The organism is Priestia sp. YIM B13486 (assembly GCF_042787865.1).
In the GTDB taxonomy this organism is placed as follows: Bacteria; Bacillota; Bacilli; order Bacillales; family Bacillaceae_H; genus Priestia; species Priestia megaterium.
This window is the reverse complement of sequence record NZ_JBHZOZ010000004.1, coordinates 172,091-229,761: the sequence shown is the minus strand read 5'-3', so window position 1 is coordinate 229,761 and position 57,671 is coordinate 172,091. Positions and strand designations below refer to the sequence as shown.

The 57,671-nt window shown below is 38.1% G+C and carries 49 protein-coding genes and 4 riboswitches (2 of these 53 running past the window's edge); of the genes, 33 read left to right on the top strand and 16 right to left on the bottom strand.

Annotation, left to right across the window (positions count from 1 at the left end):
* The 5 genes from ACFX4G_RS13155 to ACFX4G_RS13135 all read left to right on the top strand — a co-directional run.
* A protein-coding gene (locus tag ACFX4G_RS13155) for a flavin reductase family protein (RefSeq protein ID WP_043980143.1) crosses the window boundary here: on the top strand, positions 1-402 show its 3' portion. The gene continues 210 nt to the left of window position 1, outside the view; the window shows 402 of its 612 coding nt (coding positions 211-612); its start codon lies beyond the left edge, outside the window; its stop codon occupies positions 400-402.
* 351 nt (positions 403-753) lie between these two features.
* Positions 754-2,031 (top strand): ABC transporter substrate-binding protein, encoded by a 1,278-nt coding sequence (locus tag ACFX4G_RS13150; protein ID WP_097824219.1) that lies wholly within the window; start codon positions 754-756, stop codon positions 2,029-2,031.
* Between the two features lie 72 nt (positions 2,032-2,103).
* A complete protein-coding gene (locus ACFX4G_RS13145; protein WP_013055639.1) occupies positions 2,104-2,958 on the top strand; it encodes a carbohydrate ABC transporter permease in 855 nt (284 codons plus the stop codon).
* A 68-nt stretch (positions 2,959-3,026) separates the two neighbouring features.
* On the top strand, positions 3,027-3,833 hold the full coding sequence (locus ACFX4G_RS13140) for a carbohydrate ABC transporter permease (RefSeq protein ID WP_026106517.1): 807 nt from the start codon (positions 3,027-3,029) through the stop codon (positions 3,831-3,833).
* Between the two features lie 51 nt (positions 3,834-3,884).
* Complete coding sequence (locus ACFX4G_RS13135) at positions 3,885-4,619, top strand: sugar phosphate isomerase/epimerase family protein (protein ID WP_377575207.1); 735 nt, start codon at positions 3,885-3,887, stop codon at positions 4,617-4,619.
* 29 nt (positions 4,620-4,648) lie between these two features.
* Here the strand turns inward: ACFX4G_RS13135 and ACFX4G_RS13130 are convergent, their stop codons facing one another.
* Positions 4,649-5,164 carry a GNAT family protein gene (locus tag ACFX4G_RS13130; RefSeq protein ID WP_013055642.1) on the bottom strand — a complete coding sequence of 172 codons (516 nt, stop codon included), beginning with the start codon at positions 5,162-5,164 and terminating at the stop codon, positions 4,649-4,651.
* Positions 5,165-5,650: 486 nt separating this feature from the next.
* Between ACFX4G_RS13130 and ACFX4G_RS13125 the strand changes: the two genes are divergently transcribed.
* The 10 genes from ACFX4G_RS13125 to ACFX4G_RS13080 all read left to right on the top strand — a co-directional run bounded on the left by ACFX4G_RS13125 (position 5,651) and on the right by ACFX4G_RS13080 (position 20,139).
* Positions 5,651-7,258: a GGDEF domain-containing response regulator gene (locus ACFX4G_RS13125; RefSeq protein WP_377575204.1), complete on the top strand. Its 1,608-nt coding sequence runs from the start codon at positions 5,651-5,653 to the stop codon at positions 7,256-7,258.
* Positions 7,259-8,308, top strand: a complete 1,050-nt coding sequence (locus ACFX4G_RS13120) for a HEAT repeat domain-containing protein (protein ID WP_097824215.1) — start codon at positions 7,259-7,261, stop codon at positions 8,306-8,308.
* Complete coding sequence (locus tag ACFX4G_RS13115) at positions 8,298-9,707, top strand: glycosyltransferase family 2 protein (protein WP_043980132.1); 1,410 nt, start codon at positions 8,298-8,300, stop codon at positions 9,705-9,707. Before ACFX4G_RS13120 ends, ACFX4G_RS13115 begins: the two co-directional genes overlap by 11 nt.
* Complete coding sequence (locus ACFX4G_RS13110; protein WP_377575200.1) at positions 9,704-12,952, top strand: hypothetical protein; 3,249 nt, start codon at positions 9,704-9,706, stop codon at positions 12,950-12,952. Before ACFX4G_RS13115 ends, ACFX4G_RS13110 begins: the two co-directional genes overlap by 4 nt.
* 2 nt (positions 12,953-12,954) lie before the next feature.
* On the top strand, positions 12,955-13,323 hold the full coding sequence (locus tag ACFX4G_RS13105) for a response regulator transcription factor (RefSeq protein WP_025749698.1): 369 nt from the start codon (positions 12,955-12,957) through the stop codon (positions 13,321-13,323).
* A complete protein-coding gene (locus ACFX4G_RS13100; RefSeq protein WP_377575197.1) occupies positions 13,313-16,186 on the top strand; it encodes an ATP-binding protein in 2,874 nt (957 codons plus the stop codon). The genes ACFX4G_RS13105 and ACFX4G_RS13100 overlap by 11 nt, the downstream gene beginning before the upstream one ends.
* A 456-nt stretch (positions 16,187-16,642) precedes the next feature.
* Positions 16,643-17,017, top strand: coding sequence for a DnaJ family domain-containing protein (locus tag ACFX4G_RS13095; RefSeq protein ID WP_043980127.1), 375 nt, complete (start codon positions 16,643-16,645; stop codon positions 17,015-17,017).
* A gap of 36 nt (positions 17,018-17,053) precedes the next feature.
* Positions 17,054-17,860 (top strand): alpha/beta fold hydrolase, encoded by an 807-nt coding sequence (locus ACFX4G_RS13090; RefSeq protein ID WP_043980124.1) that lies wholly within the window; start codon positions 17,054-17,056, stop codon positions 17,858-17,860.
* Between the two features lie 12 nt (positions 17,861-17,872).
* Positions 17,873-18,460 (top strand): histidine phosphatase family protein, encoded by a 588-nt coding sequence (locus tag ACFX4G_RS13085; protein WP_097824212.1) that lies wholly within the window; start codon positions 17,873-17,875, stop codon positions 18,458-18,460.
* Between the two features lie 359 nt (positions 18,461-18,819).
* Entirely contained in the window at positions 18,820-20,139 is a 1,320-nt protein-coding gene (locus ACFX4G_RS13080) for an aspartate aminotransferase family protein (protein ID WP_097824210.1), read from the top strand.
* Between the two features lie 169 nt (positions 20,140-20,308).
* Positions 20,309-20,408, top strand: a riboswitch (SAM riboswitch).
* A 243-nt stretch (positions 20,409-20,651) separates the two neighbouring features.
* Here the strand turns inward: ACFX4G_RS13080 and ACFX4G_RS13075 are convergent.
* On the bottom strand, positions 20,652-21,281 hold the full coding sequence (locus ACFX4G_RS13075) for a hypothetical protein (protein ID WP_097824209.1): 630 nt from the start codon (positions 21,279-21,281) through the stop codon (positions 20,652-20,654).
* 53 nt (positions 21,282-21,334) lie between these two features.
* Positions 21,335-21,913, bottom strand: a complete 579-nt coding sequence (locus tag ACFX4G_RS13070) for a YkoF family thiamine/hydroxymethylpyrimidine-binding protein (protein ID WP_255255764.1) — start codon at positions 21,911-21,913, stop codon at positions 21,335-21,337.
* Positions 21,914-22,426: 513 nt separating this feature from the next.
* Here ACFX4G_RS13070 and ACFX4G_RS13065 point away from each other — a divergent pair.
* Together ACFX4G_RS13065 and ACFX4G_RS13060 are read left to right on the top strand one after the other, a co-directional pair.
* Entirely contained in the window at positions 22,427-23,770 is a 1,344-nt protein-coding gene (locus tag ACFX4G_RS13065; RefSeq protein WP_377575192.1) for a 5'-deoxyadenosine deaminase, read from the top strand.
* A gap of 433 nt (positions 23,771-24,203) precedes the next feature.
* Complete coding sequence (locus tag ACFX4G_RS13060) at positions 24,204-25,529, top strand: NCS2 family permease (protein WP_028407655.1); 1,326 nt, start codon at positions 24,204-24,206, stop codon at positions 25,527-25,529.
* Between the two features lie 74 nt (positions 25,530-25,603).
* Here ACFX4G_RS13060 and ACFX4G_RS13055 read toward each other — a convergent pair whose 3' ends face one another.
* The gene (locus ACFX4G_RS13055; RefSeq protein WP_025749688.1) at positions 25,604-26,155 is read right to left on the bottom strand and encodes a shikimate kinase; all 552 of its coding nucleotides are present in this window, start codon (positions 26,153-26,155) and stop codon (positions 25,604-25,606) included.
* A gap of 117 nt (positions 26,156-26,272) precedes the next feature.
* Entirely contained in the window at positions 26,273-26,446 is a 174-nt protein-coding gene (locus ACFX4G_RS13050; RefSeq protein WP_080781634.1) for a YvzF family protein, read from the bottom strand.
* Positions 26,447-26,645: 199 nt separating this feature from the next.
* Here ACFX4G_RS13050 and treP point away from each other — a divergent pair, with 199 nt between their 5' ends.
* The 7 genes from treP to ACFX4G_RS13015 all read left to right on the top strand — a co-directional run bounded on the left by treP (position 26,646) and on the right by ACFX4G_RS13015 (position 34,646).
* Positions 26,646-28,109, top strand: a complete 1,464-nt coding sequence (treP, locus tag ACFX4G_RS13045; RefSeq protein ID WP_028407660.1) for a PTS system trehalose-specific EIIBC component — start codon at positions 26,646-26,648, stop codon at positions 28,107-28,109.
* Positions 28,110-28,124: 15 nt separating this feature from the next.
* Positions 28,125-29,810 (top strand): alpha,alpha-phosphotrehalase, encoded by a 1,686-nt coding sequence (gene treC, locus ACFX4G_RS13040; RefSeq protein WP_377575189.1) that lies wholly within the window; start codon positions 28,125-28,127, stop codon positions 29,808-29,810.
* 87 nt (positions 29,811-29,897) lie between these two features.
* Complete coding sequence (gene treR, locus ACFX4G_RS13035; protein ID WP_013055666.1) at positions 29,898-30,614, top strand: trehalose operon repressor; 717 nt, start codon at positions 29,898-29,900, stop codon at positions 30,612-30,614.
* A gap of 357 nt (positions 30,615-30,971) precedes the next feature.
* Positions 30,972-31,694, top strand: coding sequence for a 5-oxoprolinase subunit PxpB (pxpB, locus tag ACFX4G_RS13030; RefSeq protein ID WP_162213693.1), 723 nt, complete (start codon positions 30,972-30,974; stop codon positions 31,692-31,694).
* Positions 31,684-32,682 carry a 5-oxoprolinase subunit C family protein gene (locus ACFX4G_RS13025; RefSeq protein WP_097824202.1) on the top strand — a complete coding sequence of 333 codons (999 nt, stop codon included), beginning with the start codon at positions 31,684-31,686 and terminating at the stop codon, positions 32,680-32,682. The genes pxpB and ACFX4G_RS13025 overlap by 11 nt, the downstream gene beginning before the upstream one ends.
* 11 nt (positions 32,683-32,693) lie before the next feature.
* Positions 32,694-33,449 (top strand): LamB/YcsF family protein, encoded by a 756-nt coding sequence (locus tag ACFX4G_RS13020; RefSeq protein WP_377575186.1) that lies wholly within the window; start codon positions 32,694-32,696, stop codon positions 33,447-33,449.
* A gap of 9 nt (positions 33,450-33,458) precedes the next feature.
* Positions 33,459-34,646, top strand: a complete 1,188-nt coding sequence (locus tag ACFX4G_RS13015; protein WP_162213694.1) for an NRAMP family divalent metal transporter — start codon at positions 33,459-33,461, stop codon at positions 34,644-34,646.
* A 42-nt stretch (positions 34,647-34,688) separates the two neighbouring features.
* Here the strand turns inward: ACFX4G_RS13015 and trhA are convergent, their stop codons facing one another.
* Entirely contained in the window at positions 34,689-35,339 is a 651-nt protein-coding gene (trhA, locus tag ACFX4G_RS13010; RefSeq protein ID WP_013055671.1) for a PAQR family membrane homeostasis protein TrhA, read from the bottom strand.
* A 382-nt stretch (positions 35,340-35,721) separates the two neighbouring features.
* On the opposite strand from trhA, the gene ACFX4G_RS13005 reads away from it, so the two are divergent.
* The 4 genes from ACFX4G_RS13005 to ACFX4G_RS12990 all read left to right on the top strand — a co-directional run bounded on the left by ACFX4G_RS13005 (position 35,722) and on the right by ACFX4G_RS12990 (position 39,199).
* A complete protein-coding gene (locus tag ACFX4G_RS13005; protein ID WP_377575183.1) occupies positions 35,722-36,360 on the top strand; it encodes a DUF1643 domain-containing protein in 639 nt (212 codons plus the stop codon).
* A 101-nt stretch (positions 36,361-36,461) separates the two neighbouring features.
* Positions 36,462-36,881: a hypothetical protein gene (locus tag ACFX4G_RS13000; RefSeq protein ID WP_043980102.1), complete on the top strand. Its 420-nt coding sequence runs from the start codon at positions 36,462-36,464 to the stop codon at positions 36,879-36,881.
* A gap of 464 nt (positions 36,882-37,345) precedes the next feature.
* Positions 37,346-37,999: a 5,6-dimethylbenzimidazole synthase gene (bluB, locus tag ACFX4G_RS12995; protein ID WP_013055676.1), complete on the top strand. Its 654-nt coding sequence runs from the start codon at positions 37,346-37,348 to the stop codon at positions 37,997-37,999.
* 168 nt (positions 38,000-38,167) lie between these two features.
* Positions 38,168-39,199, top strand: a complete 1,032-nt coding sequence (locus tag ACFX4G_RS12990) for an AI-2E family transporter (protein ID WP_028407669.1) — start codon at positions 38,168-38,170, stop codon at positions 39,197-39,199.
* On the opposite strand, the gene ACFX4G_RS12985 is transcribed toward ACFX4G_RS12990, so the two are convergent.
* Complete coding sequence (locus tag ACFX4G_RS12985) at positions 39,196-40,074, bottom strand: LysR family transcriptional regulator (protein ID WP_043980098.1); 879 nt, start codon at positions 40,072-40,074, stop codon at positions 39,196-39,198. The two genes, ACFX4G_RS12990 and ACFX4G_RS12985, sit on opposite strands and share 4 nt — an antisense overlap.
* 161 nt (positions 40,075-40,235) lie before the next feature.
* Between ACFX4G_RS12985 and ACFX4G_RS12980 the strand changes: the two genes are divergently transcribed.
* A complete protein-coding gene (locus ACFX4G_RS12980; protein WP_028407670.1) occupies positions 40,236-41,216 on the top strand; it encodes a zinc-binding dehydrogenase in 981 nt (326 codons plus the stop codon).
* A 231-nt stretch (positions 41,217-41,447) separates the two neighbouring features.
* Positions 41,448-42,014: a DedA family protein gene (locus tag ACFX4G_RS12975; protein ID WP_230183675.1), complete on the top strand. Its 567-nt coding sequence runs from the start codon at positions 41,448-41,450 to the stop codon at positions 42,012-42,014.
* Between the two features lie 118 nt (positions 42,015-42,132).
* Here ACFX4G_RS12975 and atzF read toward each other — a convergent pair whose 3' ends face one another.
* The 5 genes from atzF to ACFX4G_RS12950 form a co-directional block, all read right to left on the bottom strand.
* Entirely contained in the window at positions 42,133-43,881 is a 1,749-nt protein-coding gene (atzF, locus tag ACFX4G_RS12970; RefSeq protein ID WP_377575180.1) for an allophanate hydrolase, read from the bottom strand.
* 14 nt (positions 43,882-43,895) lie between these two features.
* Positions 43,896-47,507, bottom strand: a complete 3,612-nt coding sequence (gene uca, locus ACFX4G_RS12965) for an urea carboxylase (RefSeq protein ID WP_377575177.1) — start codon at positions 47,505-47,507, stop codon at positions 43,896-43,898.
* Between the two features lie 16 nt (positions 47,508-47,523).
* A complete protein-coding gene (locus ACFX4G_RS12960; RefSeq protein WP_013081995.1) occupies positions 47,524-48,177 on the bottom strand; it encodes an urea amidolyase associated protein UAAP2 in 654 nt (217 codons plus the stop codon).
* A 19-nt stretch (positions 48,178-48,196) separates the two neighbouring features.
* Positions 48,197-48,934: an urea amidolyase associated protein UAAP1 gene (locus tag ACFX4G_RS12955; RefSeq protein WP_377575172.1), complete on the bottom strand. Its 738-nt coding sequence runs from the start codon at positions 48,932-48,934 to the stop codon at positions 48,197-48,199.
* Positions 48,935-48,981: 47 nt separating this feature from the next.
* Positions 48,982-49,086: riboswitch (guanidine-I (ykkC/yxkD leader) on the bottom strand.
* A gap of 124 nt (positions 49,087-49,210) precedes the next feature.
* Positions 49,211-50,560: an APC family permease gene (locus ACFX4G_RS12950; protein WP_377575169.1), complete on the bottom strand. Its 1,350-nt coding sequence runs from the start codon at positions 50,558-50,560 to the stop codon at positions 49,211-49,213.
* Between the two features lie 63 nt (positions 50,561-50,623).
* Positions 50,624-50,726: riboswitch (guanidine-I (ykkC/yxkD leader) on the bottom strand.
* A 212-nt stretch (positions 50,727-50,938) separates the two neighbouring features.
* A riboswitch (purine riboswitch) is annotated at positions 50,939-51,040 on the top strand.
* Positions 51,041-51,545: 505 nt separating this feature from the next.
* Here ACFX4G_RS12950 and ACFX4G_RS12945 point away from each other — a divergent pair.
* Positions 51,546-52,874, top strand: a complete 1,329-nt coding sequence (locus tag ACFX4G_RS12945) for an amidohydrolase family protein (protein ID WP_377575167.1) — start codon at positions 51,546-51,548, stop codon at positions 52,872-52,874.
* Positions 52,875-52,956: 82 nt separating this feature from the next.
* Here the strand turns inward: ACFX4G_RS12945 and ACFX4G_RS12940 are convergent, their stop codons facing one another.
* The 4 genes from ACFX4G_RS12940 to ACFX4G_RS12925 all read right to left on the bottom strand — a co-directional run bounded on the left by ACFX4G_RS12940 (position 52,957) and on the right by ACFX4G_RS12925 (position 56,076).
* A complete protein-coding gene (locus ACFX4G_RS12940) occupies positions 52,957-53,091 on the bottom strand; it encodes a hypothetical protein (protein ID WP_255255743.1) in 135 nt (44 codons plus the stop codon).
* 152 nt (positions 53,092-53,243) lie between these two features.
* Complete coding sequence (locus ACFX4G_RS12935; protein WP_377575164.1) at positions 53,244-54,971, bottom strand: putative ABC transporter permease subunit; 1,728 nt, start codon at positions 54,969-54,971, stop codon at positions 53,244-53,246.
* Positions 54,968-55,747, bottom strand: a complete 780-nt coding sequence (locus ACFX4G_RS12930; protein ID WP_230183680.1) for an ABC transporter ATP-binding protein — start codon at positions 55,745-55,747, stop codon at positions 54,968-54,970. Before ACFX4G_RS12930 ends, ACFX4G_RS12935 begins: the two co-directional genes overlap by 4 nt.
* 131 nt (positions 55,748-55,878) lie before the next feature.
* Positions 55,879-56,076 carry a cold-shock protein gene (locus ACFX4G_RS12925; RefSeq protein WP_013055689.1) on the bottom strand — a complete coding sequence of 66 codons (198 nt, stop codon included), beginning with the start codon at positions 56,074-56,076 and terminating at the stop codon, positions 55,879-55,881.
* 424 nt (positions 56,077-56,500) lie between these two features.
* Between ACFX4G_RS12925 and ACFX4G_RS12920 the strand changes: the two genes are divergently transcribed.
* Together ACFX4G_RS12920 and ACFX4G_RS12915 are read left to right on the top strand one after the other, a co-directional pair.
* Positions 56,501-57,133 (top strand): NAD(P)-dependent oxidoreductase, encoded by a 633-nt coding sequence (locus tag ACFX4G_RS12920; protein ID WP_377575161.1) that lies wholly within the window; start codon positions 56,501-56,503, stop codon positions 57,131-57,133.
* Positions 57,134-57,304: 171 nt separating this feature from the next.
* A protein-coding gene (locus tag ACFX4G_RS12915; RefSeq protein WP_097824190.1) for a Gfo/Idh/MocA family protein crosses the window boundary here: on the top strand, positions 57,305-57,671 show its start. 620 nt of this gene lie beyond the right edge of the window; the window shows 367 of its 987 coding nt (coding positions 1-367); it begins with the start codon at positions 57,305-57,307; its stop codon lies beyond the right edge, outside the window.

Here is a 57,671-nt window from a genome sequence, read left to right as displayed (position 1 = left end):
GATACGGCCAAAAATATTAGTTCATCTAAAGAATTTGTAGTTCATCTTGTAGACGAAAACTTAGTGGAACAGGTGAATCAAGCGGCATCTTCTTATCCTTCTTCCGTCAGTGAAGTCGAAGAAACAGGGTTAACGCTAGCACCGAGCAAAAAAGTGCAGGTTCCCGGAATTCAAGAAGCCAGCATTCGGATGGAATGTAAGCTTCACCAAATTGTGCCATTAGGAACGGATGAGGCATACAGCTCAGATTTGTTTATCGGTGAAGTTGTGATGTTTCATATTAGTGAAAAAGTGATAGAAAACGATCGCGTTTCTGCAGAACGTGTGAAGCCAGTCAGCCGACTTGCGGGTTCTAACTATAGTAAATTGGGGCAATTATTTTCCTTAGAACGTCCTAAATAAGCAAGAAAGTGTTACTTATGTAGCAAAAAAATAGTATACATTGGATTTTTTTAAATAAGCGATTGTGTTCTGTTTCAACAATGACAGTACATTCGCTTTTTTTCATGAACGAAAAAGTTAATAGAAACCATAATAACAAAATCAATTTAGAAAAAGGCAAAAATGTAAGGTTTTTGCCTTTTATATTTACCATTGAGGAAAAGGGTATTCATTCATATAATTTAGATTAAGTAAATTGTATACGCTTTCAATATACAGAATTATTTTTCAATAATTCTCTCGAGAAAGAGTCATGAGCGTTTACAAAAAAACTTGCCACACTAGGAGACAAGATTATAGGAGGGGTATTCATTGAAACGTTGGTTTAGTTTAATCAGTTTTGCACTCATTTTAACCCTAGTACTTGCAGGATGCGGAGGAAAGTCCGCTAATGAAACAAGTGGTAGCGGTGGAAAAGAAGTTGTTGCATGGGCTTGGAATATTAACGTACCGGTATTAAAGAAAGCAGCAGCAGAATATCAAAAAGAGAATCCAGGTTTTAAATTAAAAGTAGTGGATATGGGACGTGAAGACGTTTATTCAAAACTAACAACAGGATTGCAAGCTGGCGGAAAAGGCCTTCCTGATATTGTATTAGTAGAAGACGATCGTTTCCAAGGATATTTAGATGCATTTCCAAAAGCATTTTTAAACCTATCTAAAAAAGGATTTGATAAGCAAGAAGATAAGTTTCCTGAGTTTAAGAGAGCCCTTTTATCAAAGAATGGAGATATGTACGGCTTCCCGTTTGATGCAGGTCCAACAGGCGTATTCTATCGCACAGATTACTTTGAAAAAGCAGGCGTAGATCCAAACAGTATCAAAACATGGGATGATTATATTGCAGCTGGTAAGAAAATTAAAGAAAAAGTTGGCGTTGATTTACTAGGTTTAGATTTTAATAATGACGATGGCTTATTCCGAATGACGCTGACACAGCAAGGTACGTTCTACTTTAATAACAAAGGAAAGCTAAATTTAACTTCTAAAGAAGCGAAAAAAGCAATGGAGTTAAATAAGAAGTTAAAAGAAGCAGGTATTGTTAAAAATACAGTGGGCTGGGATGCTTCAATCAGTGCCTTAGCAGAAGGTAAAGTAGCAAGTTCACCATCTGGTGCTTGGCTATCCGGTTCTATTACACAGCAGGCTCCGGATTTAAAAGGAAAATGGGGAGTGTTTTTATTACCTTCGTTTGAAGAAGGAGGTAACCGTGCTTCTAACTTAGGCGGAAGCAACTATGTGATTTCAGCAACTAGTCAAAAAGCAGATGAAGCGTACAAATTTATGGAGTATTTCTCAACAACGGATAAAGTTCAAGAAGAAGCGATGAAGGGCGGATTATTCCCATCATTAAATACCGTATACTCTTCAAAATTATTCACTGCACAAGATGAGTACTTTAACAATCAGACGATTTGGAAAACATTCGCAGATGAAATGAAAGATATTAAACCGGTTAATTTTACGGGCAATTACTCAGTTGCAAACAGTGAAGCAGTCAAAGCTGTGTCAGAAGTAACAAATGGTAAGGGTGTTACAGACTCGCTTGAAGCAGCTCAAAAACGCTTAGAAAACCGAATTAAAAAATAATCAAGAAGCATAGAAGGTGATTTATGGAAAATTGCCTTCTATCTCTTCTTCTTGCGGTACTAGGAGGTCATCATGAAGACAAATAAATCGTTGCCTTACTTATTTATTGCTCCAGCACTTTTGCTGTTCGCGCTGTTTACCATCTACCCTATTTTTTCATCGTTTGTTTTAAGCTTTCAGAGTATGGAAGGCGGAAAGTATGTATTTACCGGGTTATCAAACTATACACGTTTGCTCGGAGATGATATTTTCTGGAAAGCGCTTGGGAATACGGGGATTATTTTAATCGTTCAAGTACCCGTTATGATTTTATTAGCTCTTGTACTAGCTAATGCGTTAAACAGTCAGCTTTTAAGACTAAAAGGTTTTTTCCGAGTTTCATTTTTCTTGCCGGCAGTAACGTCACTAGTTGCCTACTCTATTTTGTTTTCAATCATTCTTCAAGATGAAGGAATTATGAATACTATTTTAGGGTTTTTCGGTATCGATGCCATTCAGTGGCTGGGAGATCCATTTTGGGCTAAAGTCTCAATCATCGTTGCGATGACTTGGAGATGGACAGGTTATAACATGGTTATTTTTCTAGCAGCTCTTCAAAGTTTATCTCATGAAGTTTACGAAGCAGCTGATTTAGATGGAGCAAATCGTATTCAAAAGTTTTTCCACGTAACGGTTCCACAATTAAAACCCGTTATCTTGTTTGCTACTATTTTATCAACAATTGGCACGCTTCAATTGTTTGACGAACCTTTTAACTTAACAAAAGGCGGCCCTGCTGATTCTACTATGACGCTAGGCTTATATATTTATCAAAATGGCTTTAAATACTTTGATTTTGGATATGCATCGGCCATTGCGTACGTTGTTGTATTATTAGTTGGTATTTTAACGTTCTTCCAATTTAAATTTACGGGTGATAAATCATGAGTGTATTAGAGAGAGTAGAAGCAACCGCAGTAGTTACCGTTCCTAAGGTCAAAAAGAAAAGGCACATCATGCGTAAAATAGGACTATACAGCTTGCTTGGGCTGTTTACGATTATCTCAATTTTTCCTTTTTACTGGATGTTTATCGGCGCTACGAATGAATCAGGAAAAATGTTTACAAACCCTCCAACGCTGAAGCCTGGCGATCAATTTATGACAAATCTACAAAATTTAAATGCTTCAATTGATTTAGGGCGCGTCTTTTTTAACTCAGTATTTGTTTCAGTCGTGTATGTGATTGTAGCTTTAATGGTCTGCTCCACAGCTGCATATGCGCTATCTAAATTTGAATTCAAAGGCCGAAACGCAATTTTCACTACGCTTTTATTGTCTATGATGATTCCATATCAAGCAACGCTCATTCCACTTTTTCAGCTGATGTCGAATTTTAATTTGCTTGACACGTATTTTGCACTTATTGTTCCGCAGCTGTGTTTTCCGTTTGCTATCTTTTTATTACGTCAGAACTTTTTAGCTTTTCCAACGGAACTTATTGAAGCTGCTCGTTTGGACGGAGCTGGAGAGATGAGAATCTTTTTAACTATTGTGCTTCCTTCTATGAAGCCTGCTATGGCTGCAGCAGCTATTTTCTTATTTATGACACAGTGGAATAACTTTATGTGGCCTTTAGTTGCGACTACATCTAACGAAATGGCTACATTACCAGTTGCTCTTTCAAGCTTAATTGGCTTATCGATTATTGATTACGGTCAAGTAATGATGGGAGTAACAATTGCAACCATTCCAATCATTGTCTTCTTCCTGGCACTTCAGCGTCATTTTATTTCAGGAATGCTTGGAAGTGCAGTAAAATAAAAGCAGAAGCTCCTATTATAGGAGCTTTCTCAATGAACAGGGGGAGAGAAGATGGGAGAAATACCTGTAGGAGTTCAGCTTTATACGCTGCGTGAAGAAATGAAAAAAGATTTTAAAGGAACGCTTCAAAAAGTAGCTGCTTTAGGATATCAAGGGGTAGAATTTGCAGGGTACGAAGGATATACAGCAAAAGAAGTAAAAGCATGGTTAACGGATTTACAGCTGAAGCCGGCTTCTAGTCATGTGCCGCTTGAACAATTAGAATCTAATTTAGAGCAAGTGATTCACTTTGAACAGCAAGTTGGAAATTCACATATTGTTTGTCCTTATTTAATGCTTGAACGTCAAACTGAAAAAGGATATCACGTGCTTATTGATTCTTTAAATGATATTGATACGTATTGTAAAAAAGAAGGTATGTCGTTTAGCTATCATCATCATGATTTTGAGCTGAAGAAATTGTCAACTGGAAAGTCAGCTCTCCAAACAATCTTAGAAGAAACTGAGGTAAACGTAGAACTGGACATTTATTGGCTGACTAAAGCAGGTGAAGATCCAGTGGAGTGGATGCAGCATTATCAAAATCGTGCGCCTTTTATTCATTTAAAAGATATGACAACAGACGGCGAGCAGTTTTTTGCTCCTCTTGGTACCGGAGGAGTAGATGTAAAGGCTGTAATGCAAGAAGGACATAGAGCAGGCGTAAAATGGTGGATCGTTGAACAAGATCACTGTATAGAAAGTCCACTTAGCAGCATTAAAAAAAGCTTAGCATATATCAAATAAAAAACGAACAGACAGCGTCTGTTCGTTTTTTATTGATAAGCTGGAGTCCACTCAATTTCTCCGCACTTATTCGTATAATCAATATTCACCTCAAAGTTATGTTTTTCATAAAAATGAATCAATCTTTCGAGATGATCCCAATCGCGCTCAGCGATATCGCCTTTAATGACATGAACATTTTGATCAACCGCTACTTCTTTTAAATAATTCATACATACAGAACCATATCCCTTATTAGCGGGCCCTTTAATGTCACCAATAAAAATCGTGTGATTATCTTCATATACGCCATCGATGGCAAAATCCCAAGCCCCTCTATAGGCTTTTGTACATTCATTTAGCATAATTTTACATGCGTTTCCGTCATTTTGTGCCGATACAATAACTAACTGATTATCTTCAGGCTGATCGACACCAATAACTTCATACTTTTTAGCAATTTCTTTTAAATTATCCTGCATGCGAAATAGCTGAAACTCTAAATCATCAAGTGTTTCTTTTAGTTCTTCTGCATTCTGGTTTTTTTCTGTAAGCTGAGTAAACATTTTATACTCCTTTCCGTCTGTTTTCGGTCTAAGTGCGCCTATGACAAAGAGGACACGGTGTATAAAGCGAAACTTTATTTAGCAAAGTATCTACCTTAGTAAAAATATAAAAAGGAAAGAACCTGATTTGATTGATTATTCATCAAAACGGCTGCTTTCCTTAGCATTCACTTTTAAATTTTTCACAACTTGTATAAGGGTAACAAAGACTCATTAATTTTGTCAATAAGGTTGTAGGTCTATTTATAAAGAAGATAACAGGTCATTTTACTTATTGGGAAGAAAAAATAATGAGTGAAAAAAGAATCATTTTAAAGTAAAATCATTGAAGGAAAAGTATGGTTAAAAAGGAATTGCTTTTCATTTGGAAAAAACATACTTAAAATAAAAGTAAGAAAATATTTCATTTACTTACAAAATATTATAGAAAAATGGATGGAGTAATATGGGGTAAGTGTTAACTATATCGAACAAAGGGTGTATAAGATGGATAAATATCAAATTGCATTATTAGCTAATGTCCGCAAGCAGCTGCAAGAGTGGACCGATCAAAATGAAGAAATACCTCATGAAGAAGTGTACCGCTTTTTGCATTCAATTTCTGGAACGTCTGCAACCATTGGACTGAATTATTTAGGAGATCGTTCCCGCGAGTTAATGGAAGCTTTTGAAAAAAATCAGAAAAAAACCTGGGGTTACGCGGAGTTGAATACATTTTTATTAGATATTATTAAAATTTGTTATCAAGATGAAATTCAATCCGTAGAAGACATAAATAAACCGATAGAAATTAGTGAACAAACAGCGAATGTTTTACTTGTGGATGATGATCTTTCAATGCTGATGTATTTAAAAGAACAGTTTGAAAAACAAGGGTGGTACGTATTAGCAACTGCCTCTAAAGAAAAAGCCATTACGGCTTTTTACGAATTAAAGCCGGATTGTTTTGTTGTTGATGTACATATGAAAGACTGTACAGGCTTTGACATTCTTTCATTTTTACGTGATAAAACAAAGCAACTGTTCGTCCCCATTGTCATGATGAGCGTTGATAATCAAAGAGAGACGCGTTTGAAGGCTTTTAAATTAGGGGCCGATGATTTTTTTGTTAAACCTCTCGATATGGAAGAAAGTCTACTTCGAATTGGTCACCATATTGAACGAAAGCAGATGTTTAACTCCTATTTAATGTTTGATGAATTAACAGGAGCCTATAACCGAACGTATTTAAAAGAAATCTACAGTCAGCAGCTATCCAGCTACGACCGCTTAAAAGATCCTTTTTGTTTAGCGATTTTAGATTTAGATTTCTTTAAGAGAATAAATGATCGATATGGACATCTTATGGGAGACCGTGTGCTGCAAGCATTTGTAGAGTATATGAAGCATGAAATTCGTCCAACAGATCACATTTTTAGATATGGAGGCGAAGAATTTATTCTTTTACTGCCAAAAACCAATATAAAAGAGGCAGAAACAGTATTAAATAGACTGTTGGATTTCTTTGTGGAAAAAGTGTTCACACATCAAAGCAATTCGTTTTATTGCAGCTTTTCCGGCGGAGTTGTAGAAGTTCATAACACTGAATGGCCGTTAGAAAAAGCTCTTCATCAAGCTGATGAGGCATTATATATAGCGAAGGAATCAGGACGTCAAAAAATTGTAGCTTCTTCTCAAAGCAAGCTGGTTAAAAAGCGAACGCTTCGTATGGCTATTATTGATGATGATTCTATCATTCGAACGATGCTGAAAGAGCTTTTAAGTAAGATTGATGTAGGAGATCGCTATGAAGTGAAAATAGAAGTGTTCAAAGATGGCATTGAATTTTTTGAGTCTCAATGGATTCATTCTAGCGATCAGTACTTTGTTATTTTAGACGGAATGATGCCTAAAATGGATGGCTTAGAAGTGCTGCAAAAATTAAGACAGAATAAACGTCACGATCAGTATACGGTTATTATGCTTACATCAAGAAACAGCGAACAAGATATTCAAAGAGCATTAGAACTTGGGGCAGACGATTACATGACAAAGCCATTTAAGTTAATGGAGCTTGAAGCGCGCGTGCGTCATTTAATGAAGAAGGTGAAATAAATGGCGATGTCAATTCAAGTGGTATATGTCTTATTTGGCGGATTGCTATTGCTTTTAGTCTGTTTTCTGAGTTATTTACTTATTCAAAAAGCGCGTTTAAACGCTTTTCGAGCAAAAGTAGAATTCTATAAAGATAGTATGAAAGAATCTCTTTTTATTTATTTATACAGAAAAGATGAAGAACACCGGTTAGAGCCTAAAAATAGAATAGAGCTGGCGGGTGTAGAGGAACTATTGAGCGGTTTTTCTGCAGCTGTACAAGGCGATGAAATTCTAAATAACATCACGCTCTATGCGGAGAAGGTTTTTACACCCAAATATAAAAAAGAGCTGCATCATTCTAGATGGAGTGTCAGAATGAATGCCCTTTATGCTATTGAAGATTTTGGTCTAACTACGCTAACAGACCAATTAGTAGAAATGTATGAGAAAAAAAATAGTACAGCGGCTGAAAAAAATCAAATTTTAAAAATTTTAGTTAAGCTGAACCGCCCTGAGTTTGTTGTGTACATGACAAACGCTTCTAGACCGCTGTCTGAATTTATGTACCGCTCTTTGTTTGGAACTATGAACAGTGAGCAGTTTCAGCAATTTATTAATAAATTTGAAAATCTACAAGAAGAAATTCAGCTGCCTCTTATCGATATGATCGGTATCAATCATAAGTTAGAGTATATAGATTTCTTAAAAATGCACATGAAAAGTTCATCAGAAGAACTGCGAATTCGTTCATTGAAATCACTTAATGCTTTATCTTTTCCATTAAGAATAGAGGAGCTCACGAACCATCTTCAGTCAGGTATTTGGCAAGAAAGAATGATGGCTACAAAACTAATAGGCAAAACGAGAGATGAGAAGGGATTGTCACTTCTTGAGCAGTCGCTAAAAGATTCTCATTTTCTTGTGCGTTCGAATGCTGCTCAGTCAATGATGAAAATCCCAACAGGTAAAGAATACTTAGTTCAAGTATACAAAACGACTGATGACAAGTTTTCGAAAGATATGGCAGCAGAATGGCTTGAAAAAGGAGGAATTACGGTTGTGGAATAGTGTTTGGCATCTTTTATTGTCCATTTGCGGATGGGCTGTATTTGCTTATATGATTTTTGTGCTTTGTTTTTATTTTATGATGTTTATCATCTCTGCTTTTCAACTGCGAAAGCAATATCAATTAAATGATGAAGAACCTTATGAAGATTTGCTTGCGGTTAGCTATACAACACCGTTATCTATATTAGTTCCCGCTTATAACGAATCTGTCGGGATTATTGGAAGCGTGCGTTCGCTGCTTGGAATTGAATATCCGGAATATGAAGTAATTGTAGTAAACGACGGATCTTCAGATGATACGTTAGAAAAGCTAATCGAGGAGTTTTCTCTTGTGAAAATGAATCGAGTTGTGAGAAAGCAAGTAGAGACGAAAGAAGTAAAAGCTGTATATCGTTCTAAATTATACGATTATTTATATGTAGTTGATAAACAAAATGGGGGAAAATCAGATGCATTAAATGCAGGAATTAATTTATCCAACTATCCTTATTTTTGTTCGATCGATGGCGATTCAGTGTTAGAAAGAGATGCTTTTTTAAAAGTTATGAAGCCAATTATTGATTCAGACGGAGAAGTAATTGCTTCAGGGGGAAGTATTCGAATTGCAAATGGATGTAAAATCGAAAACGGTGCGGTCGTATCGATTGGACTTGATACACAGCCGCTTGTTGTGATGCAGATTATTGAATATTTACGTGCATTTCTTATGGGGCGCATTGGTCTCAGTCGCCATAATTTATTGCTTATTGTGTCAGGAGCATTTGGCGTATTTTCTAAACGCTGGGTGATTGAAGCTGGGGGTTATTCTCATACGGTCGGCGAAGACATGGAGCTCGTTGTTCGCCTGCACCGACTGATTAAACAGAAAAAAACCAACAATCAAATTGTTTATATTCCAGATCCCGTATGCTGGACAGAAGCACCCGATGAAATCAAATATTTGCGAAGACAGCGGAACCGCTGGCACCGTGGTTTATTTGATAGTCTTTGGAAGCATAAAGAGATGCTGTTTAATCCGAAATACGGAAGCATCGGAATGATTTCTATGCCTTATTTTGTGTTTATTGAACTAATCGGACCGGTCATGGAAATGTTAGGCTATTTGTTTATTGTTATTTCTCTAGTTGTAGGCGGGATTTATGTAGAATTTGCTTATTTGCTTTTTCTTTTAATGGTTGTATATGGTTCTCTTTATTCAATGGCGGCCGTTTTGCTAGAAGAGTGGAGCCTTCGTAAATATCCAAAAGTATCCGATATTGCTAAGCTATTTGTCTTTTCCCTGACTGAATCCTTTTGGTATCGCCCTCTAACTGTTATATGGCGCTGTCATGGATTGTTGGATGTTATTCGCAATAAAAAAGGCTGGGGAGACATGCAGCGAAAAGGAGTTTCACAATGAAAAAATGGTTATTAATCGGCGGCATTATTTTGGTTATGGCGATAACGGCTTCTCCATTTCTTATTTGGCAGCTAAAGAAACCAACTGATTTGAATATGCTTGTTATTGATAAAACAGTGCCAGATCAAACGTTTCGAGAGCATCAAGGCTTAATGTGGATGCAGAATCAAGCGAAAGTACGCAAAGACGGGAAGCCTTATGAAATCTCAAAAGATTATGCAGGGTTTTACCCAAAAGGAGATAAAACATACAGCATTAAATCTCTGCCAAAAACAAACTCTGCAGATATGATTTATATCACCGACACGTATGGTGTATACAAAGAAGATTTAGGCGTAAAAGCTAAAAGAGGAGATCGCTCTCAATTGGTGTATGGCGGCATGACTTCTGAAGACGTGAGCTATGTTAAGAAAGCGCTGAATGGACGTACAAAAACGCTGATTGGAGAGTTTAATACATTTGGAAGCCCTACTTCCTTAGACGTTCGCAAAGAACTGTATGAATTGTACAATGTTACGTGGTCTGGCTGGATTGGTCGCTACTTTGAGGAATTCGGCAGTGAAGAAGTTCCTGCTTGGGTGAAAAGTGCTTACAAAAAGCAGTACAACAAAGAGTGGAGCCTTACAGGAAAAGGCTTATTATTCGTTAATGAATCCAATAAGCTCGTTATTATAACGGAAAAAGAATTAAAAGAAAATCCAGTATGGTTTCAATATACAAAACAAGGAAAGAAAACATTAAATTTACAGGATGAATCTGCTTATCAATATTGGTTTGACGTAATTATACCCCAGCAAAAAAGTGATGTGCAGGCTCAGTTTGTCTTTCACTTGGATTCTGAAGGAAAAAACAAGCTAAAGGAAAATGGTATCCCTTTGTCCATACCAGCAGTCGTTCATCATAATAAAGAGCGATATGATACCTATTACTTTGCAGGAGATTTTGCAGATCAAGGAGAAGTACCTTCCATTTATCAAACCTCTTTTTACCCCGTGTGGAAGAAATGGACAGAGAAAATCGGAAAAGAAGATGAGTCTTCTTTTTACTGGACTGTTTATCTGCCTCTTATGAATAAGATCATAGATCAACAGCAAAATGAATCGCAGCCTGCTTCTGTTACTTTTAATGAAAATATGGAAATCTATGAAGATGCTGACCGTAAAGTAGCAGGGAAAGTAGGAAAAGATTATTTGCAAGTTTATCAAAATGGCAAGTGGCAAGATTTGCTGATTAAAGGAGTAAATATGGGCATTAGTAAGCCAGGACATTTCCCTGGTGAGACTGCTATTTCGAAAGAAGAATATTTGCGCTGGTTTAAAGAAATTGGAAAGATGAATGCAAACTCAATCCGCGTATACACCATTCATCCTCCCGCCTTTTATGAAGCGCTTGCTGAGTATAATCAAAAAGCCAAAGAACCCATTTATCTTTTTCATGGGGTATGGGTGAATGAAGAAGTTTTCTATGATTCACAAGATGCTTTTGCAAAGGAAAATACAAAAGAATTTGAAGCTGAAATGAAAAGGATTGTAAACGTTATTCATGGAAATGCCACACTGCCAAAACGGACGGGACATGCAAGCGGAACGTATACAGCAGACATTTCTCCTTATGTTTTGGGCTGGATTATAGGAGTTGAATGGGATCCCACGGTAGCTCTTTCGACAAATGAAAAACATAAAGGAATGAAAGATTTTAAAGGGCAGTACATCTATACCGAAAAAGGCAACCCCTTTGAAATTTGGCTTGCTCAGCTTATGGAAAAAACAATTTCCTATGAGCAGGATAAATATGATTGGCAGCGGCCTATGAGCTTTACAAACTGGGTGACGACGGATTTGCTTACTCATCCATATGAGCCTTCTGAAGACGAAGATAAAGTGTCCGTTAATCCTAATTTAATTCACACAACTAAAAAATTTGAGCCGGGCTTATTTGCCTCTTATCATATTTATCCGTACTATCCTGATTTCTTAAACTATGAACCTCGTTATCTCGCTTATCGAGATCATCGAGGAGAGAAAAATAACTACGCAGGCTATTTGCAAAATATGAAAGAAGTTCATCATATGCCCGTTCTTGTTGCTGAATTTGGCATTCCGGCTTCGCGAGGACTCACCCATAGAAACGTATACGGGTGGGATCAAGGCTTTCACACGGAACAAGAACAAGGAAAGATTCTGTCACGCTTATACGAAGACATTGTCGAAGAAAAAATGGCTGGCGGTATGGTCTTTACATGGCAAGATGAATGGTTTAAGCGAACGTGGAATACGATGGAGTACGACAATCCGAACCGAAGGCCATTTTGGACGAATTTGCAAACGGGAGAGCAGCATTTTGGACTGCTGAGTTTTGATCCAGGAACGAAGCTGAAAGTCAAAGTAGACGGTAAATCAGATGATTGGAAAAAGCTGAACAGCAAGTCGGTATATAAGCCGTCTAAAAAGTTAAAAGCATTGAACATTACAAGTGATGAAGGTTATCTATATCTACACGTGAGTGCAAAAGAACTGGAAAATCAAAAGCTTTATTTCTTATTTAACACGATTAACAATCAGGGACAGTCAAAGATTCCCCAAATTCCTTCCTTAAAAACAAAAGGAATTGATTTTGTAGCAGAATTAAACGGGAAAGAAGACAGTCATTTGTGGATAGACAGCTATTACGATACGTATTATTTTTCATATGCTCATCAGCTTCAAATGATTCCGGCCGTAAAAGGAACCGATACAAAAGACAACGGCATGTTTAATCCAATCAGACTCGCCCTTAACAAAGAGTTAGCGATTGGAGAAGGGAAAAACAAGAGAACCATTCCTTTTGACGCCTATGAAACTGGGAAGCTCCAAGAAGGAAACAGCGATCCTAACTCTTCATCATTTGATTCGCTAGCAGATTTTAAAGTAAATGAATCAAGTGGAATTGCTGAACTTCGCATTCCTTGGGCGCTTTTAAATGTAAAAGACCCGAGTCAAAAAGAAATAATGGGAGATATTTGGTCCAAAAAAGGATTAGAATCCAGCGAGAAAATAAAAGGGATTCAAGTGGGAGTCGTAGCTGTTAATAAGAAGAGCAATGACGTAGAAGATACGTTTCCGACTCAGAAAATAGGAGAACTTTTATTAAAAGATTTTTACTTATACAAGTGGAGAAATTGGAAGTATCCAACTTTTCATGAACGAATAAAGCCGTCCTACTTCATATTGCAAAAAACGTATGGACGACTACAAGCGGAGGAATAACAATGGCAAAAATTTTATTAGCAGAAGATGAAGAAGTGCTTCGTATGTTAGTGGTAGATACCCTTGAAGATGAAGGACATGATGTGACGGAAGCAGAAAATGGCGAAGAAGCTTTGGAATTTATTAAAGAACGTGATTTTGACTTAATTATTTTGGATTATATGATGCCCGTGTTCACCGGGCTTGAAGTCATTCAACAGCTAAAAGAAATGAAAGATAAGCGCCATACAAAAGTATTGATGCTTTCAGCTAAGAATCAAGCTGCTGATCAAAGCCGAGTGTTAGAAGCAGGGGCTGCGTATTTTATGTCTAAGCCGTTTAGTCCCCTCTTGCTAGCCGAACGTGTCGAGGAAATTTTAGATGAACAATAAACTAAAACGAAAAAGTATCTCAATCCAGTTCATCCTCTTAGCAAGTATCCTTTTACTTGCTTTTGCGGCGGGTTCAACTGTACTTGTTGTACGGCAAAAAGAAATTACAGCTGATTATGCCCAGTACAGGGCACAAGTACGGGAAAAGGCACAGCTGCTATCTACAATTGATAAATCAATGAACAAGGCTTTTTTGCAGGCTCGTGGGTTTATTGCATTTGATTCAGAGGATATGTATAACGAGGCTGCAAGTCAGCAAAAAATTATCGAAGAAAATCTTGATCGACTTTCAGGTCTAGCCGCAGATAGACGTGAGCGTACGTTTGTAAATGAAGCGACGGTGATGCTAAACACGTATTTTAATCAAACGCTTCCTTATTTTAAAGATATTTACGACAAAAAAGGTATTGAAGGAGTCCGCTCTAGTCCTGAGCGGAAGGCTGCTTCTACATCAATAGAACAAATGCAAAAAGAACTTGATGACTACCAAAAGGAATTAACTAAAGACTTAAATACACAGTACGATGATACGTCGAGTGACATGCAGAAAAGTCAAACGCTCTTTATTTTATTTTTAGCGTTTACAGTGGTCATTTTATTATTGCTTACACGGGTACTGCTAAATAAGTTTGTAAAGCCGCTGAGTCAGCTCGCATATACGGCAAGCGAAATTGCTGCCGGAAAAGAAATGCCTATGACATTTGATGAACATAGAAGAGATGAAATTGGTATGCTATCTCAAGCCTTTTACAAAATGGTATCGACTTTGCAAAATAATGAACAGGAGTTAACGGCTCAAAATGAGGAGCTGATTGCACAGCAAGATGAATTGCACAGTCAGCAAGATGAACTTCAGCACGCGTTAGAATTGACCAAGGAACGAGAAGGGGAGTTAGAATTGCGCAATTTATTTGTGCATGGACTAACAAATTCTCTTCACAAGCAAGAGGTTCTCACGAGTGCTGTCACAAACATGAGCCGGGTGATGAAAGCTGATCACGGGTTTATTATGCTAGCCGATGAAAAGACACATGCTTCATTTGGTCTATCTTCATCAAGTGTTCAACAGATGGTGGCAAATCTTCATAATAATTACGTTGATCATGTGCAAAAGACGAAAAAATGTATGGTAGTAAAAAGAGAGTGTATAGAACATGAGCGCCTATATCATCAGCAAACGTTTTATTTGTATGATGTTATCGTACCGGTGCTCTCTTCACAGGGAGATATGCTAGCCTATATGTTTTACAGCCGCTACGCGGATGAATACACAGAACATGAATTACAGACATTTGAAATACTGGCAAAACAAATTACGATTGCCCTTGAAAAAATTTATATTTACGAAGAGTCTGAGCATGACCGATTGCTATCTCAAGATATTTTAAATTCGATTCAAGAAGGAATGCAGCTTGTAGATACAAGAGGTACGATTCTACAAGTGAATACGAAGATTAGCGAATTGTTTCAATATGAGCATCAAAGCGGACTTCTTCAGCTCTCTTGCAATCAATGGCTAGATGCTCTTTCTCAAAAAGTCGAAAATATACAGCAGCTGAGACAATACGTTGAAGCCATTTGTAAGGGAGAGCAAGCAGAAAAGTCTTTTGTTTATTACCTGCACACGGAAGGTAAGCGAAAAGTTATAAAAGTTTATAGCGAATACGTATATCGAAACCGTCAGATGTTTGGCGTATTGTTCGTTCATCGGGATATTACGAAAGAATTTGAAGTTGATCAGATGAAGTCGGAATTTGTAAGCACTGTGAGTCACGAACTGCGCACACCTTTAGCAAGTGTATTAGGGTTCACTGAGCTTATGCTAAACAAAACATTAAAAGAAGAAAGACAGAAGAAGTACTTAACTACTATTTATCAGGAAGCACAGCGGTTAACATCTTTAATCAACGATTTTCTGGACGTCCAAAGAATGGAAGCGGGGAAACAAACCTACGATAAAAAGTATCAAGACATTCTGCCGCTTATTAAGCAGGTGATTGAGGTCCAGAAAATACAAACAAGTAAGCACGAATTTGATATGATTTCCGATCAAGAGCATTTTACAGTAATGGGAGATAAAGATAAGCTGCTGCAATTGTTTAATAATGTAATTAGTAATGCAGTGAAATATTCCCCCGATGGAGGGAACGTTACAGTTAAAGTGTATCAAAAGGAACACGCTGTTTATATTGATATTCAAGATGAAGGGATTGGTATACCAAATAAAGCGCTAGGTCAATTGTTTACCAAATTCTACAGAGTAGATAACTCCGATATGCGCAAAATTGGCGGAACAGGTCTAGGATTAGCAATTGTAAAAGAAATTGTAAAAGCTCATGGCGGAGACATTACTGTACAATCGGAATGGAAAAAAGGAACAACATTCACGGTTGTTCTCCCGCTTCTATATGAAGTTCAGTACGATGAAGAGATGATAAATACGAATGATAGCCGTAAAAGCGTAGTGATTGTAGAAGATGATAAAAGTTTAGCGACGCTTTTACAGGTAGAATTAAAAGAAAGCGGTTTTCACGTTCGGTATTTTAACAATGGAGAAGACGCATTAAACTCTATTCATCAGCAAAAGCCTGAAGTGGTTGTTCTAGATATTAAGTTAGGAGAAAATAAGTTAGACGGCTGGGATGTTTTAAGACAGCTCAAAGAAAATACAGAGACAGAAAAAATTCCTATTTTAATCTCATCTGCTTTAGACGAAAGAAGCAAAGGGTTAGAGCTTGGAGTGTGTGAGTTTCTGATTAAACCCTATCAGCCTAGTAAATTATCCAAAACGATTCTCCAGCTGCTTTTGAAAAAACAAGAGCACGAAGGAGAAATTATGATTCCATCAGATAAAGAAGAGTAGAAATTTGGTGAGGCTTCGTTATATTTACGGAGCCTCATTAAACGAAAAGAAAATTAGCAAAGTAATATAAAAAAACATTGAAAACGCTCTCAAAATGTGGTTTTATAGAAAGTAGGCATAACATGATGACCTTAGAATTACCTTTTTCCACCTCCTTACATGCGTAAGGAGGCTTTTTTGTATAAATATAGTAAGATAAGATAACAAAACCTGATGCAGAATCGTTCATTGAATTTCAGCTAATTAAGAAACTGCTCAAGAAAGTTTGATAGTGAAAGGAGTGAAGCTCTGGAAATTATTTTACAAAGAGAGGATAGTCTATCCAAGAAGTGAAGGTAGTTCAAATTTTATAATCATAGTATAATAAAAAATACAATTATAAAAGCTGTGTTTATTATACATCTTTTATATAGAAGGTAAGATTGAATTTTATATTTGCTTAAAGGAGGTCTTTCCTTGGATATTGCGTATATAATTGCTGAAGAAAGAATTAGACAAGCAATAAAAGACGGTGACTTTGATAAGCTGCCTGGGGAAGGAAAACCATTAAAGTTAGAAGATTTATCACATATACCTGAAGAACTGCGCCAAGCGTATAGGATATTAAAAAATGCAAACATGATAACGGATGAACAAGAGCTGAAACGAGATATGGCTACAATAGAAGAATTGATTTCTATATGCACGGATGCTAATGAAGAACAAAGGCTAACAGAGATGCTTACGGAAAAGCGTTTGCGCTTTGAGCAGCTCGTTGACAAAAAAAAGATGACAAGTTCTGCAGCTTACAGGACGTATCAGAATAAAATTTACTCCAAATTTTTTTATTAATGAGTGTAATGGACCAGACGATCGGAGGGTGAGAACTTGCGGCTGTTAATTTTATTGATTAGTATCATACTATTTATTTCGCTTTGTTTTTATATTTTTGCCCCACAAATAAAACGAGGTGCCCAATCGAAAAATGTGCCGGTTTTATTTATTCATGGTTATTTAGGCAGTCAAAAAAGCTTAGGGAAAATGATTAAACGATTTGAACAAAACGGATGGGGAACTAAAGTAGCTTACTGCGTTGTTCAAAAAGATGGAGCTATTCAGTGGAAGCACATTATGAAAGCAAAAGAGGGGAAACTTCCTCTTATTCATATCGTCTTTAAAAAGCCAGATGCCAGTATTGCACAGCAGCAAAAATGGATTGAAGCTATTATGCAAGATGTACGTGATACATATAAAGCATCTTCTGTTGATTTAGTTGGACATAGTATGGGAGGAGTAACAGCAGCAGCTGTTAGTTTGTCTAACCCTCAGTATATTCAAAAGTTAGTTACGTTAGGATCGCCAATTCAAGGATTAGATTATCAGGAATTAATGGAGATGTATCCTCATGCACGCAATCATATTGAATCTATGGGTGCTCGTGATTTAGCTTTTCACTCTATAGCGTTAAACAAGCTGTACGAAAGTCGTCAAGATTTCTCAAAAGAAATCGACGTTTTTTCAGGAGCAGGAGATGTGGGAGATAAGACAGATGGAGTGGTAACAGTAGAAAGTGCGTACGGACTGCAAGAGTTCACCGAACACATTCATCTCCACACGTTTCATGAAGCACATTCAGATTTACATGAAAGCTCAGAGGTTGATAAAGCTGTCTATCAATTTTTAAAACGGGATTAAAGGGGGATTACGATGCTTTACTTAATTAGACACGGCCAAACAGATTGGAATAAAAACAAACTTATTCAAGGGCATGCTGATATTCCGCTCAACGAAGCGGGAAAGCAACAAGCTAAACGCGTAGCGGAACGTTTTCGAGATATCCATATTGATGTAATCTATACAAGCGATTTGCTTCGCGCGCAGGAGACCGCTAGGGAAATTGCAGCTGCTGCTAAAGTAGAGAAAATGGAAGTTTGTGAGCAGCTGCGTGAGCGCTCTTTTGGAGAACTAGAATCAAAGAACGTAGAAGTTCTCCATGAGCTTGTGCCAAACTATGCGACAAATTGGGGAGAAGAGCCTTTATATAATATCGAAACACTCGAAGCGGCTCAAGAACGGATGGTTCAGCGGTTAACGGAAATTATGAAGAAGTCTATCGGAAAGAAAGTAGCAGTTGTTAGTCACGGGGCAGCAATTAATACATTCATTCATCATGTAACAAGCGGAGAACAAGGAACAGGGACTACTGTTTTACAAAATACATCGATTACAACTTTTGCTTATGAAAGTGGAAAATGGCGTCTTGAAACGATCAATGATGCCAAACATCTTGAATAAATATACTTAAAGAGGCTGTGGCAGTAGTATTTTAGTTGAGGGAAAATCCGAACGATTAATCGTTCGGATTTTTTTATGGTGATGGTGAACGTAGGTTTCATATATGTAAGTACTTCTAGCTGTTGATTTGGGGACAAGGCGAAGACTCCTGCGGGAAAAGCGGAAGGGATGAGACCCCGCATATTAATTCATATATAAATATTTATACAATTGATTTTAATAAAAATGCATAGTAAAATAAGTTTTATTACTATTCTATTAAAGCGTTTAGTATAACTGAATTTCCTAATATTGTTTAATAAGTAACTATATTTCGGAATAAGATTAATTGATTTGTATAATTTCAAGGAGGATGTAGTATGTCAAAAGATTGGAGTCACTTATTTGAAAGAATGCCTGAATTGCTAGCACCGACGATGGCTAAAGACCATCCGAATTTGCCCGTTGTAAAAGAAGAAGGATGCTATTATTATGGATTGGATGGTAAAGAATATCTCGATTTTACTTCCGGAATCGCTACGACTAATGTAGGACACAGACATCCGAAAGTAGTAAAAGCAATCAAAGACGGAGCAGATCAATTATTGCACGGTCCTTCAGGTGTTATTATGTACGAATCGATACTAAAGTTAGCCGATGAGTTAGGAAAAGTAACGCCGGGCAATTTAGACTGCTTTTTCTTTGGAAATAGTGGCACCGAAGCAATTGAAGGAGCCTTGAAATTAGCGAGACATGTCACAAAGCGTCCGTATGTTATTTCTTTTTTAGGGTGTTTTCATGGCCGCTCGATGGGAGCTTTAAGTGTTACAACCTCGAAAAGCAAATATAGACAATTTCAGCAGCCTTCAGGACTGACGTATCAAATTCCATATGCGAATCCAAAAGAGTGCCCTGCGGAGCTAGACAGAGATGTGTACTTTACTGAAAAGCTTGAAAAAGATTTTGAAATACTCTTTAAGCACCAAGTCACGCCTGAAGAAGTGGCGGCCGTTATTTTGGAACCAGTATTAGGAGAAGGCGGCTATATTATTCCTCCGAAAAGTTGGATGAAGAAGTTAAGAGAGATTTGTGATCGTCACGGAATATTACTTATTTTCGATGAAGTGCAAACAGGATTTGGCCGTACCGGCGAATGGTTTGCTGGACAAACGTTTGATGTCGTGCCAGATATTATGGCTATAGCAAAAGGAATTGCTTCTGGAATTCCGCTTAGTGCAACGGTAGCTTCTCAAGAATTAATGAAGCAGTGGCCCCTTGGCACACATAGTACAACGTTTGGAGGAAATCCTATTGGATGTTCAGCAGCCCTTGCAACTCTTGAAGTGATGAAAGAAGAACAACTGCTGGATAACACGAAAAAAATGGGCGCTTATGCGTTAGAAAAGCTGCATCTTTTAAAGGACAAACATTCAATTATTGGGGATATCCGTGGTTTAGGACTTATGATTGGAATTGAAATTGTTAATCCGCATACGGGAGAAGGCGATGGAGACGCCTTATTCGAGATTTTAGACTTAGCTTTAGAAAAAGGCGTGTTATTTTATTTTTGCGGAAATGCAAGTGAAGTTATTCGCATGGTACCTCCGCTTACTGTAACAAAAGAACAGATAGATGCCGGCATTCGTATGCTAGATGAGGCTATCACTTCTTTTGAGAAAAAGTCAGCTGTAAAAGCGTGATAAAAAAATATAAAAAAATTATATATTTGTAACCTAGTTGTCATAGTAATGGTAGCGATATCATAGTTTTAGAGGGAAAACAATTTTCTGAAAAGTAGTTGACATCTGTTTGTGCAGCATGTAACATAATATTTATCTTATCAACAATTATCAACAAAATTCGACAAACTTCTTATCAAGAGAGGTGGAGGGATAGGCCCTGTGAAACCTCGGCAACGGACTTTATAGAACCGTGCCAACTCCCACAAGCAGTGCTTGAAAGATAAGAAGAGACCAGGCTTACTAACAATTGTGATCCCAACCTCTTCTTACAGGCACTTAGACACTGTAAGTGGAGGTTTTAATTTTATGACAAGAAGATGACATTTAGATAAAAAACAGCAGGCGAAATTACCTGCTGTTTTTATATGCTATAAAATGATAAATAACCTACCATAATTCCTAGTAAAAGTACTCCAATTGTAATACCAACAATCCACCACATCATTTTTTTCATTATTTATTCCTCTTTATCAATTAACTGTAGCTGTTGATCCGCCTGAAGCGCCGGAAGCTGTACCGTAAGCAGTTTGTCTTTTGATTCCGGCATTTTTAGCTGCAATTTTCCACTGCCAGTCGATTCGCCCGTAGGCTCGATTATTTTGCACCCAAGATTTTGAGCTCTTTTTTGAAATAGACACAAGGGGGTTTACATTTTTCGTGACGACGCCTCGTACACTTTTGACTGAAGTCACCGATGAGTTTTTCGTGTAATAGTCTACATACACCGTTAGTTTTGTTGTTGTAAATCCAGCCGCTTTATAAGAAGCCGTATAAGCTGCTGTTTTGAATAAAGGTGAAGCCGTTCTTGCTCCGTATGCTGCTGTACTTGCAGCTTCGACCGTGCCGCTAGTTTCTTCAATATCCATTTTTAACAGAGATGGATCCTTTAGTGATTGTACAACTTTTTGTTTTTGTTGACGCGACAGTTTTGAAAATTCATACAGTGAACTTTTATCACTTTGCGCTTTCAAGAACTGCGTGTAAGAAGCAACCGTTAAATGTGCAGGTTTTTCACTAGCCATAACAGAGTTTGGTACGACTAATAGACATAATAACGCACTTATCAGGAAAAAAGAAAAAAACGTTCTTTTTGTAGCCATATTTATATAAATCCTTTCTAGTATTCTATCTTTATAAATAGATACGAAGTAATTTATCGTTTTGAAGAAGGACTGTGTGCTGACATATTAACTGTCATCACGACACGAGCTTGCTGTACAGATTTCATAAAACATTCGTATAGAGAAGCGAATACTTTGTTCACATCTCCTTCTAAAGCTGTTGCAAAAGGCACGGTTTCGGCAAATACTCCCTGTTGTTTAACTGCGCCAATTCCGCTTTTGATGATGTCTACATAATGCGGCGTATCTAATGGATACAAAGAAAATTGAGTGGATACAGGGAACGAAGCACAAAGCTGTTGGTTTGAAGATATGTTTTCTTTTGGTTTTATTTTTCTTTCTTCAAAATATTCTTCGTGCTGCCCTGTTGAAAACGTGGCATTCAGCACAATATGCTTTCCAGATTTTCCAGCACTTTTATAAACGGCTTGCACAACTTCAAATACGTCTTTAGCACTTCCTTCAATAAACGTACTAACACGGTCCGTTTTTCGCTGAACTTTAGACATATCCACTTCGTTTAGTGCGCCTAAAATAATATCGATAAAGTTATCACTCATAACGGAAAGCGTAAAACGGCAGCCAACATTTATTTTTTCCAAGTTAATCACCCCTAAAATATAGATTTGTAGTTTTTTAATCATACAAATCATAAAATAACTTTTCTGTTTTGTATAGAAACAGAAGATAGATTCTTTATTTTTAGGAAATATTACATAGAAGAAACGAAAATAAATTGCATAACATGAAAAATAAGGGTGTTAAGAAAAGTTACATAATAAAAAAGAATAAAAAAACAATGTTAGAACTTCTGACAAAAAGCTGGTATATAGACTGAAAACACCATATTATAAATACAAGATCACATTATTCTCCTGCGATTTCGTATAACCTCTTGAAAAAGGGACTTGGGATTTTATCATAAATCCAACCTCCTAGCTGTATAATCAGCTAGGAATTTTTTTTACCCAAACTCTCTATCGCGCATGAGGTTACCTACACTTATTCAACTCAGAGCATGCACCATATATATTTAAGAACAGTGTAAGAAAGATTGCTTGAAGATGTTAGTGTTCGGCTTGAGCTAGAAATAGATAGATGTTACGAAAGAGGGGAAAGAAGGTATGACGCACACATTAATTAAAAATGCAGAGATTATTACGATGAATGAGAAGAATGATATTATTTACGGTGACCTTTATATTGTTGGAAATCGTATTGCAGCAATCGCGAAAAACCTGCATCCGGAAAAGGTAGATAAAGTCATTGACGCAGCAAATAAAACGATTGTGCCGGGCTTTATACATACTCATATCCATTTATGTCAAACGCTTTTTAGAGGGCAAGCAGATGATTTAGAGCTGCTAGACTGGCTAAAGAAGAAAATATGGCCGCTTGAAGCTTCACATGATGAAGAATCTATCTATTATTCAGCGCTGTTAGGGATCGGCGAACTCATTCAGAGCGGGACTACAACAATTGTAGATATGGAAACTGTTCATCATACGGACTCTGCTTTTCAAGCTATATCTCAAAGTGGAATCCGAGCTCTTGCAGGAAAAGTAATGATGGATAAAAAAGGCGATGATCTGCCAAAAGCTCTGCAGGAGACAACGGCTGACTCGATCAAAGAAAGTGTAGAGCTGCTTGAAAAATGGCATAATTCAAATAACAGTCGTATTCGATACGCATTCTCCCCAAGATTTGTGCTGTCGTGTACGGAAGATTTGCTGCGTGAAGTGAGCCATTTATCAGCTGCATATAATGTCCATGTACATACTCATGCTTCTGAGAATCAAGAAGAAATTCGCATCGTAGAAGCTGAAACGGGTATGAGAAATATCATGTACTTAGATCATTTAGGATTAGCCAATGAACGCCTTATTTTAGCGCACTGTGTGTGGCTAAATGATCAAGAAAAGCAAATTATTAAGAATCAAGGAGTAAAAGTTAGTCATTGCCCAGGCTCAAACTTAAAACTTGCATCGGGAATCGCAGATGTGCCCGGTTTATTAGAGCAAGGTGTATTTTTAAGTCTTGGCGCTGACGGTGCTCCTTGTAATAATAATTTGGATATGTTCAACGAAATGAGGCTGGCCGCTACGATTCATAAACCCTCGCACGGACCAACGGCCATGAATGCAAAGCACGTGCTAGAAATGGCTACAATCGGCGGAGCGAAAGCAGTCGGGCTTGAAAAAGAAATTGGAAGTTTAGAGGTCGGGAAAAAAGCGGATCTTGCTATTTTAAATTTAAATCAGCTTCATACTTTTCCATCTTACGGCGTAGACCCTATTTCCAGAGTTGTGTATTCAGCAACGCGAGGAGATGTAGAATTAACGATGGTTGATGGAGAAATTGTGATGGAAAATCGCGTGTTAAAAACAATTGACCAAGGAATTGTATTGAAAGAAGCAAATCATTCGATTGATCGTCTTTTAAAAAGAATCCCGCTTTTGATTTCATAAGATGTAAAACAAAGAAGAGGCTGGAATGAAAGTATTTTAACAAAAGTAAAACTCGAATTATTAATCGGAGTTATTGATTAATAATTCGAGTTTTTTTGTTGTCAAGGTGAACGTAGGTTTCATCTGTTTATTTGTCTTGAGAATGGATTTATTTAGTTATGTCTTAATCTCTTTTTTGTATAAATGAGTAAAAAGAGTACTCTTGCAACAGACTAAAAAGATAAGAGAAATAAATTTTCAAAATTCCAAACTAACGGAAGATAAAAATTTTTATAATGATAGCGTTTTCTACCTTTGCATATCTACAAATTAAGACTATAATAGGACAAAAGATTTTACTTTGCAACGTAAAATCCTCCTAAATCGTGTCTTTTTTAGGACATTTGAATAGGTAGGATTTTTTATTTTTTTTAGAAGTAGGGAGGCGCGCGTGTTGGAGCGTAACGGAATATTAGAGCGCTTGTTTAAACTATCAGAGCGCAACACAACACCAAAACAAGAAATACTAGCAGGACTTACAACTTTTATGACGGTCAGTTATATGGTAATTGTCAACCCCATTATCATGTCTGACGCGGGTATCCCCCGAGAAGCGGCTCTTGCAGCTACCATTTATGCCATTGTATTTAGTACGTTACTGATGGCTCTATGGGCAAATTTCCCGATTGTAACCGGTCCAGGGATGGGTTTAAATGCGTTTTTTACGTATTCAGTAGTATTAGGGCAAGGATTGTCATGGCAAACGGCACTTGGAGCAGTTTTTATATCCGGGGTCTTATTTTTTGTTTTAACGGTAACAGGAATACGCGGAAAGATTATTGATGCCATTCCGAACGTATTAAAGTCTTCCATAGCAGTTGGAATTGGTCTTTTTGTTGCGTTTATCGGTTTGAAAAACGCTGGATTAGTTGTGGCAAACGAGTCTACTTTTGTAGGGCTTGGAAATGTCATGGATAAAGGTCCCCTACTGGCTATTTTTGGGCTGATATTAGCAGCTGTACTGATGGCTAAAAATGTAAAAGGTGCTCTCATTATAAGTATTTTTGCTACGACAATATTAGCGATGATTGTAGGAGTACAAGCAGTTCCTCATTCCTTGAAAGACGTCTTTTCAGCTACGCCGCCAAGCGTTGGAGAAACATTTTTTCAAATGGATTTAAAGGGTGCAGTTGCCTACGGCATTTTTTCAGTTGTATTTTCTTTCACCATCGTAGAATTATTTGATACGCTAGCGACATTGATTGGATTATCTAAAAAAGCAAACTTGGTAGATAAAAACGGTAAAATTCCAGGTTTAAATCGCGCGCTTGCAGCGGATTCAATCGGTACAATGGCGAGTGCTATTTTTGGAAGCACTGCGTTAAATACGTATATTGAAAATGCAACAGGTATTGCAGAAGGAGGGCGTACCGGCTTAAAGGCACTAACGGTTGCCATCTTATTTATATTTACCTTGTTTTTTGCACCGCTCATTCAATTTATCCCAAGCGTTGCTACTGCTCCGGCACTCATTATTATTGGTTCGCTTATGCTGAGTGACATTCGAAACGTTAACTTCGACGACTTTACTGAAGTTGTTCCCGCTTTCTTAACAATTGTCATGATGCCGTTAACCTACAGCATTGCAGAAGGTTTAGCATTCGGCTTCATTTCATACACAGCGATTAAACTGTTTACAGGACGCCGTCGCGAAATTCATTGGATGATGTATGTGATCACAATTGCCTTTTTTATCAATTTTTATATGAGTTCGCATTAGGGATGAAAAAAGACGTAGCATTAGGCTACGTCTTTTTTTGTAAAGGCTTGTTAAGGGAACGAATTTTTATTTCATTAAGGTTGATAAATGTCCCAAGCTGTTTTTAATGAATCAACGATATAGTTAGCTACTTCTTCAATATCTAAATTATCAGTTTCAACTTTCGAATGGTGATTGGAATAGATAGCTTGACGATCGTAAAATAGCTTTTCAATATCTTCTAAGCTTCTTCCTTGTAAAACAGGGCGGCTATCAATAATTAAACTAATGCGTTCTTTCCAAGAATCCCAAGATAAATCTAAAAAGAATACGATGCAGTTAGATAAACAAATCTCTTGAATTTCTTCTTGTAAAAAAGCGCCTCCCCCTAAAGAAATGATTTTTAAACGCTGCTGTGAAAGTCGATTTATTACTTCTTTTTCTTTTTGTCTGAAGAAAGTTTCACCGTGCTCTTTAAAAATCTGAGAAGTAGGCATATTAAATTCTCTTTCGATTTCTTGATCTATATCAACAAAATCTCTATACAATTTTTTGGCAACCATTTCTCCAATAGTTGTTTTTCCTACCCCCATAAAGCCGATAAATACAATACTTTTCTCTCTAAGAGATATGTCGTTATATGCCATTTTTAAGCCTCTTTCTGATTTTTAAATACAAATCGGATGTTATAGTAAATACTGAAATTATAATATAAATCCTTTAGTTTGTAAAAGCTACTATTCTTCTCTGAAATAAACCGGAAATTATTTTTTAGGATGCATGGAAAGATACACCCGAGTATCTTTTTTGCGCTCGTACTTTGGATTAGCGCTTCGCGTATATTCTTTTGACTGATGTTCTATATGGTAGTTCTGTTCAAACTGTTTGATTGCTTCATTAATTTCTTCTTGTTTTCCCATTAATCTTACTTGCAGCATTGTAACGTCTCCTTCCATATACTTTGCTTTTTGACTATATCATGAAATGAAAAAGAAGTAATTTTATTTTTGTTGACGAACCTGTATATACAGGTTAGAATAAAAACATAAAGCTTGTATATACAGGTTTGCGGTGAAATTTATATGGGGGATAGGAAATACAGGAGTAAAATGAAAACGGAAACAAGGGGGAAAAGACATGAATCGAGAATCTGTTGAACGCATTGTAGAAGCCGTTGGCGGAAAAGAAAATATTTCTGCTGCAACGCATTGTGTAACGCGTCTTCGACTTGTTTTAAAAGATGAAGGTAAAGTCAATCAACGTATGCTAGATGAGCACGAATTAGTAAAAGGATCTTTTTCTACAAACGGCCAGTTTCAAGTTGTTATTGGTCAAGGCACGGTTGATAAAGTATATAAAGAAATGGTGGCGCTTACAGGGATAGGTGAACTGTCAAAAGAGGAAGTGAAAAACGAAGCGGCTAAAAACTTGAATCCTCTGCAGCGCGCAATAAAAACATTAGCTGACATTTTTATTCCCATTTTACCGGCCATCGTAACCGCGGGTTTATTAATGGGAATAAATAATGTATTAACAGGAGCCGGAATTTTTTACGATGATAAATCAATCGTAGATGTTCATACACAGTGGAAAGACTTTGCGAGCATGATTAATTTAATTGCCAATACGGCTTTTGCCTTTTTGCCGGCTCTTATTGGATGGTCAGCTGTTACGCGTTTTGGAGGAAGCCCTTTATTTGGAATTGTCCTTGGGCTCATGCTGGTCCATCCTGATTTGCTAAATGCCTGGTCTTATGGAGAAGCATTAAAAAAAGGGAGCATCGATACGTGGAATTTATTTGGTCTGCACGTTGAGAAAGTTGGCTATCAAGGGCAGGTTTTACCTGTGTTAGCTGCTTCGTTTGTGTTAGCAAAAATCGAATTGTTTTTACGAAAACGAATACCGGATGGTTTTCAGCTTTTAATTGTAGCGCCTGTAGCTCTTTTAGTAACAGGGTTTCTCGCTTTTATTGTGATTGGTCCGATTACATTTGCAATAGGAAATGTGATTACAGGTGCAGTTGTATGGCTGTTTAAAACGGCTCCATTTATTGGAGGACTTGTATACGGCGGCTTATATGCTCCCCTTGTTATTACGGGCATGCACCATACATTTTTAGCCGTAGATTTACAGCTGATTGGAAGTGTCGGAAGTACGTTCTTATGGCCAATGGTAGCATTATCTAATATTGCACAAGGCTCTGCGGCTTTTGCGATAATGATTCTTTCAAAAAATGATGAGAAATTAAAAGGACTGTCTTTAACGTCAGGGATTTCAGCATGGCTTGGCATTACGGAACCTGCAATGTTTGGTGTGAATTTACGCTTTAGATTTGCTTTTATTTCTGCAGTGATTGGTTCAGCTATTGCAGGGGTCGTCATATCCGTGGCGGGAGTGAAAGCAGCATCGGTGGGAATTGGGGGTATCCCTGCTCCGTTATCAATTGTTCCACAGAGCTGGCCAGCTTTTATTATTGGAATGGTAATCGTAATTGTGGTGCCGTTTCTTTTAACGTTAACGCTTGGAAAGCTTCAGAAAAAATCAACCGTTACATCAACTGTCGCGGCTACAGAATCGTTTCAACATAATCCAAAGAATTAAATGGTGGTGTTAAAAATGCAAGAACCTTGGTGGAAAAAATCGGTTGTCTATCAAATTTATCCTAAAAGCTTTTACGATACGACTGGCAACGGCTTGGGTGATATAGCTGGTATTATTGAAAAGCTAGATTATTTGAAAAAGCTTGGCGTAGACGTTGTGTGGTTAACGCCAATTTATAAATCGCCGCAGCGGGATAATGGATATGATATAAGTGATTATTTTGTTATTCAAGAAGAATACGGAACAATGGAGGACTTCGATCGTTTAATAACAGAAGCGCATAAGCGGGATCTTAAAATCATCATGGATATTGTCGTTAATCATACGTCAACTGAACATAAATGGTTTCAAGAAGCTAAAAAATCGAAAGATAACCCGTACAGAGATTTTTATATTTGGAAAGATCAAAAAGAAGATGGAAGTGCTCCGACGAATTGGGTTTCAAAATTTGGAGGTTCGGCGTGGGAGCATGATAAGCTGACAGAACAATCCTATCTGCATTTGTTTGATGTCACGCAAGCGGATTTGAACTGGGAAAATGAGCGTGTGCGCCGCAGCGTGTACGATATGATGACGTTTTGGTTTGAAAAAGGAGTAGATGGATTTCGTCTGGACGTTATTAACTTAATTTCAAAAGATCAGCGCTTTTTAGATGATGATGGTTCTATCGCGCCAGGAGATGGACGGAAATTTTATACCGACGGTCCTCGCGTTCACGAATATATGCGAGAAATGAATCAAGAAGTTTTTTCAAAATACGATAGCATGACCGTTGGGGAAATGTCGTCGACAACTGTTGACCACTGTATTCAATATTCTCATCCGGACCGGGGCGAGCTTAGCATGACGTTTAATTTTCATCATTTGAAAGTCGATTACCCAAACGGAGAAAAGTGGGCGCTAGCAGATTTTGATTTTATTAAATTAAAAGAGATTCTATCAACTTGGCAAACGGAGATGAATAAAGGAGGGGGATGGAATGCACTATTTTGGTGCAACCATGATCAGCCTCGCGTTGTTTCCCGCTATGGAAACGATGAACTCTATCATAATAAATCTGCCAAAATGCTCGCTGCAACGATTCATCTGATGCAGGGAACACCTTATATTTATCAAGGGGAAGAAATAGGGATGACAAACCCGAAGTTTTCCTCTATTGATGAATATAGAGATGTGGAGTCATTAAATGTGTATGAGATAAAACGTGCACAAGGAATGAACGAAAATGAAATTTTGGAGATTTTAAAACATAAATCAAGAGATAATTCCCGTACACCGGTGCAATGGAGCGATGAGCCAAATGCAGGTTTTACAAAAGGAAAGCCGTGGATTAATCCAGCCGATAACTACCGTGAAATTAATGTGGAAAAAGCGTTAGATGATGAAGATTCAATTTTTTATTTTTATCAAAAGCTTATTGCACTGCGCAAGCAGTACGAGATTATCACCTATGGAAACTATGAATTGATTCTTGGAGAAGACGAGCAGATTTTTGCTTATATCCGAAATGGAGCAGATGAAAAGCTGTTGGTTATAAACAATTTCTACGGCAGCGAAACGACTTTTAAACTGCCAGAAAATCTAACTTTTGAAGAATATCATAGTGAAATATTGCTGTCTAACTACGAAGATTCATCAAAGGAATTCAAGCAAGTCTTCCTTCGGCCGTATGAATCAATCGTGTATCATTTAAAAAAATAGAGAAAAAGTAAAAAGAACGATGGGTGACAATCTATCGTTCTTTTTATACAATTGGGTATATATAGAAAGTAAAATAGGTGATGGCAATTGAAAGAAAATAAATTTATCAGCATTTACGAACAGTTAGTCGATAAAATTAAACGCGGTGACTGGCGTCCTAATACAAAACTTCCTTCTGAAAATGAACTTGTTGAACAGTATCAAACGTCTCGTGAAACGATACGGAAAGCGTTAAATTTACTTTCACAAAATGGGTACATTCAAAAAATGAAAGGAAAAGGCTCATTTGTATTGGACGTATCACGCTTTGATTTTCCAGTATCAGGACTTGTTAGCTTCAAAGAAGTAGCGGAAAAGCTGGGACATACATCGACCACTATTGTAAAAGAGTTTGAATTAGTCAAGGCCGATCAAGACCTGTGCACACAGCTTGGGGCGACGAAAAAAGATCTTATATGGAAAGTGGTTCGAGCGCGGGAAATCGATGGGGAGAAAATTATTTTAGATAAAGATTTTTTTCATAAAAAGTATGTTCCTCACCTCACAAAAGACATATGTAAAGGCTCTATTTATGAATACTTAGAAAAAGATCTTGGGCTGAAAATAAGCTTTGCCAAAAAAGAAATTTCCGTTGACGAGCTGACGGACGAAGATAAGTGTTACTTAGATTTAAAAGACTATGAACATATTGTGGTAGTAAGAAACTATGTGTATTTAGAAGATGCAAGCCTTTTTCAATATACGGAATCACGTCATCGTCTGGATAAGTTTCGTTTTGTAGATTTTGCCCGCAGAGGTATATAATGGTTCACTGCCTATAAGTTTTATCTTTTTGTTCATGTTTACAAAAAAACTGCTTTGGTATAAAAAACAAAGCAGTTTTTTTATGGGGAAAATTGAAAAAACGTGATCCTTTTGACGATAAAATTTTAAAAAGGTTGAATTTTTCTTTGGAGTTTGTTTTAGTAGAACATAAGATTATTTTATATTTATATAATGTTATCCATACAGGATAGGGATTTATTGTTCTTTTTTTTATTAGGTATATAAGAAATTATTATTCGAAAACAACAATTCCATTAGTAATTCTAATGAATGTATCTAACTACAGCATTAAAGGGAGCTGCTCAAACAATACTAAGTAAAAAAGGAGGAGACGGAATGAGTCACGATTATCGACTTTATCCTCTTGGTGACAGCGGCATTGTCGTTTCATTTGGAGACGAAATTAATTTCGGCATACATAAACGTATTCAGCAATTTACTGAGGTACTAGAGCAATCATTATGTAAGGGGATGATTGAATATGTGCCGGCTTTTACAACAGTTACAATTTATTATGACCCTTGGGTAATGAGTGAAAAAGGAAGAAGAAATCCTTACACAGCAATATCTACATATATTGAAGAGCTGCTTTTCCGCCAGGAAGAAAAATCTGAAGCGGTCGCTAGACAAATTGAAATTCCGGTGTGTTACGGAGGAAAGTACGGCCCGGACTTAGAGAGGGTAGCCGCTTTTCATTCATTAACGCCTGATGAAGTTATCTCCATTCATACAAATGGAGAATATTTGGTGTATATGCTAGGCTTTGCTCCTGGTTTTCCTTACTTGGGAGGGATGAGCGAAGAAATTGCGACTCCAAGAAAAGAATCACCGAGAAACAGCATCCCAAAAGGGTCAGTTGGCATCGCAGGAATGCAAACCGGCGTGTACCCAATTGAGACACCTGGAGGGTGGCAGTTAATCGGGCGTACTCCTCTTACACTATTTAACCCCAAAAATGATTCGCCAAGCTTGCTTCAAGCAGGTGATCGTATCCGGTTTGTTTCCATTTCTGAAACAGAATATGAAGCCCAAAAGGAGGTGGATGAAGATGAGTATTAAAGTGATACGTCCCGGTTTATTAACAACGATTCAAGATATCGGCAGACATGGATATCAAAAGGACGGCATGATTGTCAGCGGGGCAATGGACAAAGTTGCTTTAAGGATTGCCAACTTATTAGTAGGAAATCAAGAAAATCAGCCGGTTATTGAAATTACGTTAATGGGGCCAAAAATTGAATTTCAGCAAGATGCTTTGATTGCCCTGACGGGAGGGGATTTATCGCCAACTGTTAATGATGAAGCCGTAAAGATGTGGCGGCCTTTATATGTGAAAAAAGGGAGCGTGCTACAGTTTGGCGTTCCGACTTTAGGGTGCCGTTCTTATTTATCGGTTTCCGGTGCTTTTAATGTTCCTGCAGTTATGGGAAGTACATCTACTTCACTTCGCGCTCGGATAGGCGGGCTGCACGGTAAAGCATTACAGTCAGGGGACGAAGTATTAAGCCACCCTCCTACAGAAACGGGGGAAGCAATTATAAAGAAATTGGTGAAAAAGCAAACGGACCGCTCTTTTCAGCAGGCTTTTTGGACGATTCATCCTAAACTTCTTCCTTCATACGAGACGCCTATTATCCGCACGATGAAAGGTGCAGAATTTGATTGGTTTACAAAAGAAAGTCAACAGCATTTCTTTAATCAAGAATTTGACGTTACCCCTCAATCTGACCGCATGGGCTATAGGCTAAAAGGAAAGAAATTAGTCCTTGGTCAAGAAAAAGAGCTGCTCTCTAGCGCTGTGACGTTCGGTACGATTCAAGTACCAAAAGAAGGACAGCCCATTGTTTTATTAGCAGATCATCAAACGACAGGAGGATATCCTAGAATCGGACAGGTAGCAACTGCAGATTTTTCAGCGCTGGCGCAAATTTCTCCAGGGAAAAAGATTTCTTTTCAAGCAATTTCACTGGATGAAGCACAGCATTTATATATGGAGCAGGAAAAGAAAATAAATCATATTAAAAGAGCACTTCGAATGAAAATATAAGGGGGACGAAGATGGCTACCGTTGATTTGAACTGTGACTTAGGGGAGAGCTTTGGGAACTATAGATTAGGAAATGATAAAAAAATTTTACGCTATGTAACGTCAGCAAACATTGCTTGTGGCTTTCATGCCGGAGATCCTTCGGTTATGAGAGAAACAGTAAAGCTGGCTTTGAGTGAAAATGTGGCGATTGGCGCCCACCCCGGATTGCAAGATTTAGCTGGATTTGGACGTAGATATATGAAAATTATGCCTCGAGAAGCTTATGATTTAATGGTGTATCAAATGGGGGCTCTTTCAGCTTTTATACGTGCAGAAGGAGGGACCCTTCATCATGTGAAACCTCATGGCGCTTTATATAATATGGCTGCAGGGGATCGAGACATAGCTAAAGCTATTGCTGAAGCTGTTTATAATGTTAGTGAGGAAGCTATTCTATATGGTTTGGCTGGAAGTGAATTGATTAAAGTCGGAAACGAAATGGGCTTGCGTACGTCTCAGGAAGTATTTGCAGATCGAACCTATCAACAGAACGGCATGCTGACGCCGAGAAACGTTGAAAACGCCGTGATTCAAGATGAAGGAGCGGCTATTTCTCAAGTAATTAAAATGGTCAAAGAAAAGAAAGTGTTTACTGTGCAAAATGAAGAGATTCCCATTCAAGCAGATACCGTTTGTATTCATGGAGACGGTGCACATGCTGTTGAATTTGCCAAAGCTATTTGTGACAAGCTAAAAGAAGAACAAATCATTATTCAACCACAATGAGGTGACATCATGAAAAAAGAGCGCAACTGGAGCGTGCTGCTCGGAGCAGCATTTTTAATGGCTACTTCAGCAGTGGGTCCAGGTTTTTTAACTCAAACAACAGTCTTTACACAAGCACTCGCCGCAAGTTTTGGTTTTGTCATTTTACTGTCGATTTTATTAGACATTGGCGTTCAGCTAAACGTATGGCGTATTATTGCCGTTTCAGAAAAAAGAGCACAGGATATCGCTAACAGTGTTTTGCCAGGTCTCGGCTTATTTATTGCTATTTTAATTGTAATCGGAGGCTTAGCATTTAATATTGGAAATGTAGGAGGAGCGGGTCTTGGCTTCAATGCGCTATTTGGTATTTCCCCTAAAGCCGGTGCAGTCATTACAGCCATCATTTCTATCGCAATTTTTTTAGTCAAAGAAGCCGGAAAATTAATGGATCGATTTGCTCAATTAATGGGCGGAATATTAATTATTTTAATGGTGTATGTGGCTATTTCGTCCGCTCCCCCAGTAGGAGAAGCAGTCTCTAAATCATTTTGGCCGGAGCACATTGACGTAATGGCGATTGTTACTCTTGTAGGAGGAACGGTAGGAGGATATATTACATTTGCAGGAGGTCACCGTTTATTAGATGCAGGAATTAAAGGAAAAGCCGCGATTCCTGAAGTAACAAGAGGAGCAGTATCTGGTATTACGATTGCTTCGATCATTCGAATTTTTCTATTTTTAGCGACATTAGGTGTGTTGAGTCAAGGGTTAAAACTGAATCCTGATAATCCACCAGCCTCTGTTTTTCAGTTAGCCGCAGGGGATATTGGCTATAAATTATTCGGTGTCGTCATGGCAGCAGCGGCTATCACTTCAGTTATTGGTTCAGCATATACATCGGTTTCCTTTGTTAAATCCTTCAGCAAAAGGATTGAGAAATATGAAAACTGGATTATCATTGCCTTTATTACGATTTCAACCCTAGTTTTCCTAACGATTGGCCAGCCGGTCACTCTGCTTATTTTAGCTGGAGCATTAAATGGGTTAATCTTACCTATTACACTCGGAACAATGCTTATAGCGGCGTATAAAAAGAAGATAGTAGGCGATTACAAGCATCCGACTTGGCTTACCATTTTTGGCGGTTTTGTGGTCGTTATTATGGCTGTGCTAGGAGTCTATACGCTTGTGACTCAAATGGCAAAACTGTGGTAAGGAATTCTATAACCAATTAAAAAAGGGCCAGAGGGCCCTTTTTTAATTGGTTATAGGCAATACATATAAAATGATTGCTAAAAAGTGGAGTACGGTTCCGCCAAGAACAAACATATGCCAAATCATATGATGAAAACGAAATCCTCGCCATACGTAAAAAACGGCCCCGATTGTATACAACACGCCTCCAACTACGAGAAGGACAATTCCTTGATGGGCAATGTTTTGAGTTAACGAATCCCAAGCAAACACAATCATCCATCCCATAAATACGTAAAGAATGGTAGAAATAAAAAGGAATTTCTTTACAAAAAAAGCTTTGAATACAATTCCTGCAAGAGCGATGCCCCATACAATTCCAAAAAGTGTCCAGCCGGTGGTTCCTTTTACTGCGATAAATAAAAATGGAGTGTACGTACCGGCAATAAACAAATAAATAGAAGAGTGGTCAAATATCTCAAAAAGATCTTTTACCTTACCTTCCGGAAAACTATGGACAAGCGTAGAGGAGACATAGAGAAGCAGCATGGTTACTCCGTAAATAGTAAAACTGATAACATGCCAAGGCGTTCCTTCTAACGAAGAAAGTACGATTAAAAGCGTTAATCCAACAATGCTGAGTACGGCTCCAACGCCGTGTGTAATCGCATTTGCAATTTCTTCTCCTCTTGTAAATGTGTGTGTAGTAGCCATTTACAAAATCCTTTCTTTACACAAATTTATCTTCTATTTTCTCAGAGGATCAGGTTTGAACATACCTGCTGAGAAAAAATCCGTAACTGTCAAAAACATGAGTGAAAAAGTCATTGGTTATTTCTTTATTATAGACCATTCTTTTGATTTTATCTATTTTGATTGGAGGGCCGAAAAGAGGAAAGATATATATGTGAATATTCACTAGCTGTAAAAAGCATGTATAGAAGAAAAAATTGCTTTTTGAAAAAATGGAAGAAAAGTTGTCATGAAGGCATGATTTTGAAATACATATAAAATAAAACTTTTAACAGTCAAGGTTACGATTACTGCTTAGCTCATTTGCAATAGATAAGTAACAAGATTGTAAGAAGGCAGGGGGATGGAAGCAGTGAAAAAAGAAGTTATTTTTGATGAAACAGGCAAATACAAATACTCTCTATTATGCAAATGGAGTGAAGTAAACGAACGTAAACTTACGTTTATCTTGTCATTTCCAGAAAATACGTATGAATACAGCGACGATACAGCTGTATCCAAATGCATAGAACTGGCGCAAAAGTGGGGATTTGGAGTTTTAGAAATCGTTTATTTATTCAGCTATCAAACCGATCATGTTTCGTTTTTACGCATGCTTTCAAAAGAAGAAGCTGTTGGAACAAGAGCAGGTGAGTATATTCAAAAAGCAGTGGAAGATGCTGAACTGGTTGTGGTAGCTTGGGGTGATCATGGAAGCATTTATAACCGACAAGAAGAAGTAGAACGCTTTTTGAAACACAAGCCGGTATACTGTTTTGGAAAAACGAAGCAGCAATTTCCTCGCCATATTTTATCCGTCGTGCACCGCACAGAATTACAAAAATACGAAATGCCGGCTAATCGTGAAGAGTCGGAAGAAGTTTCTTCGTTTATTGAAGACATAGATCAAAGTTTTGGTGGAGAGGATTATTCTCCAATTAAACAACTAACAGAAGAAGAACCGCTTATGTTTATTGAAGACATTGCCAGTATGTATCGGTAAAAAGAAGAAGCGAGGTTTATATTCCTCGCTTTTTCGTTAGTATAAAACACCAAGTTTTGTCATATGGTTGTATCAAGAAGCGTGTGTGAAGGGGGAACTTTATGAAGTTAAATGAAGTATTGCACCGCATCACAACTATTTATAATGAGTTAGAAGAAGAGTGCTTTCAATATATAGGGACTGTGATCAACGAAAATGCAGAGCTGGATATTTCTCGTCTAGAAGAATTAAGTACGCTGTTAAACTTCGTATATGAATGCTCGGAGGATGTATTAGTAGGTTCTATTTTAACAAAATTGGATTATGGACAACCCATTTATCAATTTGCTATGTTAAAGCCTATTTCCCTTGAAGGAAATGAAGATAAGTTAGACATTTTATATGAAGAAAAGGTAAAAGTAGAAAGAGCTATTCTAGATGTGTATACAGCTCAGCGAAAGAAGTTATTGACTCAAGCAGCTGAAGACTTAAAAGAACTGCACTACGAGCTGCAGACCTATGTGTATGCTTGCAACATATAAATGAATCTGTTGAAATGGCAAGGCATATATACAAATAAAAGGGAACATGTTAGGATAAGTAAAAAGAACTCCTAATCAAAGAGTTCTTTTTATTGTAAAATATATGATTTTGAACTAGCAAAGCATAAAGACGGTGGTAATGGCAGTTACCCTTTTCTTTGTGCTTTTTTTATCCGATTGTGTTGATGATACTGCTTACTGCGTTAAAAAAGTTCATAAGTACCTCGTTTAGCATGTAATGTGCCTCCTCTCTTACTAAATATGTACAATCAAATTATCCAATTGTGTTAATGATGCTGCTTACCGCGTTAAATAAGTTCATTAAAACGTCGTTGAACATGTTTGCAACCTCCTTTATGATAGATTCATATAGTAATACGAGAAAACATAAAGTTTGGATCACATTTTTTTAATGTTTTTTTAGAAAAATAGTTAAAAAGAGAATTTAATGGAGGTTGAAGAAGATGAATTCGTTTACAAACGACGAAAAGCAAGCGGTGTACAAAGCGATTTACGGAAGAAGAGATGTACGAACATTTTTGTCTGATGAGATTCCGAATGAAACGGTTTATAACATTCTGCAGGCTGCTCACAGCGGACCTTCCGTCGGGTTTATGCAGCCTTGGAATTTTATATTAGTATCTGATACAGAAGTGAAAAATAAACTTGCCTGGGCAGCAGATAAAGAGAGAAGAGCACTGGCTATTCATTATGAAGGTGAAAAGAAAGAAGATTTTTTAGAGCTCAAGATTCAAGGATTAAAAGAAGCGCCGTTAACTATTTGCGTAACGTGTGATCCAACAAGAGGGGGCTCTCATGTTCTCGGAAGAAACTCAATTCCAGAAACCGATATGATGTCAACTGCGTGTGCGATTCAAAATATGTGGCTTGCTTCATATGCAGAAGGACTGGCAATGGGGTGGGTAAGTTTTTATAAGAAAAATGATGTACGTGACATTTTACATATTCCTCCTCATATTGATCCTGTAGCGCTTATGTCAATTGGCTATACAGATAAATATCCTGAGAAACCAATCTTAGAACAAGCTAACTGGGAAAAAAGAAGGGATTTAGACAAGCTAATTTATCATAATGTATGGGAAAATGAAAAAGAATAGCGGAGAGAAAATAAAGACATACTAAAAAGCGCCGAAATATAGTAAAATTTGAATATTAAATGATACACTATATATAGCGAAAGCGGATATGAACGTCTAGCGTATCCGTTTTATTTATATGTATACAAATGACTTGGGAAAAAGAGAGATAGGAGAATTGAAGGTTTCATGAATATTGCAAGAAGTTGGCTTCACAACAAACTTACTATTCGCATCATTACGCTTATTATCATTACAGTTTTACTTGTCAGCATTAGAAGTATGCTTCAGCTGCTGTTATTTACGTTTATTTTCACCTTTTTAATTGGTCGTCTTCAACAAACGTTAAGAAGAAAGCTTCCGCTTAATTCAACGCTTATACTCATCGTCATCTATATCGCACTGATTGGGGCGCTCGGTATTGTAGGATATGTATATATCCCGGTTATTATGACGCAAGTTACTGAGCTTGTACAGAAGCTGATGTATTTTTACAAACACCCCCCTGATAATACATTCGTCACCTATATTATCGATAATCTAAAGAGATTCAAATCACCAGAGAATATTCAGCAGAATATTGATTTAGTATACAGCTATTTATCTAATATTGGAAAAGTAAGTGCACAAGTTTTCTTAGCACTCTTGTTAAGCCTATTCTTTTTACTTGAAAAGTCGCGGATTCACCGATTATTTGTCCAACTGGAACAATCTAGGCTGGGCTGGTTTTTCAAAGAAGCTGGCTATTTGGGGAGAAAATTTGTTAATTCCTTCGGCAAGGTAATAGAAGTTCAGTTTATTATCGCTTTTGTGAACAGCATTTTGTCCGTTATTGCGCTGTGGGTGTTAGGGTTTCCTAATTTGCTTGCACTTGGCGTTATGGTCTTTCTACTAGGGCTAGTGCCGGTTCTTGGGGTATTTGTTTCACTCATTCCACTTTGTACAATCGCTTACAGTTTAGGAGGCGGTGTAAAAGTACTATCTGTGTTAATTATGGTGGTAGTACTTCACGCACTTGAAAGCTATGTATTAAATCCAAAGCTCATGTCATCTAAAACAAACTTGCCAACGTTCATTACGTTTATCATTTTAGTGTTTGGTGAACACTTCTTGGGCGTATGGGGGCTAATTCTTGGTATTCCTATTTTTATTTTCTTTTTAGATTTAGTAGGCGTAGATTCAGCACAGCAACTGTCAAAAAAAGAAACCTCCGCAGACTAGTCTGCAGAGGTTTCTTTTTTTAAGCAGCGTATCGTTTTTTGAATAGTAGGATGATCGCGATGCTTAAGTTTATAAGCAAGAAAGATCTGATTTTTTACTGCTAAATGTTCAAGTTCGATTTTTACTTTTTTTTCTCGAAGCGCTTCTTGAATTAAATAGCGGGGGAGCAGGCTGATTCCCATGTGATGCTGAATGGCTTTTAACACCGTTTGAAGATTTGGAATCACGTGATGAGGCTGAATTTCAGGTCGTTTTTTAAAATGCTGCCGCCAAAAACGTCTAATAATAGGAAGTTCAAGACCATAGCTAATCCACCGCTGGTTGTATAAAAACTCTTCTACGTCTTTACTAGCTGTCATTTCAAAAGAAGGAGGGACGGTTAAGACAAACTCTTCTTCTTCAATGACCGTATATTCAATTCCAGGTATTTGCAATCTTTGGGTTGTAATCGCAATATCAATTTCGTCGCTTTGTATCTTTTCAAGCAAAACAGAAGCAATACCAAACTGGCTGTAGCAGCGGATGCCTGCATCTTTTATTCTTTCTAAAGCTTGTTCGGTAAAATACTCTACGGGAGAACCAATTTTTACGACCGGCAGCGCGTCGGGAGATGAAGCGGTCATTTTTAATTCAATTGAAGCAGCTTCTAGACTTTCAATTAACGGGACAATACGCGTGTACAGTTCTTTACCTTTTTCTGTTGGAATCATTTTTCTCGGTGCACGGATAAATAAACCTTCCCCTATTTCAGCTTCTAAAGCAGCTAAGTGCTGACTCATGGCCGGCTGCGTTAAGATCCTCGCTCTGGCTGCTTCAGAAACGGATCGATATTTGTAAATGCTAATAAAGCTGCGATACCATTCAAAATCAATCATTTATGCTATCCTTTCTTATAAATTTATTTATGGATATCTATTTATTTTCTAATTTGTATTATAGACAAGCTCTCTTTAAAATAAAAATAGTAAGCAAATCATTTTTAGATAAAATAATAAAAGCAACGCTAGGCAAATGATTTAAAAAGGAGAGTTAGACTGTGAAAGCATTATTATTGCAAGATAAAAATAAATGGACAGAAATGAAAGTAGAAGAAATAGAAAAACCTCTTCCAAATAAAGGGGAAGTAGTAGTTGAAGTTCACGCAGTGGGACTTAATCCCGTAGATTATAAAACGGCTACTAATGGAAATCCTTATTGGACATATCCTCACATTCTAGGTTTAGATGTAGCTGGGACAATTGATGAAGTTGGAGAAGGAGTAGTTGACTGGAAAAAAGGAGACCGCGTTGTCTATCACGGGGACTTTATGAAAAAAGGCGGATATGCTGAATATGCGGTTACAACTGCTCATTCAATTTCGCGCATTCCTGACGCTGTTACATTTGAAGAAGCTGCTGCTTTGCCTACTGCAGGTTACACAGCGTATGAAGCACTATTTCGTAAACTTCCAATGAACCATATTCAAACCATCTTAATTCATGGAGGAGCTGGAGGCGTAGGAGGCTTTGGCGTGCAGCTTGCTAAAAACGCTGGAAAAACCGTTTTCTCAACAGCTTCAGCACATAATCATGAGTATGTGAAGTCGTTAGGAGCTGATTATGTAATTGATTATCGCGAGGAAAACGTCGCGGAAAAAGTATTGGAGCTGACAAATGGCCGCGGCGTAGATGCTGTGCTTGACACGGTGAGCGCAAAGAACGCAACGGATTCTTTAGATATGATTGCCTATAGAGGACATTTAGCACATATTGCTGGTGCACCTGATTATACAAAAGTAAAGCCTTTTACAAAGGTGATTTCTTATCATGAAGTAGCTTTAAATGCTGCACACCACATTGATGACATGATTGCGCAAGCGGATTTAGCAAAAATGGGCGATGAGCTTTTAGCATTAGTAGCAGAGAAGAAAGTAGCTCCGATGATTGAGCGCATTATCTCGTTAAAAGAAGTGCCAAGTGCATTAGAAGAGCTTTCAAAACGCCATGTGAAAGGGAAAATCATTGCTAAAGTTAAATAATAGCAGAAAAAAACTCTTTTATTATAACTAATAAAAGAGTTTTTTTCTGCTATTTTCTTTTTTTGCGTTACTTCACTTATGAACTGCATATGATAGAAGATAATCGAATATAGCAAACGGGTGCGTATGAGCTTTTTTTACTAGTAAAATTGCTTTGAAATCGTGAAATTTTGAATAGTTTGAGTTATGATGAAAGAACGTGAAATTTGTATGATTGAAAGGAGAAAAAAGGTGCAAGGGTTTATTGATTTTGTACAAAATTTAGGCATAGTGGGCATCTTTATTGCTACAGCAATCGAAGCTGCGGCAATTCCTTTTCCGTGTACGTTATCGATTTTGCTTATTGGCTCGGTGCTGCAGCTCTCAATATGGAAAATCCTTATTGTTTCAGCTGTCAATACCGTTATTTATATCGCATTCAACTATATTCCGTTCGTTATGGGATACAGGTTTGAATCTATTACCAAGCGCTGGTTTGGTGAAAAAAATATAAAACGTGCCCAAAAATGGTTTCATAAATATGGAAAATGGAGTATTACGATTTCCCGTCCCATCAGTATCGCAAACTATATAACCTATTTGGCAGGTCTTAGTAAAATCAAATCTAGGGACTTTGTTTTATACAGCACCTTAGGTATTTTTCCGTGGTTTGTTTTCTTGCTCTATGTAGGAGGACTTGGAGATATTGAAAAAATCCAAAAATATTTGCATGATGTTGATCGTTTAATATTTGTTATTCTCGTAATCGGAGTGATAGTTGGTGCAGGCTGGTGGATGAAAAAGAGAAAAGATACATAAAAAAGGATCTGCCTAAATAAGCACTATCTTAAAATAAGAGAGTTTTTAAATTAAGGTTTTCATAATTCAAAAGAGCCGCCTCTGAGCCGAGTTTTCGACTTAGAGGCGGCTCTTTTATTCAACTACGAAGAGCCCGCCAGCTTCTATAAGACGTAATATCCTCCGCATCTTCTGTCGCATGAGCTTCACAAAGAAAACCCGCTACTTCACTGCCGTCTTCAAGAGTGATTTTGCCTAGTCCGAGAGGAGAAGGGATAGAATCGGCAAAAGAGCCGAGTAGTGATAAAGGCATTTCCCAAAGTTCAACTTCAATTTTTTCTCCTTGTTGATGTGTTCGCAACAGCCCCGGTTTTGCTGGAGAAGTAGGCAGTTTAAAAAGCTGGTAATAAGGAGCGGTTTGGTCTTTTCGTACGAATGAAGCTCCGTGTTCACGCATTTGAGATTCAAGTGGAAACCCGCGCATATGCAAACCGCAAACAGCTACTAATGTTGTATCTTTTTTTGAATCAACCGTTCGTTCCCCATTTAAAAACAACTCGCTGAGTCCGCAAATGAATTGTTCGCCGTCAAATGTAGAGAAAAATGAAATGCCAAACGGTAAATCAAGATCCGCATCTTGGGATGGAAGAGAGACGGCACACAAGTCGAGTAAGTTACAATGATTTGTAAAACGCCCCATGTCACTGTTTGTTTCAATTGGATTTTCTCTTACTTGTTCCCGCGTCCACGTTCCGCCTGCTGTCGGCATAACAAGAACAGCATTATTAAGCTGATGATATGCTTTATGTTTAAAGGATTGAAGCTTATGTGAAGCTTGAAATAAAGCAGCAGCATCATATTCTGATTTAGCTCCTGAACGAAGCACTTGCTCGGTTACAGGAAAGGCTGTTTCTTCATGAGAAGTGATAAATTCTCCTAAGTCAGCCCAGCGCTCTGCTACGTAAGGGCCGTCATATAATAAAGCAGCTGCTTCACTTAAATACGAGCCGTCCATGTATTCGATGGGAATAGATAAATCTTCAATCTTTTTCACAGCTTGTTTCCACGCTTTTTCGTACTGCTCAGCAAACGGCCCGTAAAACGAAAGCGGTTCTTTTACCATATAAATTTTTTCAGGAAGCGCCGAAGAAGCCCGAACAACAGAGCGTGACCATGGGTCTCGATCGTCTACTCCTCTAATAATGGAATCTACGAGCAGTACGTCACTCCATTCATGAGTAAAAGCAGTGACGCAGTCTAAGCTTTTACATGCCGGAACTACACCTGCAGATGGCCAAGCTCCAAGGGAAGGTTTGTAGCCGATTAGACGGTTTAAACCAGCTGGAACCCGCCCTGAACCTGCTGTATCGGTGCCTAAAGAAAAAGCAGCATGCCCCCGAGCTACGGATACAGCTGACCCTGAGCTCGATCCGCCGCTAATGAGCTCTGGCTTTAACGCATTGTGCGTTTCGCCATATGGGCTCCGTGTACCGACCAGTCCTGTAGCAAATTGGTCCAAGTTGGTCTTTCCAAGAGGAATAGCACCTGCATCGATAAGGCGTTGAACAACCGTAGCATGTTCGGAAGGGATATACGTATATTCTTTACATCCGGCTGTTGTCGGTACATGTGCTATATCGATATTATCTTTAACGGCGAATGGAATTCCCCACAAAGGTAACGCTTCAGGGCTTAGCGTAGCTAAGCGATCCAGATAAGGTTTTAAATCACCGAGTGTGGGAGGGGTAATCCAAATATTCATGTCTTTGTCAGCTTCTACACGCGTAAAAATTTGATGTACTACATCTTCCGGAGTTAATTCTTTTTTGATATACATATCACGTAACCATTGAACCGAAAATGTTTTAGGCAAGCTCACTGTTTTCATGGTATCCACCGTCCTTAATGAGTAATTGGAGCAAAAGCTTTTATACCGGCAATCAGCTGTCCAGCTTGTACTTCATCGCCGGGTTTCACATGAATAGAACTGATATATCCATCCATAGGTGCTAGCTGCGGAAACTCCATTTTCATGCTTTCTTCGATAATTAACGTATCGCCTTTTTCAACTTTTTGTCCTTCTTCTACAAGAACTTTCCATACGCTTCCCGGCATTGTACAGCGCACAGCTTCCGTACCTTGAGGCAGTTCTTGTTCCATAATTTCAGCTGTTTCGTGTTCAGAGACGTACTCGGCTAAACCAAGTGCTTTCCAATTTTCTCGTTCTGTTTGAAAAGCAGCCTGCTGGGTATGACGAAAAGCAGCCGTGCTTTTTTCAATAGATGAAAGAAAATTTAAATATTCTCCAAGTTTAAAAGTTGTCTCCGTAATATCTGCTTCAAATCTCCCACGAAGGAAATCTTCGCGCAGTTTTAAAAGCTCGTCTGCTTCTACTGGGTAAAATTGAATTTGATCAAAGAAACGAAGAAGCCACGGTTTCCCTGCTTCAAAACTTTCCGTTTGACGAAGTCGGTTCCACATTTGAATCGTGCGTCCCACAAATTGATAGCCGCCAGGACCTTCCATTCCGTATACGCACATATACGCACCGCCAATACCAACTGCATTTTCAGGCGTCCATGTACGGGCGGGATTATATTTCGTTGTAACTAAGCGGTGACGAGGGTCTAAAGGCGTAGCAACAGGTGCGCCTAAATATACATCTCCAAGCCCCATTACAAGATAATTAGCGTCAAATACAACTTGTTTAACATCTTCAAGGTGGTTCAGACCGTTTACTCGGCGAATAAATTCTAGATTGCTTGGACACCAGGGTGCATCTGGACGAACGTTTTGCTGATAGCGTTCAATAGCTAATTGAGTTGCAGGGTCATCCCATGAAAGTGGAAGTTTTACAATGCGAGACGGAACTTCCATTTCTTCAAGAGGAGGAAGCGCGCGATCAATAGCTGAAATATGCTGACAAAGTTCAAGAATAGACATCTTTGTTGCATCAATATGAATTTGAAGAGAACGGATACCAGGCGTTAAATCTAGAACCGGTAAATCCTCACGCTTTTGGATAGCTTCCATTAAAGCATGTACCTGGAAGCGAAGCAGCAGATCAAGCTCCATTTCTCCGTATTCTACAAGTATATTCGCATCGCCTGAGCAGCGGACGGAAAATGGGAAGCGTCTATTTTCCGTTTCGTTAATCAGCAGCGGGTAATCGCTTTTGAGCGGCTGTGCTACTGGATTTGTAAGTACAGGAAGTGATGCAGATGTTCCGATATGCTGCAAAAAGTCTTCCTGAGTACATTTGAGTTTTTCAGCTTGTTCAAGGTCAATTAATTTAAACGAAATTTTATCTCCGGGATGAAGCTGTCCTATTTTCCAAAACTCTGCTGAAGCGGTGGTAACAGGGCAAACAAAGCCGCCAAGACTGGGACCGTCTGGGCCAAGTAAAATAGGCATATCTCCTGTTAAGTCTAAGGTGCCGATGGCATATGCATTATCATGAATATTTGATGGATGCAAACCGGCTTCTCCTCCATCTTCACGGGTCCAAAAAGGAGCGGGACCTATTAACCTCACGCCTGTTCTAGAACTGTTAAAATGAACTTCCCACTTTGTATCTGTTAGCTGCTGTAAATATTCTGGCTGTAAAAACTCTTCTGTACAATGGGGGCCGGGAATGACCCCAATTGACCATTCTTTAGACAGGGCTGGCTGATAGGGAAGGGCAAGTTCATTTTCAACGTGAGAGTAGTCAGAGACATGCAGTACATCTCCCGTACGAAGTGCTCTACCGCCGTGTCCTCCGAAGCTTCCTAGTGTAAAAGTAGAAGAACTGCCTAATATTTTAGGCATATCAAGTCCGCCGCCAATCAGTAAATACGTACGCATTCCTTCCGTTGCTTCACTAAATGAAAGAATTTGTCCCGGCTTTGCTCTAATGGTTTTATACATAGGGATTTCAGCGCCGTCTAATGTAGCATGCATGTTAGCACCCGTAATGCAAAAAGATAGATTGTCTCTAAATTTATAAGAGCCGCCTCGGAGGGTCATTTCAATCCCTGGTGCATCCGCGGAGTTTCCGAGAAGTTTATTTCCTATGCGAAAAGCAAAAGGATCCATTGGACCGCACGGAGGAACCCCTACGTTCCAGTGTCCGGTGCGTCCCGGGTAATCTTGAACAGTGGACTGAACGCCTCCGTCTAAGACTTCGAGTGCTTGTTCGCTCGGATTATATGAGTTAAGCATTTGAGTATACACGTCGCCTGTTTTGCACGCTTTTTCTTCTAGCAGTCCCTGCAAGTATTGAAGATTAGTAGTAACGCCGTATAATCTTGTTTCTTTTAAAGCAGCGCTCAATTTTAGAAGGGCTTCTTCTCGTGTTTTTCCATGAACGATAATTTTAGCCAGCATAGGATCATAAAGTGATGTTACAGTAATCCCATCTCGTACCCACGTTTCAACTCGAGCACTTTTAGAGAGCATTGCTTGGTCGATTTGCCCGCCGCTGGGACGAAAATCATTTAAGCAATCTTCTGCATAAATACGAGCTTGGATACTGTGACCTGAAGGCACAGGAAGCAAAGAAGGAAGGTTTACTAGCTCATCGCATGCTTCTTTAAGCATCCATTCTACTAAATCAACGTTTAACACTTCTTCTGTAACGCCGTGCTCTACTTGAAGGCGAGTATTTACTTCTAAAAAATAAAATTTCTCCGCTTCGGCGTCATAAAGAAACTCTACCGTTCCTGCGCTTCGATATCCGACTTCTTTAGCTAGTCGCGTAGCTGCTTGCAGCATATTTTCCCGTATGTATGAAGGGAAGTTTGGAGCTGGGCTTTCTTCAATTACTTTTTGATTTCTTCGCTGAATAGAGCATTCGCGTTCTCCTAAAGCTACTACTTCTCCAAAAGAATTCCCGAAGATTTGAACTTCTACATGGCGAGCTTTTTGGATGTATTTCTCTAAAAAAACACCGCTGTTTTTAAAGTTTGTTTGTGCTAAATGGCAAACTGAGTCAAAAGCTGCTTGAAGCGCTTTTTCATCTTGGCAAACACGCATTCCAATTCCGCCGCCGCCAGCTGTACTTTTTAACATAACGGGATAGCCAATCTCTTCGGCAGCACATACAGCTTCTGATACATCTGTAATAAGAGGTGTACCGGGCAGCAAAGGCACGTCGGCTTTTTGCGCAATTTCCCGAGCTGAATGTTTTAATCCGAATATTTCCATTTGTTGAGGTGTAGGACCAATAAATACAATTCCTTCAGCCTGACAGCGACGAGCAAATTCCGCGTTTTCGCTTAAAAAACCGTAGCCTGGATGAATAGCTTCCGCGCCTGTTTTCTTTGCAATATCTAGAATAAGGTCTTCGTTTAAATAACTTTCTTTGACTGGGCCGCTGCCAATTAAAATGGCTTCATCTGCTTCATCAACGTGCAGGCTGTCTTGATCAGCTTCTGTATAAACAGCTACAGATTCCACTCCTAAATGTCGTAATGTTCGCTCAATTCTAACGGCAATTGCTCCTCGGTTCGCAATTAATACTTTTGTAAACATAGATGAACACTCCTTTTTATAATGAATCCCAAATAACTAAGCGAATAGGGGTAGGGTTATAATCGTTGCACGGGTTGTTAAGCTGAGGGCAGTTGCTGATCAATACAAGTGTAGGATTGATAGCTTCCATTTCTACATAGTATCCAGGGGCAGATACCCCGTCATTAAACGTTAATCCGCCGCTTGGCGTCACAGGTACATTCATAAAAAAGTTTACGTTTGGTGCTAAATCTCTTTTGGTGTAGCGGCTATCATATTTTGATAGCTGAAGCATAAATGTATCTCGGCAGTTATGCATCGGAAGCGTGTCATGTGCATAACGTACGGTGTTGCTTTGTGCCGAACAAGCTCCGCCTAAGGTGTCGTGGCGTCCGCACGTGTCAGCAACAATTTTGACTAGTTCTTTGCCAGATTGAGAAAGCAGCACTGTGCCGGTGGATAAATAAATATTTCCTTGATTAGCAATCGTAGATACTGCACTGTAATGATCTTCTAGGTTTTCAGCATCAAAGAATAAAGTATCCGCTGCTTGATTGCCTTCTACATCTATTATTCTAAGCGTTTGGCCGGGTTTAAGCTCATGCATCCAGCCGTCCCCAGCCAGTACCGTTTCATCATAAATTGCGTTCTCTATTTTTCTGTTGCTTTCCACTCGATTAAATACAGCCATTATAAAGCCTCCTTTATTTTTAAATCGTTGATAGTGTTTTATTTCCAAGCAATAAATCATAAGACCATGTGTTTTCAAACGCTCGTTTATTTTCAGGTCTAAAATTTAAACAGTAGTCGTCTGAGCTTACAGAAGCTGCTTCATCTACGGTTATTTCAATCGGAACAGAAGGGTACGTTTCGCTTGGGTCTAGAGGGTTAGGTGTATTAGACAGTAGGAAAATCAAATCCATTTCTGTTCTAAGCGTAATAAAATCTCCTTTTTTACAATGGGAAGAAACAAAATTCATATTGCCTTTTTCGTCGCAGTATACTTTTGAAAATAAGTTAAGGTTAGGGAATAGATCCCGTGTTGTTAAACCATTGCGCAAAAGCTCCATGGAAAAATTTTCTTCGCCATTTCTTCGCCATTCGTTTCGAGATTCTTGATAAGTAGATGCGCCGTATTTTTGATGAGTTAAGCTGCGCGTAGTGTAGCCTGAAATGGTATCATGCCAGCCGGTGTTGTCAGCAGTGATGCTTGCAAATGCTCTGCCGTTGTCACTCATCAGAACGTGTCCTTTTGTTAAGTGAGCAGTGTGCTGAGCTTTTAAGGTATCGGGCATGTTGTATCGTTCTGTTAAATCATAAGCGTTGTATAATAGTAGGGACACATTTGCACCGGATTCTTGTGCGGTAAACGTCACCGATTTTCCTCTTCCAATTCGGCCTGACCATTTTCCACCAGCCGGGATTGTTTGCTTCCAGATAGAACTCATAAAATAACCTCCTTAGAATAAAAAAAGGATAAAAGCCTGAGAGAGTAGTCTCCCAGGCTTTTATCCTTCCGTGTTATACAGCGTAGCGCTATATCGCTCTCTCTCGGACCAGTCTTTAACATATGTTAAACGGAACCCTAGACAGCTTTTTTGTTCTTAACGGCTGTAAGAACCTTTATCCATTTGTGGCTTTCGATTAATCGTAGTATAGTATGAGTGAAAATGAGTTGACAAGCAGTTTGTTAGAATACCTGACACGAAAACTGATTTTTCAGTTTATTTTTCAGGGACCGTCACTTTTGAATGATCTCTCTTTACAAAAGGAGCCGACAGTCGAGATTTTACAAAAAAATAGAGAAATCCAACAGTAAGCCAGGCGACACCAATCAAAAGAGTGTCTTTGTTTAACAGTGTGAGCAGCCATCCGATAAATGCCGCTCCGATCAAAGGGAAGATTAAATAGAGTATTGTTTCAGTAAACGACCGTTTCTTTAACTTAATATAAAAATGGGCAATGACTGATACATTCACAAATGTAAAAGCGGTTAAGGCACCGAAACTGACAAAAGTGACGGCTGTGTTTAAATCAATGAACATTCCCAAAAACGAAAAAGCGGTAACAAGCAAGATATTCACCACGGGCGTTTTAAACGTTGGATGAATATATGAAAATACCTTTTGAGGCAGTACGGATTCACGGCCTAAAGCATATAAAAAGCGAGTAACGCTTGTGACTGAAGAAACTCCTTGAGTAAAGGTTGCAATAATTAATACCGTAATAAATAGACTGCTTAAAAGATTTCCGCCCACTAATTTTACAAGGGTGTAGGCTGCATTATCAGGGTTAGTAAACGTGAAGCCCGGATAGGCAATCTGTGTAAAATACGAGATAGCGATGTACATAACAGCTGCGATGCAAACAATAAGAAAAATGGCTTTTGGAATTGTCTTTTCAGGTTGAATCGTTTCTTCCGCCATTGTTGTAACTGCATCAAATCCTAAAAAGCAAAAGCAAATGAGCGCAGCTCCAGAAAAAATAGTCGTAAACGGTACATCTGAAGCCAAAAAAGGATGAAGTGAAAAAAGAGTAGAAGAACTAGCTTGACCTGTTGCAATATCTTTGACGATAAATAAACAAAAAAAACTTATAAAGAGAATCTGAACTACAACGGAGATGCCGCTTATACGAGCTACAGATTTAATACCAACAATATTGACTAAAGCTAAGATAATGTTCATGAAAATGACCCATACGTATACAGGAATAGAAGGGAATTCCGTATGCATAAAAATACCAAATGTTAAAATAGCGATAACAGGGGAGAAAATATAGTCTAAAAGAAGTGCCCAGCCTACTAAAAAGCCAAGGCGAGGATGTATAGCTTTTTTCGTATAAGTATAAGCAGATCCCGCTATCGGATATGCTTTTACCATTCGGCTATAGCTATATGCGGTAAAAAAGATAGCTAAAAAAGCGATTAAATAAGCAAGGACCATTTGCCCTCCAGCCGCATCGTAGGCTACTCCGTAAACTGTAAAGAAAATCATCGGAGTCATCCAGGCAAGACCCAAAAACACAATTTGATATACCTTTAGCGATTTACTTAACGCTGGTTGATTGTTCATATAAATCCCTTCTTTCCTCTATTTTATAGTAGTAAAAAAGAAAAGCCTGGGAGAATGATGTCATTCTCCCAGGCTTTTATCCCTCCGTGTATACGGAACCATTCCGTACGCTCTCTCTCGGACCAGCCTTTAACATGTGTTAAACGGAACCCTAGATCGCTTTTTTGTCTTCAACAGAGCGAAGACCTTTATAGGTAATGTAAGTAGTTCGAAGTATAAGCAGGATTATAGGAAGATGCAACTACTGTGTTAGATAGTTTAACAAACTTTTTGAAAAAGTAAACTTTTGTAAAAGGCGAACTATATATAATTTTATTAAAAAGATTATTCGTTTATAGTTGACTTACAGAAAGACCTATAGTATATTTGTAGACAAGAAAAAGCTAAATACGGTTCACTCATATATGTTTGAGAATATGGCTCAGACGTTTCTACCTTATCACCGTAAATGATAGGACTATGAGTAAAAAGTGAATCTAGGTTCCCATTTTTACGTCAGTAGAAAGTTTGGTCCAAGCGATTCACATATTCATTTTTGAAAAGAAGTGGATATGACACCGAAGGGATAAAAGCCCAGGCGGGTAGGTTTTTGCTCATTGTATTTGAGAGACCTGCCTTTGTTTGGGCTTTTTCTTATGTGTCTATTTACAGTATGAGCGAGTGATGAAAATTTCTTGTTTGTATCTGCATTGCTTTCTGGGGAGAATAGCGATGCAAAGCATGAAATCACTCACTGAAGCTTTATCTGTAAGCCCTCATTTAACCATGGGAAGTACATTCTATCTATTTTCTAGCATTTTTTCTTTGATGAGCAGCGTGGGGACGCTGCTCCTTTTTTTGTTCTTGCTTTTTTCTCTGTAAATAAAGGTCTCTAAAGAGAAGGTGATTTGCGAAATTTGGCGAATTAATGCTTTAAACAATAAATGATAGAGAAGATAAAGCGGTCTATGAAAAATGAAGAAGTTGAAAAATTGAGGAGGGAATTATGTTGCTTCACTTAATTAATGTTCGTTTGCCAATTATGCACGACCACGCTCTTTTTGAAGTGAAAATTTCAAATGGAATGTATACTTCTATCGTTTTACAAAACGGCTATCTTGAAGGTGACGAGTTTTTTCCGCTGCACGCGGCCGTGTTAGGAAAAGAAACGTCACTTGATGCACAGGGTCGTGTGCTATTACCAGGATTTGTAGATATGCATATGCATTTAGACAAAGCTCATTCGCTTCCTCAAGTGCCCAATATATCTGGAACTCTTCAAGAAGCCATTAAAAATTACAGCAGCAGCCTGCCGGCATTTCCAGAAGAAGAAATTAAGCAGCGAATGTTAAAAACTGCTTTGCAGGCATTAGCTAACGGTACGACTACGATTCGAACGCATATTGATTTTGACTGCAGCATGGAAGAAGATAGTTTATTTCGAAGTTTACAAGCGGCTGTCGAAGTGAGAGATGAATTAAGCCCGTATATGGACGTGCAGGTTGTTCCGCTATTCTCTAACCTAGACATTGATGATATGCATAAGATGAATAAAATTGAACGAGCATTCGACCTTGAAATTGATGCGATTGGAGGCTGTCCTCATTTAGCTAGAAATCCAGAAAAAGAGATTGATGCTCTATTTTCGCTGGCTCAAGCCTATAATAAACCTCTTGACTTACATGTGGATGAAAGCGATGATCCGTCTGTTGATACAATAACTAATATTGCTCACAGAACAATTGAATTAAATATGGAAGGAAAAGTGGTAGTGGGGCATCTTTGCTCGCTTGCAGGAATGACTGATGCAAAAGTGAAAGAAATCTTAAACCTTTTAAAACAGGCGAAAATTGGAGTTGTCACATTACCTGCTTCTAATTTATATTTACAGGGAAGAGAAGATAAAGGAATTGTAAGACGAGGCGTAACGCGTATTCGCGACATACAAAAAGCAGCGATTCCAATTGCTACTGCATCTGATAACGTGAACGACCCCTTTCATCCGTTTGGAAAAGCAGACTTGCTGCAAGTAGGGTTACTAACTGCCTATGCTGCACATATGGGAAGTCCGGATGATCAGCGGCAGTTGCTCCGAATGATTACAAGTATACCAGCCCGGCTGATTGGAAAAGAAAAGTATGGAGTGGAAGAAGGAAACGAAGCAAACTTTGTTCTATTAAATGTGCAGTCTGTACAGGAAATATGGACTGAACTTCCCGAAACTCGCTTTGTTTTCAACAAGCATCGCTGGCTTAGCGTAAAAGAGACGCATCAGCGGCTCGCTGATACGAACTTGACCAATCTTTGGCAGGAAAACCAAATTTTAATTGGTTAAAAACGAGGTTGAGACATAACTATATCAATTTAATCTAAAGACGAACAAATGGTATAAATCATCTAATAGATATCACTACTTGTTACACCGCTGTTGATTTCCGTTCAAGACTTCGCTTTCCGCGGGCGGCCGGTGAGCCTCCTCGTCGCTTGCACTCCTGCGGGGTCTCACCTATTTCGCTTTTCCCGCAGGAGTCTGCGTCTTGCCCTCCAATCAACAGCTAGAAGCAATTATATACATGAATCCTACGTGCACCATCCTAATGAAAAGATCCGAACGAGTTGGATTCTCCATCAAAAATCCACTTCGTTCGGAACTTCCTTCAACGAATATACTCTTGTCTGTGCCTCATCTCTATAAATGTTTTGTTTAGCTCTGGCTTCCCAAAGTGGAACGTGATTGTACTTTTGCCACTCGAATACCTTTGTTTAAGCGTATTGTACTAAGTTTTAACATCAGAAAAGCAATGCCTATTGAAAAGATAATTATAAGAGCAATGCCTATTAGATAAGTTATAGTAGGATGTGCCATTTTAAATGAAAGCAATTCAGAAACTAGAACAGCTATGAAACCAATGAATCCACTTCCTGCAAGTTCGTCTGCAAATACTTTAAATGAAGAAGGGAGGTTTAGTAAAGCAAATGGAATAAGGGCAATAAATAAATACACATAGGCTAAAATTGCTAAGAGAATCGACACACCAAATGTAAGACGGTTCTGAGGGTTGTTAGGGTTGTGCTTAGCACCAATGGTACCTAACCAAATTCCCATACTGCTAATCCCAATAGTTAAAATTCCTTTTAGCAAAATACCACTGATTATTTGCACAGCAGACCAATGAATGAACAAGCCTAAAACAATTTCAATAGTTGATAGCAGGATGAAAGGGAGCAGCCAGCTAATCCACAGCTTACCTAGTGCAAGTTGCCAACTGGAAATCGGCAGACTTTTTATAAGTGATGCTGTCTCTGCTTCACGTGCAATTGAAGAAGCAGACATTGACCCATTAAAGAGAGCGTAAAAAAATAAAAAGAAAACTTGTACACCGAGCCATACATTATCTTTATAAGAAATAATATTCTCTAAAGTAGCTCCACTTTTTAAAAAGCCAATGGTAGGAAATATCAGAAAGAATACAAAAGGCATAAAAACGAGCCATTCTCGCAAATCTCTTTTTATATTTTTCCAATCTGTCAACCCAATAACCATAACTGGATGGTGAACTCGATATTTTTTGCTAGATGAAATTTTAGCTCTTTTTTTGGCTTTTCCTTCACTTAAACGAACCCATCCAGTTCTAAATCCTTTTTCTACTAAAAAAGAAGATAAAAGCACACTAAGAAAAGCCAAACCCATAATACTTAATGCGGGTAAAAAAGCATGAACAGATCCTTTAGCACTTGAGGTTATTGCTGTGCTCGCCCAGTAAAAAGGTGTCCAGTTAGGAAATAAGGGAAGGGCTGTTATTGCTTTTTCAAAAGGTGCTCCATTAGAGCTGAAATTGGGAAGTTGAAATAATACATATACAATAACACCTGATAAAGCACTCATGGCTGTCATAAGCTCGTTTGCTCTTTGTGCAGGAATAAGTTGAACCAACAGGAGATTAAGTAAATAACAAATAGAAAGGCCTATCACGGCTGTACTTAATAAAACGGCTAAGGAAATAATATAGAATAAAAAATGAGCGTGAACTCGAATACCGTAGACGATCAACGGTATATAAAATAGAAAAAACATGATTAATGGTGTAGAAAGGAAACTCTTAATATATTTCACCCAAAAAAGCTGTTTTGTTGGAATGGGCATTGTAAATAAAAAGGATAAATCTAAAGAGGAATACAAGTTTTTAAATACCTGCGGGATTCCCATTAAGACAAGCATGCCCATTAATAATAAACAGCTATAAGAAAATAAGCTGCTCACCGTCTCAAAAGAGAGAGAGGGTGCCACGCTCCATACGCCTTTTGACAGAAAATACACAATAAGAGCAATAAATAAAGTAGAAAATCCAATCGTGGCGTAAGCTTGTTTTTTAGAAGATTTAACATGGTTAAGAAGTAGTTTTCCTTCTGTTTGGAGCAAGAGTTTCATCATTGATTTTCACCAGCTTTTGCAAGTTCTTCTATAATGTTTTGCTGCTCTTCATTTCCTGTTAAATCGAGGAAGATGTCTTCAAGACTGGACTGATTATTGTTCGCTTGCTCTCTAAGCTCTTTCATAGAACCTAAAGCAATAACTTCTCCATCTAAAATAATGCCAATTCGATCACAAAGCTGTTCAGCAATTTCTAAAATATGAGTAGTGATAAAGACCGTTACGCCATTATCGCAAAGCCTACGTAATAGATTCTTTAGCGTTCGTGCACTTTTGGGGTCAAGTCCTACAGTTGGTTCGTCCAAAAAAATAATTTCAGGGTTATGTAAAAGCGCTCCGCATAAGGCGATTTTTTGTTTCATGCCGTGTGAGTAGCCTTCAATGAGTTCATGTGCTCGTTCTTCTAGCTGAAAAAGATGTAACCATTTAGTGGAGCGTTTCTCGAATTCGTCAGCAGATAATTTAAAAATCGAGGCGACAAACTGTAAGTATTCCATGCCGGTGAGTTTTAAGTAAAGTGTAGGTTGATCAGGAACGTAGGCGATTTTTTGTTTTGCTTCAACAGGGGACTCCCACACATTAATTCCGCACACATTAATAGAGCCGGAAGAAGGTTCTAATAGTCCTGTCATCATTTTAATAGTCGTTGTTTTTCCTGCACCGTTAGGGCCTAAAAAGCCGAATAGTTCGCCAGTTTCTACGGTTAAATTAATGTTTTTTACCGCTTTGTACGAACCGTAACTTTTAGATACATTTAATAGTGAAATAGAGTGCATCTTTATCCTCCTCATTTGTTTTTCTACTATCATATACGACTGAAAAAGGATAAAGTTTCATAAAATGTAATAAAAAATCCAAAAAAGAGCATAAAAAGAAGCTGTCACTAATGTGACAGCTTCTTAATCAATTACTTTTGAACGTTAGCAGCTTGTGGTCCACGAGCTCCATCTTCGATTTCAAATGTAACTTCTTGACCTTCTTCAAGTGATTTGAAACCTTCGCCTTGGATAGCTGAGAAGTGTACGAATACGTCGTCTTGTCCTTCTACTTCGATGAATCCAAAACCTTTTTCTGCATTAAACCATTTTACTTTACCTTGTACCATTGTAGTACCTCCTGTGTGGAAAATCCACGAATATATTACTATCTCTGCTCAATTTCAATAAGAATCACTTTAAAGAAAGTCTTTCTATTTGTTAACACCGAACAAGAAATAATATACCTAGTATAACACTTTTTTATAAAAAAGAAACCTTTTTTCATAAAAAAGTACTCTGAGATAAAAATAAGTTGAAAATATGGATATATTTTGAAATGGTAAATAAGCTATTGTTTTATGGATCTTTAGCAACCACTAAAATCTTTTATCTCGTAAAAAAAATGAATACCGAGGTTGACAAATTGAGTGAATTGTAACTATAATGGTTACAACTAGCTAAGAAGAATTAGTAGTTCTATAAAAAGCTCAAATTTTTTTGTGTTTTATGTAACTATAGTGGTTACAACGAAAATAAAAGGAGAGAATAAAAATGAAAATTGGTGTTATTGGAGCAACAGGAAAAGCAGGTCAATTAATTATGGAAGAAGCAAAACAGAGAGGACATGAAGTAACAGCCATTGTTCGAAATGCTTCTAAACTAAAAAATCAAACAAACGTAATGGAAAAAGATATTTTTGCCATCACTTCAAAAGATATTGAACAGTTTGATGCTGTGGTAGATGCATTTAATGCACCTCCTGGAAGCGAACAGCTTCACGTTGAGTCTATACAATCACTTATTAAAGTATTTCAAGGTGTGCAAACGCGACTCGCAGTAGTGGGCGGAGCGGGAAGTTTATTTGTAGATGCAGAAAAAACAGCGCCTTTAATGAGCACAGAAGGTTTTCCAGCAGCTTATTATCCAACTGCTTCAAACATGGGCACAGGTTTAAAAAAACTTGAAAAGTCGACTATAAATTGGACTTATTTAAGCCCGGCAGCCTTTTTTGATGCAGAAGGTGCTCGCACGGGAGCCTATCAATTAGGAAAAGATCATGTGATCACAAATAGTCAAAATGAAAGCTATATTAGCTATGCGGATTATGCGATTGCTTTAATAGATGAGTTAGAGAATAAAAACCATGTGAATGAACGCTTTGCTGTAGTGGGTGAAAAAGCATAAGCTTACGTTTGAGTCATATTGAAAAACAGCTTGCATTTGATGTGAGCTGTTTTTTTATGGAACAAAATAAATATAAAGCAATGGAAAATGGTATAGATTTTTTATTATTTCTTCGTTTTTCTTTTTAAAAACGATACAATACAACATAGATGATAAAAAGGAGATGAAAAGATGATTCGTTTTGGTGTAATAGGAACAAACTGGATAACAGATCGACTGTTAGAATCAGCTCAGTATGTAGAGGACTTTCAGCTGGCAGCTGTTTATTCTCGAACGATTGAAAAAGCAGAAGAATTTGCAGGTAAATATGATATTCCTCATATATTTACTGATTTAGAGGAAATGGCGGCGAGTGCTGAAATTGATGCAGTGTATATTGCTACTCCAAATGCTTATCATGCGGAACAAGCTATCTTATTTTTGAAAAATAACAAGCATGTATTGTGTGAAAAACCGCTCGCAGCCAATGCAACAGAAGTAACTCGCATGATTCAAGTAGCCAAAAATCACAAGGTGTTACTAATGGAAGCGATGAAAT

What these genes read in the sequence shown, in the direction of transcription:
- ACFX4G_RS13055 (WP_025749688.1), bottom strand. Translation starts at nt 26,155, where the DNA reads ATGGCATATAACGACATATCTCTTAGAGAGAAAAGTATTGTATTTATC.
- ACFX4G_RS12935 (WP_377575164.1), bottom strand. Translation starts at nt 54,971, where the DNA reads ATGATGAAACTCTTGCTCCAAACAGAAGGAAAACTACTTCTTAACCAT.
- ACFX4G_RS12945 (WP_377575167.1), top strand. Translation starts at nt 51,546, where the DNA reads ATGTTGCTTCACTTAATTAATGTTCGTTTGCCAATTATGCACGACCAC.
- ACFX4G_RS13050 (WP_080781634.1), bottom strand. Translation starts at nt 26,446, where the DNA reads ATGCTGCAAGTAAGATTAATGGGAAAACAAGAAGAAATTAATGAAGCA.
- ACFX4G_RS13085 (WP_097824212.1), top strand. Translation starts at nt 17,873, where the DNA reads ATGCTTTACTTAATTAGACACGGCCAAACAGATTGGAATAAAAACAAA.
- ACFX4G_RS12950 (WP_377575169.1), bottom strand. Translation starts at nt 50,560, where the DNA reads ATGAACAATCAACCAGCGTTAAGTAAATCGCTAAAGGTATATCAAATT.
- ACFX4G_RS12960 (WP_013081995.1), bottom strand. Translation starts at nt 48,177, where the DNA reads ATGGCTGTATTTAATCGAGTGGAAAGCAACAGAAAAATAGAGAACGCA.
- uca (WP_377575177.1), bottom strand. Translation starts at nt 47,507, where the DNA reads ATGTTTACAAAAGTATTAATTGCGAACCGAGGAGCAATTGCCGTTAGA.
- ACFX4G_RS13140 (WP_026106517.1), top strand. Translation starts at nt 3,027, where the DNA reads ATGCGTAAAATAGGACTATACAGCTTGCTTGGGCTGTTTACGATTATC.
- ACFX4G_RS12925 (WP_013055689.1), bottom strand. Translation starts at nt 56,076, where the DNA reads ATGGTACAAGGTAAAGTAAAATGGTTTAATGCAGAAAAAGGTTTTGGA.
- ACFX4G_RS13025 (WP_097824202.1), top strand. Translation starts at nt 31,684, where the DNA reads ATGAGTATTAAAGTGATACGTCCCGGTTTATTAACAACGATTCAAGAT.
- ACFX4G_RS13145 (WP_013055639.1), top strand. Translation starts at nt 2,104, where the DNA reads ATGAAGACAAATAAATCGTTGCCTTACTTATTTATTGCTCCAGCACTT.
- ACFX4G_RS13015 (WP_162213694.1), top strand. Translation starts at nt 33,459, where the DNA reads ATGAAAAAAGAGCGCAACTGGAGCGTGCTGCTCGGAGCAGCATTTTTA.
- ACFX4G_RS13005 (WP_377575183.1), top strand. Translation starts at nt 35,722, where the DNA reads ATGGAAGCAGTGAAAAAAGAAGTTATTTTTGATGAAACAGGCAAATAC.
- atzF (WP_377575180.1), bottom strand. Translation starts at nt 43,881, where the DNA reads ATGAAAACAGTGAGCTTGCCTAAAACATTTTCGGTTCAATGGTTACGT.
- ACFX4G_RS13000 (WP_043980102.1), top strand. Translation starts at nt 36,462, where the DNA reads ATGAAGTTAAATGAAGTATTGCACCGCATCACAACTATTTATAATGAG.
- ACFX4G_RS12990 (WP_028407669.1), top strand. Translation starts at nt 38,168, where the DNA reads ATGAATATTGCAAGAAGTTGGCTTCACAACAAACTTACTATTCGCATC.
- ACFX4G_RS13080 (WP_097824210.1), top strand. Translation starts at nt 18,820, where the DNA reads ATGTCAAAAGATTGGAGTCACTTATTTGAAAGAATGCCTGAATTGCTA.
- ACFX4G_RS13135 (WP_377575207.1), top strand. Translation starts at nt 3,885, where the DNA reads ATGGGAGAAATACCTGTAGGAGTTCAGCTTTATACGCTGCGTGAAGAA.
- ACFX4G_RS13125 (WP_377575204.1), top strand. Translation starts at nt 5,651, where the DNA reads ATGGATAAATATCAAATTGCATTATTAGCTAATGTCCGCAAGCAGCTG.
- pxpB (WP_162213693.1), top strand. Translation starts at nt 30,972, where the DNA reads ATGAGTCACGATTATCGACTTTATCCTCTTGGTGACAGCGGCATTGTC.
- ACFX4G_RS13100 (WP_377575197.1), top strand. Translation starts at nt 13,313, where the DNA reads ATGAACAATAAACTAAAACGAAAAAGTATCTCAATCCAGTTCATCCTC.
- ACFX4G_RS13020 (WP_377575186.1), top strand. Translation starts at nt 32,694, where the DNA reads ATGGCTACCGTTGATTTGAACTGTGACTTAGGGGAGAGCTTTGGGAAC.
- ACFX4G_RS13105 (WP_025749698.1), top strand. Translation starts at nt 12,955, where the DNA reads ATGGCAAAAATTTTATTAGCAGAAGATGAAGAAGTGCTTCGTATGTTA.
- ACFX4G_RS13065 (WP_377575192.1), top strand. Translation starts at nt 22,427, where the DNA reads ATGACGCACACATTAATTAAAAATGCAGAGATTATTACGATGAATGAG.
- ACFX4G_RS13130 (WP_013055642.1), bottom strand. Translation starts at nt 5,164, where the DNA reads ATGTTTACTCAGCTTACAGAAAAAAACCAGAATGCAGAAGAACTAAAA.
- ACFX4G_RS13075 (WP_097824209.1), bottom strand. Translation starts at nt 21,281, where the DNA reads ATGGCTACAAAAAGAACGTTTTTTTCTTTTTTCCTGATAAGTGCGTTA.
- ACFX4G_RS12920 (WP_377575161.1), top strand. Translation starts at nt 56,501, where the DNA reads ATGAAAATTGGTGTTATTGGAGCAACAGGAAAAGCAGGTCAATTAATT.
- treP (WP_028407660.1), top strand. Translation starts at nt 26,646, where the DNA reads ATGAATCGAGAATCTGTTGAACGCATTGTAGAAGCCGTTGGCGGAAAA.
- ACFX4G_RS12930 (WP_230183680.1), bottom strand. Translation starts at nt 55,747, where the DNA reads ATGCACTCTATTTCACTATTAAATGTATCTAAAAGTTACGGTTCGTAC.
- trhA (WP_013055671.1), bottom strand. Translation starts at nt 35,339, where the DNA reads ATGGCTACTACACACACATTTACAAGAGGAGAAGAAATTGCAAATGCG.
- ACFX4G_RS13120 (WP_097824215.1), top strand. Translation starts at nt 7,259, where the DNA reads ATGGCGATGTCAATTCAAGTGGTATATGTCTTATTTGGCGGATTGCTA.
- ACFX4G_RS12955 (WP_377575172.1), bottom strand. Translation starts at nt 48,934, where the DNA reads ATGAGTTCTATCTGGAAGCAAACAATCCCGGCTGGTGGAAAATGGTCA.
- ACFX4G_RS12985 (WP_043980098.1), bottom strand. Translation starts at nt 40,074, where the DNA reads ATGATTGATTTTGAATGGTATCGCAGCTTTATTAGCATTTACAAATAT.
- bluB (WP_013055676.1), top strand. Translation starts at nt 37,346, where the DNA reads ATGAATTCGTTTACAAACGACGAAAAGCAAGCGGTGTACAAAGCGATT.
- ACFX4G_RS13110 (WP_377575200.1), top strand. Translation starts at nt 9,704, where the DNA reads ATGAAAAAATGGTTATTAATCGGCGGCATTATTTTGGTTATGGCGATA.
- treC (WP_377575189.1), top strand. Translation starts at nt 28,125, where the DNA reads ATGCAAGAACCTTGGTGGAAAAAATCGGTTGTCTATCAAATTTATCCT.